The following is a 57,671-nucleotide window of genomic DNA, read 5'->3' as shown; positions in this document are numbered from 1 at the left end:
ATTTGCGAAAAAGAATACAGGGCACATGGTGATTCAAGTTTTCCATCTATGCCTATCCAGTATTAAGCTTCTTGACAATTTGTAGAACATTATAAAGAGTGATAAGATTTAAAGTAAATTATGATCTTTAAAAATTGCTGGCTTTAAAATCAAAAATGCTAATCGCCGCAAAAAGCAGAAGAAGGTGAATTATGAGCAATTTTATTATAGAAAAACCGATTCCTTATTATGAACAGTTTTATCATTCCATCAAAGCGATGATTTTCGAAGGCAAATTCAAGCCGGGAGATCGCATTATCGAAAATCAGCTGGCGAAGGAATTCAACGTGAGTAAAAGCCCGGTACGGGAAGCCCTTAGAATGCTGGAACAAGAAGGCTTAATCGTAACAGATGAAAAATCAAGGATGATTGTCTACCAGCCTACGTTAAAAGACGTTGAAGAAATTTACTTTTGCAGAAAAGCATTAGAATCATTTGCGATAAAATTAATGGTTCAAAAAGCGACAGATGAAGAAATAACTGAAATTGAGAAATTGCTGAAAGAAACGGAAGCGGCCATTCAAGAAACAAAGGATGCAAATACCATTATTTCAATGAATGAAGCTTTTCATAATTTAATCATTGAGCATACGAAAAACGATCGGTTAAAGAAGCAAGTAAAGGATTTAAAATCATTAATGTACTTTTTCCGAATCATGAATTTCCAGGGAGAAAATCGTGCCAATGAAATTTTAAAGCAGCATTCAGATATCTTTACCCATATCAAAAATAGAGATGAAGAAAAAGCATATCAAGCTATGTTGAAGCATTTACAAATGGATTTGGATCATTTGCTAGAAGTATTGGAATAATAAATGAGATTTTAAAGTGTGAGGAATTTTTCCTTACGCTTTTTAATTTGTGCATTATATTTTGAATATTTGTATAAAAGGTATTGCTTTTAACAATTTTATTTAGTAGTATTCAAATTAGTTAAACGGTCGACCAGATACGGTCGACTGAAATAGAAAAAGGATGGTGCCAAATGAAAACGTTGAAAATCGCCAATATTCCTGGAGATGGAGTAGGCAAAGAAGTAGTGCCTGCAGCCACAGAAGTTCTGCATGCAATTGCAGAACTGCACGGAAACCTGAAGTTTGAATTCACTGAGTTTCCATGGAGCTGCGAGTATTATCTGGAACACAATGTCATGATGCCGGAAGACGGGTTGGAAACATTGAAGGAATTTGATGCCATCTTTTTAGGCGCAGTCGGAAATTTAGAATTGGTGCCGGACCATGTGTCGTTATGGGGCATGCTGATTAAAATCCGCCGCGAATTTGAACAGGTGATCAACATACGGCCGGCAAAACTATTAAAAGGTGTTCGTTCGCCTTTAGTGAATCCCAAAGATTTTGATATGATGGTTGTCCGTGAAAACAGCGAAGGAGAATACAGCTCCATCGGCGGGAACATTTACAAAGACGAAGATGAAATCGCCATTCAAAACGCTGTGTTTTCAAGAAAAGCATCTGAAAGAGCGATGCGGTATGCCTTTGAACTGGCGGCCAAACGTGGCAAACATGTCACAAGCGCCACAAAATCAAACGGAATTATCTATTCAATGCCTTTCTGGGACAAAGTATTTAAAGAAGTATCGAAAGATTATCCGGATATCACAACCGATTCTCAGCATATCGATGCACTTGCCGCTTTCTTCGTCACGCATCCCGATAAATTTGATGTCATTGTAGCAAGCAATTTATTTGGTGACATTTTGACTGATTTAGGAGCTGCCATAATGGGAAGCGTCGGAATCGCGCCAGCAGCAAACATTAACGTCAACGGGAAATATCCATCGATGTTCGAACCGGTTCACGGATCTGCACCTGACATTATCGGCAAAGGGATTGCCAATCCAATCGGACAAATCTGGACGGCGAAAATGATGCTGGACCATTTCGGAGAAGAAGAATTGGGGTCGACTTTGCTGGATATCGTAGAAAGCGTGACAAATGATGGATTCTTGACTCCGGACATCGGCGGCACGAACACCACGAAAGAAGTGACAGATGAAATCATCAAGCGGATAAAAAATTATAAAGCTGCAGCAGTAAAAGAAGAAACCAGCGGAGTTGCCAAAGTTTAAAAGAAAAGGAATAGCTCCAGCTGACACGCAGGAGTTATGAACTTTCTGCTTTTTCATCCAATAGATGCAAACGCTTACTTTAGGAATTTGAATTTAATATCTTTTCGTTAAAAGAACAGGGGGGAAATAAATGAGCAGCAAAGAAATCCAAGAAGTCGGCGGTACCACCACTTTAGTCAAGGATCGCAAAAGTTTCAGTTTAAGAGGGGTAAAAATTTCGGGGATTGAGGCGCCTGTATTTTTAGCGATTGCCGCGGTCGTATTAATCGGTATGTACATGGAACTCTTGCCCGGCAATATTGTCAGCGGCCTGGCAGTGACAATGGTTTTAGGCGGGTTATTGATGTGGATCGGCAACAGCATACCGGTCTTCGGAACTTTTGGCGGGGGACCTATTCTCTGCATCCTTATCCCGGCATTATTCTTGTATTGGGGGTTAATCCCAGAGAGTTTTGCAGTATTGGCCGACAATTTCTACAACGAGTGGGGATTTGCTGAGCTGGTTGTAACCGGCTTGATCGTCGGCAGTATCTTGAGTATGGACCGGAAAATGTTGATGAAAACCGGACCAAGATTTTTCGTGCCGCTTCTCGGTGGAGTATTTGCTGCTCTGTTGATCGGAGGAGGAGTCGGACACTTAATCGGATTTGGTTTTTCAGAAACTATTTTCTTTGTGGTTGGACCGATTATGGGCGGCGGAATGGCTGCAGGGGCTGTGCCGATGGCGGAAATCTATGCAGCCAATGGCAGTGGCGACCCAGGCACTTATTTAGCTAAACTTGCTCCAGCAGTTATGGTGGGCAACATGGTATGTATTTTAATAGCTGGTGGATTAAATGGATTAGGCAAAAGGAAAAAGCCGCTGTTCAATAACTTTACAGGAAACGGAAAATTATTGAGAGTAACAGAATCAGATGCTGCAAAAGGCCCTAAGGAAGAGAAAGAAAGCCTTTTGCCTATATCATTAAAGAACTTGGCTATTGGTCTGCTTTTGGCTTCAGGGTTGTTTGTATTTGGCGAAATTATCAATTCCTTTGTGCCAAGCCTGCATGCTTATGTATGGATTATTCTAGGTGCAGCAGCGTTAAAACTTTTCAAAGTATTGCCGGAAAGCATCGAGAAATCTTCGGAAGACTGGTACGAGTTCATTTCCATGGCTTGGGTTCCAGCAGTTTTGGTAACCATCAGTGCCGGAATGATTGATTTTAATAGTGTTTTGGGAATTGTAACCGATCCGAGTTATATGGCCTTAACGGTATTGACGGTGGTTCTTGCGACGGTAGGAGCCGGTTTTATCGGAGTACTAGTCGGTTTTTACTTTGTTGAATCTTCCATTTCCGCAGGTCTTGGAATGGCCGATATGGGCGGATCTGGCGATGTAGCGGTACTTAGTGCAAGTGAACGGATGGGGTTGATGCCGTTTCTGCAAATTTCGTCTCGGATTGGTGGAGCATTGATGTTGATCATTCTGTCCATATTAGCTCCAATCTTGCTTTGAATTAACGGAATCTTGTGAATAGAAAAAGCTCAAATCTTATTTCCTAAGGTTTGAGCTTTTTTAACAGCAAATGAAAAAGGAAGGTGTTCATCGTGAAAGTGTTAATAGCTATCGATTCTTTTAAAGGAAGCCTTTCTTCTATAGAAGCGAGCAGAGCGGTTGAACTGGGAATAAAAGAAGTTTTCCCTCAGGCGGAAATTGTCGCATTGCCATTGGCGGACGGCGGTGAGGGTACGGTGGAAGCGTTGCTGCATGCGGTTGGAGGAAACTCTATCGAAACAACAGCAGCGGGATCGTTGTCAGTTCCCAAAAAGGCACAGTACGGAATTTTAAAAGATAAAAAAACGGCAGTGATTGAAGTGGCGGAAGTATGCGGGTTGGCCCAAGTACCTTTAAATCAGCGGAACCTTCTTCTAGCAACCACATTCGGCGTAGGGCAACTTATCCTGGATGCGATAGAAAAAGGATGCCAGGAGTTTATCATCGGTTTAGGGGGCAGTGCTACAAATGACGGAGGCGTCGGGATGCTGCAAGCCCTCGGGTTCCGTTTCCTGGATGAGGAAAACAGGGAAGTGGGACGCGGCGGCAAAGAACTGAAGAAGATTCGGTCTGTCGATTTAAGCCAGGTGATTCCGGAACTGGCAAACTGCCATTTCAGAATCGCTTGTGACGTCAATAACGTGCTGTACGGCCCGACCGGTGCTGCTCATATATTCGGCCCCCAAAAAGGGGCGACTCCGGAAATGGTGGAATCTCTGGACGCGGGGCTCAGGAATTTTGCGGAAGTAGTAAGGGAGCAGCTCGGCATCGACTTGCAGAACTTGCCGGGGGCAGGAGCTGCCGGAGGGCTTGGAGCTGCTTTTTCCGGCTTCCTGCAAGCGGATCTTGAATCGGGCATTGAACTCATCTTGAAACTCACAGCCATGGAAGAGAAAATGCAAGGCGCAAATTTTGTCATCACCGGAGAAGGCAAATTGGACGATCAGACCGCTATGGGCAAAGCGCCTCTAGGAGTGGCCCAGCTGGCAGCGAAAAAAGGCATACCGGTCATCGCGCTGGCAGGAGCAGTCCCGGCAGATGCCAGCAGTTTAAACGAACTGGGCATCACTTCTTGTTTTTCAATTTCGAATGCTCCTATGCCTTTGGAGGAGGCGATGGATTCCGAAGTGGCTTTCGAAAATTTAAGAGGTACGGCGATGCAGTTGTTTGGGTTGATTCAAGGGGTGGTTAAGAAAGAGGGGCGTCTTCAGAATTGGTAGAGGAATTTCGGCATACTTAATACAAGATTGAAATACTCCAATAAGATCCTGGTTACTGATGATGTAATCGGTATAGAGATAAGGTGTCCCAATAGTAAAGCGCATCAGGGCTTCCCTGATGCGCTATTTATATAGAAGAAAGCTTAAGCTCTTTTATTGATCAAGTCTTGTAGTTGTTTTACGGAGAATTCTCGTACTGGATAAGCTTTAGTGCTATTTTGGTGGTTAATTATGAAGTGTGTTGAACCGGAAACCTTTACGCGGAACTTCCAGTGAGGGCGTCCAGAACTATTAATAACGTATTTATCGACTGGCATCATTTCATGGATAAAGCGGTCAAGATCGGCGACTAATAGCTTATCAAAAAAGCGGATGACTAAAAATCCTTTGTAGGGTTTTTCGTGATAGTGGTCTACATTTACTTTACTCAAATCAAACCAGTTGTGTTGATTTTGAGCAGATGGAGAAAGTACAAATAAACGATTTCTCAAAAAGACAGCCGTATTTGAAAGCTGCTTCAAGTTTAGATCATGTATCAGCACTTGTTTATTAACGTTCATGGAACTTTGCTTGTCATTCATTTGATATACTCCTTTATAATTAGAGTAGATATCCTCGAATAAAACGCGTAGATTATAACTAGATGAAATAGACTAAATTTAATTATAAGTATAAATTCAAATAAATGGAACTAGAGTTATATAATGATAAGAAAAGTATTAACATAAGTTTGATGAAAATGAGGGAGGATCTTATGAAAAAGAATATCCATGTAGTAGGAGCAGTCATCACAGACGGCGATAAAATTTTATGCGCGCAGCGAGGAACAGAAAAAGCATTGCCAGGGCTTTGGGAATTCCCAGGAGGCAAAATCGAGCAAGACGAATCGCCGCAAGAAGCTTTGCAGCGTGAAATTAAAGAAGAAATGCATTGTGAAATTGAAATCGGCGAACAAGTAGAACATACCGTGTATGAATATGATTTTGGCATTGTGCATTTAACGACATTCTACTGCAAGTTATTACAAGGAAAGCCGGTTTTAACAGAACATATAGCGATCAAATGGTTGGCACCTGATGAATTAGAACAACTTGAATGGGCACCTGCTGATATTCCAGCGATTGAAAAAATAGCGAAGACTTTTGTGGAACAGAACTAAGAAGAAAACGAATGGTGGTCGACAATGAATTTACTGCAGAATTTACAAGACTCTTTATATAAAGGTTTTATCGATCAGACTCAGCATAGCGGAGAACGTTTTAAACCGACGTTGCTAGTTAACAATACCAACGAAAATGTCTTAAACGCCTTGCTTGAAGAGCTTGATCATTGTCAGTCTTTTCTTTTCTCAGTCGCTTTCGTGACAGAAAGTGGCTTGGCTACATTGAAGTCGCATTTTTTAGATCTGGAGCGAAAAGGAGTAAAAGGACGTATTTTAACGTCTACTTTTCTGAACTTTAACCAGCCGAAAGTATTTAAAGAACTTCTAAAAATTACAAATGTCGAAGTTCGTCTGGCAAATAAAAAAGGATTTCATTCTAAAGGATATATTTTCAATCACGAAACCCATCATTCGTTAATCGTAGGCAGCTCTAATCTAACTGCTAACGCGTTAAAAGTGAATTACGAATGGAACGTCAAACTGACTTCACTCGAAAATGGAGAAATCGTCAATCATTTTAACGATCAATTTGAAGAAGTATGGGAAACTTCCATTCCTTTAACAGACGAGTGGATTGAGCACTACGAATCTTCTTATGTGGCACCTACAAATAATCGTGAAGTAAGCTTAGTTACCGATTTTCCGGCAGTGTACGAAACAAATGCGATTGAAGAGGCCTTGAAAATCACGCCGAATAAAATGCAGCAAACGGCGCTACAAGAAATTCAACTCGTACGAGAAGCTGGTAATGATAAAGGTTTGGTCATTTCTGCAACGGGAACTGGGAAAACCTATTTATCGGCTTTTGATGTCCGCAGCTTTGCACCAAAGCGGATGTTATTTATCGTTCACCGCGAACAAATTTTGCAAAAAGCCAAGTCGGACTTTCTTCAAATACTAGGCGGCGCAGAAGAAGACTTCGGGATTTTATCCGGTTCGTCGAGACAAACCGATGCTCGGTACTTATTCGCGACCATTCAAACGATTTCAAAAGAGGAAACGCTTCGTCAACTCGATCCCCAAGCATTTGATTATATTTTAATCGATGAAGTACATAAAGCAGGGGCGAAATCGTATCAAAAAGTTATGGATTACTTTAAACCGAAATTTTTAATGGGAATGACGGCTACTCCTGAACGAACAGACGATTTTAATATTTATGAGCTATTCGATTACAATGTCGCTTATGAAATCCGTCTGCAAGAAGCGCTCGAAGAAGATATGCTTTGTCCGTTTCATTATTTCGGAGTCACCGATATTGAATATGAAGAAGGCGTCATTGATGAAACGACTGCTTTTTCAAAACTTGTAACCGAAGAACGCGTGGATCACATTCTTCAAAAAATACATTATTACGGCCATTCGGGTGACAAAGTAAGAGGATTAATGTTCTGTAGCAGAAAAGACGAAGCAGAAAAACTGTCGGTTGAGTTAAATAATAGAGGACTTCGAACAGTGGCTTTAACGGGCGATCACTCTCAAGAAGAACGCGTCCGCCAAGTAGAGCGTTTAAAACAAGGACAACTCGATTATATTTTAACCGTGGATATTTTTAATGAAGGCATCGATATTCCGAGTGTCAATCAAGTGGTCATGCTGCGTCAAACGCAGTCGAGTATTATCTTTATTCAGCAATTAGGTCGTGGCTTGCGAAAACACGGATCGAAAGAATATGTCACCATCATCGATTTCATTGGGAATTATAAAAACAATTACCTCATTCCAGTCGCTTTGTCTGGAGATCGCTCTCAAAACAAAGACAATATCCGTCGACATATGAAAGATACTAGTTATATCAAAGGTGTTTCTACGGTGAACTTTGAAGAAATCGCCAAGAATCGTGTCTTTAATGCCATTAAGCGAAGCAACTTAACCGATATGAAGCTATTGCGGGATGCTTATATCGAACTCAAGAATAGAATTGGAGAAATACCAAAACTGCAAGACTTCATCGTTCATAACTCTCTTGATCCACTTGTGATTGTACAAAAGTATGTGAATTACTATAAATTCTTAGTGAAGTTAAAAGAAATCGAACCGGTCTTATCAACTTACGAAGAACAAGTCATTACGATGCTTTCTCAGGAACTATTAAACGGTAAGCGGAAGCATGAAGTGGTGTTACTTGATTTACTTTCAAATGAAGGAAGTATATCAAGAGAAAAATATCTTCACGAGTTAGAAAAGCAAGGGTGCATTACAAATGAAGAAACGATTAAATCTGTAGAACGCATTCTAAATCTTTCGTTTTATACAGAAGCAACTCAGAAGAAGTATGGAAACAAAGCACTCGTGTCATTTGAATCAAAGGATACCTTGTCTTTTAACTCGGAAATTGCAGAACGATTAAATGCTAATACGAATTTTAAAGAGATGCTGATCGATATCGTAAACACTGCAGCAACTCTTAGTGAACAGTATGCATGCGAGAAACCATTAACTTTGTATAAAAAGTACACAAGAAAAGACGCTTGCCGATTATTAAACTGGTCAAATGACGAAAGCTCTACAATTTATGGCTATAAAACCAAGCATGGCACGTGTCCGATATTTGTTACCTACTATAAACACGACGAAGTTGAATCGAGTGTTGCGTACACTGAAGGCTTTATTAATCCAGAGGTCTTTAAATGGTCGACAAGAAGTAACCGGACTTTAGCATCTGAAGAAGTCATCAAAATCATCAACGCAAAAGAACAAGGGATTGATCTACATCTATTTGTGAAAAAAGACGATGATGAAGGCGGAGACTTCTACTATTTAGGAGAAGTTGTTCCTGATAAAAACATGATTGAGCAAAGTACGATGGAAGATAAAAATGGGAAAGAGATTCCTGTGGTGCATATGAATATGGTACTAGTGAAAGATTTGGAAGGAAAGTTGTATCATTATATTACTAGTGAAAAAAGTTAAACCTGTTTAATAAATAGATAAATATAGAAGCGTTTTCATGGATAAATAGAAATAGCAGAATATCGAAAAGTATTTTTTGTTTGAAAGAAAATCGATGTCTTAAGTGATAAATTAATGTATTATTAGAGTTTAAAAGTTTTAGAAAATGATTCGTCCACAGTTTTCTTTAAAGTAAAAATCCTGAGCTCTCAAGTGTTGAGAACTCAGGATTTTATTATAATATAACATATATTTTGAACTAATCTTCCCGAAGCCCATCCATCAGTTTTTCTACTTCTTTTCTTCGTTTTTCTGTTTCATCCTTTAAAATGGTCATCCGATGTCCCTCAATTTCAACAAAGTCACCCGGCTCCGCAGTTTCAGGAAACATACTTTTCTTGAAATCCTGTGTAGTACCTTCGATTTCAACGACGGTAATATTTCCTTCAAATCGATCAATGATTCCTTTGATGGGCGTCATGATCATTTCATCGCAATCGGCTTCTGTTTGCATGTGCACAGGAACGGACGTTGTATAAGGGAACCTGTTTAATGAAAATTGCTAAAAAGCGCAGCACCTTTCTGGGAATCGATAAAAGGACATTCCAGATGAGGTTAAAAATCATTTCAAAAACCACCGTGATGCTAAAATCCGAGATGCATTCCATTACCCAGTGATTGCGCAACCTTTTCTTTTTGTTCTTGATCTCCATGATTTTCCTCTCTTCAGAATGACTCAGCTTTCAGAAGAAGGGCTCTTCTGAATACGCCTGGTCTGATTCATGTAGTTGAATTAAGGCAGTGTGTGCAGATGATCTCTTGCTGAAAATGAAAAACGTCTTGAACCAGGCATACAGTTTTCTCCGGGAAAGAGAAAGGCGGGAGAAGATTTGATCCGATCAAAGCATGAGAAGCTTCAAAGCCGCCTTTGGCATAAGTATAATTAAGATCATAAAAGGCCTTTGCAACGGACCGTCTCTATGACATTCCTGTACTGTTTTTTGAGTTTACAAAAAGAAGCTTTGGCACGCCTCCTTGTTGAATTCGGGCATAAAGAAAAGAACCACCATCCCAGGATGATGGTTCTTTTGAGTATTTTCGTTTTTTCGTGCAGCGTTCAACCTCTTCTGGTGACAAGTTCAGCGTATCTCAGAGGACGGTGCTTTGCCAATCGTTCATCATACCCGCCAAGTAAAATTATTATTCAAAGCCCGCTTTATGCTTTTTTACATTTGAATTTGATTTTTCCGTTCTTTTTAAAAAATATTTCACAAATCTCCCGGGCTGGTTCGACTTGGTTGACTTGGGCCTCCGTGTTAGAAGCGTATGAAGGAACCGAATGGGTCGATCCCGTATCAAAAGCCAAGGCATTGGTGGATGAGAAACCGAAGGTCAAGAAAAGCGCCATCACTACAACAGAACACTTCTTCATGTTAACTCTTCCTTTCAATTCGGATTTTTTGATCCTTTTGGCGAACGGCTGCAAACCTACAGACATGATCCTTATTGGGTACTCGGGTAAAATAGGACCTCCTTTTTGCGGTTAAGTAAACCGAAACGGCATTTTATGTATCCGTGAGTAGGCATCCAAAATGATTTCTTCATAGTGATTATACCAAAAATATCAAAAAAATGATACAATAATCTGAATATTACAAAAATAATAACAATTTTATTTAAGGAATCTGCCTTGCTTTTGCAAAGAGCCACCCTCCGTCATTTTCTCTTTCTGTGCATTGAACGGATCTTCAAGGCTCGTACTTTCCTTCATTAAGATTGTGCAGGATTTTTGGTGAGTAGAACAGAAACCAACATTCCTATCCGGAGGAGGAAGTCATGGGAATCTTTGGGTAACCGGACCGCATCACCGTGTGCCTCCACATGCGCAGCTTTTATGCCAGTTGTGCGACGATGATTAGTTACGGGTATGCGGCCATTTACTGGGCGATGCCGGGAACGGAAAGTGGAACGGTGGCTACCCGAACGAATTGATGGGAGGGCACTAGAAAGGGACGGAAAAGCCGAGCAAAGTTGGTTCGGCTTTAGAGCTTTAATGGAGTGGGTATTGAAAATAGAGAAATGTTTTCACTATTGTCAGTTTCGCGCCTGAACCTTCGCTCTTTTCCCTTACACGTGTTGTAGTAGTTGCACCCTGAACCCCGCTTTCACCTTACCCCTCAAACAAAGGGAAAAGTACAAACCAAAAAGAGTGGCTTTCGCTACCCTTTCTTCTTAAACACTCGCACCGATTGCAGTTTAGTTACTTTTTTTCTTCCATTTCAAATGAGGGTTGGGACGAACTTAAAGACACATCCATCATTCCTTGCCACGTAGAGAAACGAACGATAGTTGCAGTGATCCACTCTTCTTCACCCAAACCTAAAATCCCTTCCGGATCGATCCCAGATGAATGGTTCCGGACCATCAGGGTAATGGCTTGGTCATCGAGGTGCTTGCCAATAAAACCGAATTTCGTCGCATAAAAATCATAAAAATAGGTGGTTTCTCCTAATGTGGCATGGCGGTATTCGATTACCAATGATTGCTGGTGATCGGGAGCCACGATTTTCGTATAATCATTATCCAGCCATAAAACGATAAAACCATGGAACAAGAGGATGGGCAGGCTGATGAAAAGGAGGGCAGCTGCCCATCCCTTGGAAAGGCTGGATTTAAAGACGATTACATTAAGAACAACCATGTTGAACACCAAGGGAATGATATATCCGGTGGGTTTAAAAAAGAGCAGAACATAATCCGTAAAATGCAGGACGACAAGGATGGAGTCCAGGATTCCCAAAACGGCGAGTATTCCTTTTTCCTTTGTCATGAGATTCTCCCTTCCTACGAATTAAGGTTTAGTCGATGGAATCTTAAAAGAATACCCAGAGATGATTGACAATTTGTCGGTTAACTTTGCTATACTGTTTCAACAAATAATTTCTGTTATTAATGAAAGGTGAATTATCAGCCGAAATCCGCAAACAATCTGGTTATTGAACACTAATTTTACACCTAATAAAGAGCTGACTAGTAGGTTAATTAAAATGCAAGATTATATCTATTTGAAAGCGGTGATACCATGAAAGCAATTATCATAGGCGCAGGCATCGGAGGACTTAGCACAGCCATTGCTCTTCGAAAAATCGGGATTGACGTGAAAGTTTTTGAAAGCAAGCATGAAGTACGTTTCTCAGGTGCCGGGCTTGCAATCAGCGCGAATGCTGTCCGGGCATTGCAGGAGTTAGGTGTAGGTGACCAGGTTGTTCGGGAAGGGAAGGTATTGGAGGAACTTCGCATTCTAACACCCACTGGGAAAGTCCTGCAACGGAAGGAGACAGCGTTAATTAGCCCCAAGTATGGAATTGACAATGTGGCGATTGAGCGAGGAAAACTCCTGGAATTGCTAATGAGAGCTTTAGGTCAAGAGCAACTTGTCCATACTGGAAAGACTTGTAGGCGTTTTGAACAAAATGCTTATGGGGTGAAAGTAGAGTTTGAAGACGGTTCATCGGAGGAAGGAGATTTGTTAATCGCTGCGGATGGCATTCACTCCACCATTCGTGAGACACTGATACCTAATGCAAAACCACGGTATGCAGGATACACCTGTTGGAGGGCGGTTGTGCAGACAAGTCCAGAATTGAGGGAATATGACTCGAAATTATTTACAGAAACTTGGGGTCGCAAGGGACGCTTCGGTTTGGTTCCTTTGCCGGACAACCGAATCTATTGGTTTGCATGTGTTAATGCCAAAGTAAATGAACCTCAATTTAGAACTTTTACTGTGCAGAATTTACTCAAGATATTTGAAGGCTACCACGAGCCAATCCCTGGCATACTGGCGCAATCGTCTGATCACCAATTGCTCCACCATGATATTTATGATTTGCCACCAATCGGGCGCTTTGTATTTGGAAACATTGTTCTGCTCGGTGACTCGGCTCATGCCATGACGCCCAATATGGGGCAAGGGGCTGGACAGTCTATTGAAGATGCAATTATTCTCGCAGGACACTTAAAACGGAGTGCTACAATTAAAGAGGCATTGAAAAGGTACGAAGACGAACGAATTGGGCGGACCAGTCTAATTACAAAAATGTCAAACCGAATTGGAAGGGTTGCACAGTTGAATAACCGCGTTTCTGTATCTCTTCGCGATTCTCTATTTCCGCATATTCCAGCCAGGGTTATGGAGAAACAGTTGAAATACCTGTATGATGTGAAGTTTGAAGGGTTGCTTTAAATAATTTGCATTTAAATTAGTCGTAGACAATCAATAAAAAGCAATGAAATTCATTTTTCATTACTTTTGTTGATTTTTTTTATTTCTTGTAATGTATGATAGTCGAGATCTTATATAAATGATGCTAGAAAAAAATGGAGACTAATCCATATACAAAGAGGCGAATAGAAGACGGTATCTTGTTTTGCAAATTTAGTATGTTTGATTTTCTTGAAAAAACCCACATATTTTCCTTCACCAATAGCACGTAACAAGAAAACAATTCCTCCAGCTATACAAAGCCATTTTGAGATAGGGGAGGATTTGATGACGGTGAACAAATCTATTTGAACCAATAGAAGTACAGAGGCAAAAAAACAAAGTAATCCTATAAAAAGTGTGCTCAACATTCTTGGGCGTAAAACTGGCAATTCATTGTCACCTTCAGTTGGAAGAGCTAAATTTACTCCCCAACTTCCACCAAATGCCCAAAAAATGTGCAACATACCAATAACAATAAATGTTAAAGACGTTAATCCAATTAAAAAAATTATCAATTTATCACCTCTTCTGTATGTTATCGCCCTTCGTGTCACGGTTGGTCATCTTAATTGTACTCATTTATCAAATATTTTAGCACACTTTGCAGATGAAAAAGCGACTCTTATAGATACTCCTGAGGAAACTGAAGAGGTTCAGACATCAAGTTATTCAACTGACTTTATAAAGTACAATATGAAATACTATGAACAATTTAGAAACCAGATGGATCTCATCGCCAGCAACTTCGAAATTTTAGCTATGGATGGCTTTGGCAACCAAAATATCGTAGATGATCTTGTCATATGGACTTCTGAATTTAACGGACTCCTCGATGTTTATGAAACCGATTCAATTCCAGTTAACAAAATAGATCAGGAGTTGCACGACCATACTGTTGAGATGATTTTGGAGCAGCGACTAGTTAATGAAAACGTCATCAATGGCTTGACGGAATATGAAGAAACTTACTTATTTATTGCTGGAAATCATTTAGAAAGCGTAACGGATATGTATTTAGAGGGTTATGATTTACTAAGTGATTAATGAAATGGGAATAAAACCGAGAAAGCGGAAGAGAGTGACTCTAAACGAGTCACTCTCTTCCGCTTTCTCGGTTGGTGAAAATCTTTTTTAAAAAAGTACTGAAAAATGCAATATACTTTTTACATAGTGGAAATTAGAAGGATTCTTATTGGTTTTTCAGCTGCCCCGCTTACATGCTGATCATTTGCCTTTTACATGTTCATTTCATCCTGCTTTGAATGAAACATAGTAACATCACTGTATTTCAAAAGACGTTGACAGCCGCCAATAAAAAATATACTATATACCTATCAAACGTATGCATAGACAATCTATGTATTAAAACAAAGGAGATTTTCATGAAAATGAGTAAAGAATTAATTAAAGGAAGCACGTCAACGCTTATTTTAAGTTTATTGGACGTGAAGCCAATGTATGGGTATGAGTTAATTAAAGTACTGGAACAGAAGTCAGAGGGTCTTTTCAGTTTTAAAGAAGGAACGATTTATCCCATCCTGCACAATCTTGAGAAGCAGGGACTCATTATATCCTATTGGGGAGAGGGGAACGGGAATAGAAAGAGAAAGTATTACGACATTAACGACAAAGGCCGGGAATTTGTCAAAGAGAAAAAAGAAGAATGGGCTGTATTTAAAACAACAGTAGATCAGGTTCTGAATGGAGAGAAAATCGTATGGGAATAGATAAAAGTTTTGACGCATATATCGAAAACGTATGTAAGAGGATTAAAAATAAAGATGTACACGAAAGTATTAAAATGGAAATAAGTGATCACCTTTTGACGATGAAAGAGGAAGCCATGAACAATGGGCTTTCTGAAGAAGAGGCGGTCAACCAGGCAGTAGGCCATATGGGAGATGTTAAGGTATTAGGCAACCAGCTTAATAAAACGCATAAGCCTGAGATGGATTATCAATTAATTCTTCCGGTCATAGCTGCATCCTGTTTTGGTTTGTTTGTCATGTACTATTTACAGTTTCACTCTGCTTTTACAGTGATACAGGAGATGAACATATTTCAAAAGAGTGCTGCCTTTTATGGATTAGGGGCACTGCTTATGGTTAGTTTATTTGTTTTTGATTATCGGAATCTTTTACAGTATTCGAAACAATTATACATCGTTACCATGATCATTCTTACTGTAACAGTTTTATCTGGTACAAAAGTCGATGGCGTTCCATTTTTAAATTTGGGGTTGTTACATATAAACTTTATCGAAATGACGCCATTTCTTCTGGCGATTTCATTTGCAGGTATTTTTAAGAATTGGAATTGGAGAGATGTTCAAAAAAGAGTTTATGGGTGGGGGATGATGTCACTTCCTGTCATTTTATTATTATCGACAGGGGCTTTATCATCAATCATCCTGATCATCGTAGTGTGTTCAATGGTGATGATCGTGTCAAAAGCAAGCCTGAAGCAAGTGATCGCTTTTGCCGGGGCGGCATCTGTCTATCCTTTCCTGCAATTGTTATTAAACCCGCAATATTATGCGCGGTTGGATCCGCTTACGATTAATTTATCTGAAATCGGAAACAGAATGACCGCAACGCCGGGATTAATCTCTGAAGTTCATACGGATTTTATCCTTGCATACATGCTCTATTCGTTTGGCTGGGTGGCTGTAATTGCGGTAGTGGGGCTGATTGGATTCCTGATTATCAGGTTGTTCCAGGTGACTAAATGGGTGAAATCCTCTTATGAAAAAATACTTGTTGCAGGGTTATCGGTGATTTTTGCGACTCAAATGATTTTGGGTATATTGACCAATCTTGGTTTATCCTCTTTATCGGGAGTGGCGATTCCATTTATGAGCTTTGGTGGTTCGCATATTGTACTGGAGATGATTTCGGTGGGTTTACTGTTAAGCGTGTATAGAAGACGCGAATTGTACAACATCCATCAATCAGATTTACAGGTCAGCTCCTCATGACAAATGGATCTGATAAGAGAATGGCAGCCTGGAAAATGGGGATGAATGCTTGAGAGCAAAAATAACTCATTTTCTTCCAGTCATTATTTCTTTTCCTGCCGTCTTGATCGGGATCACTGCAATGTATATGAATCAAATTGAAATGTTTATCTGGCTTCAGCATATTATATTTTTTATCATAGCTGGCCTCGTTTCCATTATGTTCACTTTCTATAAACAGGATAAGGATTTTCTTAAACCCATCATTTACTTCATCCTTCTGCTGCTTGTGTTATTGCTGCTCACTTTAGTGAGTCAGGGTATAGATGGTGTGCACAGGTGGATAGAGATCGGCGGTGTGAGGGTCAATGCAGCCATGGTTGTATTGCCGGTCCTGTTGCTTTTTACGTGGAAAGTAAGCTTGAAGTCGGATATCATGGCTGGCACTTTGGCTTTCATCGTGACTACCATCCTTTTATTTCAGCCTGATGCGTCTCAAGTGACCAGCTTTGATTTGGCGGCTATTCTGTTATTAGTGAAATCAGGTGGAAGAAAATCTGTCACAGTCGTGTTTACACTGATTCTTCTTGGCTTGATAACGGCATCCTGGCTGTATTTGGATCATCTCCCTGCAGTCGTATATGTAGAGGATATTTTGTCACTCGTTGCTCAAATGGGTGTGATATGGTATTTGCTCGGCATTTTGTCGCTTATCATGTTAGTTGTGCCCTTTATTCTATTTCCACCGAAAGGTTATGCAGCACCGTCTATCAGTATAGGACTGTACTTTATGCTGCTTTTAATCGCTACGCAAATAGGGAATTTTCCGGTTCGGCTGATGGGTTATGGCATTTCTCCGATAGCAGGATATATGATCGCCATGACCTGGTATGCCAGAGTGGAAAATGTTGCAATCACAGGTGATATGAATGCGGTATGATTTGAAATCGGGTCGAAGTTGATGTACTGATTAAGCTTACCTAAATAAAAAGCGTATTAAACTGCTGTAAACAGATTAATACGCTCCCCTGTTTTTAATAAAGTAATATGTTGAACATTTACACTTAAACTAAACTAACGGTGAGCTTTAACACAATAAGCAAAATGAAAAAAGTCGGTTCTTAAAGGATCGACTTTTTTATATTCCTAACGCAAAATAGCGGTTAAAGCGAGTGCAAAACAACGCTTGAAAACAGCGCAAATTATCTCCTGAAGTTACAGGTTTATACTTTAATTTAAGTTCTTCAGATTTATCAATAAGGTATATCCTATTGATAAGAAACGCAAGTTGTCACTTTCAGTGTTATTTTGCGATGATTTTAAGTGTTAACTTGCATCTAACATCTCGTTGCTCATTCTTAAATCTTCAAGTAACAAGTAGATGTTAGGATTGTCTTACAGAAAAAATACCTCCTTTTTCATTCAAAGCAAAGGAGGTTTTTGAAAAATTTATTCTATAAAAATTTATTCTATAAAAATTAAATTAGTTGTTTCATTTTTTCAGTCAGTGCATTTTCCATACGGATTAGCTAGATGCCCAATCCGTATGGAAAATGCCTTCTTTGTCGATGCGCTTGTAGGTATGGGCGCCAAAATAATCCCGCTGTGCCTGGATCATGTTGGCTGGCAATACTGCAGAGCGGTAGCTGTCAAAGTAAGCCAGGGCGCTTGAGAAAGCAGGCACCGGGATGCCTTGCTGGATGGCCAAGGTTAGGACTTGGCGAAGGGAATGCTGGTATTCTCCGATGATTCCCTGGAAGTACGAATCCACCAATAAGTTAGGCAGTTCCGGATTGCGGTCGAACGCTTCTTTGATCTTTTGCAGGAACCGTGCCCGGATGATGCATCCGCCGCGGAAAATCATCGCTACATCGCCGTAAGGGATATTCCAGCCGTATTCGTCGGAAGCTGCGCGCATCTGGGCAAATCCTTGGGCATAAGAGCAGATTTTGCTCATATACAATGCTTTGCGGATGGCTTCAATCAATTCCTGGGAATCTCCTGCAGGCTTTTCTGCTTCAGGGCCTTTTAGGAGCTGGCTTGCCGCGACACGTTCTTCCTTGATAGCGGACATGAACCGGGCAAATACCGATTCCGTTATGATTGGGAGGGAGACCCCTAAGTCCAAGGCATTTTGGCTTGTCCATTTCCCGGTCCCTTTCTGTTCTGCTGCATCCAGCACCTGATCGACAAGCGGATTGCCGGTTTCATCATCCTTTTTCGCCAAAATGTCCGCCGTGATTTCGATGAGGTAGCTGTCAAGTTCCCCTTTGTTCCATTCCGCGAATATGCCCTGCATTTCCTGGGCGCTCATGCCAAAAGCCTGTTTCATGATAAAATACGCTTCGGAAATCAGCTGCATATCGCCGTATTCGATGCCGTTATGGACCATCTTCACATAATGGCCGGCGCCGTCAGGACCCATATACGTGCTGCAGGGAGTCCCGTCCACTTTTGCGGCAATGGCATCAAGAATCGGCTGGACCTGTTCGTAAGCTTCTTTCGATCCGCCCGGCATGATGGAAGGGCCGTAGCGGGCGCCTTCCTCGCCGCCGGAAATGCCGGCGCCGATAAAATGCAGGCCGGCTGCTTCAATGGCCGCTGTCCGCCGGTTCGTGTCTTTGAAGAACGAATTTCCTCCGTCCATCAGGATGTCCCCTTTTTGAAGATGCGGGAGGAGCGATTCAATCACCGAATCGGTCGTGTTTCCCGCCTGGACCATCAGTAGAATTTTGCGGGGTGTTTCCAGGGAAGAAACGAACTCTTCGATGCTGTATGCTCCTTGAATGTTTTTCCCCTTGGCCTCGTTGACGGACAGCCCGTCGATCCGGTCTGTCCAATAGTCATAGACGGCTACCGAATAGCCGTTGCTTTCCATATTCAATGCGAGGTTCGTGCCCATTACGCCTAAACCGATCACGCCGATTTGCTGTGCCATATTATCCTGCCCCGTTCTTTTATGATTTTTCGAACACCGTTTCCCGGTTTTCACGCAGATGAATTCGTTTTTACCACCATTTGTGCTGGTCTTCCTGCAGCAGCCCTTCTGCAGCTTCAGGGCCCGTTGAACCTGCGCGGTAAGGGTGCAAAGGCAGCAGATTTTCCTGATATGCGTTCAATAATGGTTCGATCCATTCCCATGAAAGCTCGACTTCTCTCCAGTGGGCGAAAAATGTCGGATCGCCGAGAATGGCGTCAAACAGCAGAAGTTCATAGGCTTCCGGCTGGTTTTCTGAATTAGTCGAGAAGTTGATCCACACAGGCTTGAACTGATTGCCGGATGCCTCTTTCAAGTTGACGCGCAGCGAAATGCTTTCGTTCGGACTGATTTCAAGCACCAGCAGATTGGGGGAAGTTCCCTTCAATTTATTGGAATCGACCATCTTATGCTTGAATTCGACCACAATCTGTGTGGACTTTTTGTTCAGCCGTTTCCCGGTGCGTATATAAAAAGGGATTCCTTCCCAGTCCGGATGGTCAATCGCCAGACGTGCCGCGAAATAAGTGTCATTCTGCGAGGAAGCGTCGACGCCGGGCTCCTCTTTATAGCCGATGACCGGCGTATCATGTATTTCGCCGGCTTCATACTGGCCGCGGACCACATGCAGATGCGCTTCTTCTTTCGGAATCGGCCGAAGAGACTCGATGATTTCTGTTTTTTTAGCGCGGGTCTTATTGTCCGTCAGGTTCTCCGGCAGGTAAAGGGCTGCCATCATGACGAGCTGAAGAAGATGATTCTGGACCATATCCCGGATAGCGCCTGCTTTATCGTAATAATCAGCCCGGGTTTCCACCCCGACAATTTCACTTGCCGTAATCTGGACGTTGGAAATCAGTTTTTGGTCCAGCATTGAGTCCAATACGGGATTCGCTAAGATTAAGGTATTGAGGCTTTGGACCATCGGTTTCCCCAGATAGTGGTCAATCCGGTAAATTTCATCTTCGCTGAAGGTTTTCCGTAATTTATGGTTTAATTGTCTGGCAGACTCTACATTGCTCCCGAATGGTTTTTCAATAATGAGGCGCTTCCAGCCACGGTTTTGGTCCAGGCCGCTGGAGTGGAGGCTGGTCGTGATCACATCCACCAAACTTGGCGTCACTGACAAATAGAACAGCCGGTTTTGCGGAATCCCCAGCTCGTTTTCCTGGGTTTCCACCAGTTCAAGCAGCTGGGTGTAAGATTCTTTAATTGTCGCGTCAAAAGTGAAGAAGCGGAACTTTGCCAGAAACTCCTGCAGATTTGAAAGCTGGATGCTTCTTCTCGAATAGGCACGAAGCGATTTTTCCACCTTCGCTTGGAAATCCTCGTCTGAAGAATATTTTCTTCCCAAACCGATGACGGAGAACGAAGCAGGCAATTTGCCATCAAGATATAAATTATATAAAGCAGGAAATAATTTTCGCTTTGCCAAATCTCCCGTGGCGCCAAAAAAAATAAAAGTCATGTCTTCCAGGGGCAAATCGTTCTGTAATCTGATGAAACCATTTTCTGGATTAGCCCCAGCTGCTGGATGTCCATTGTTCATACAATAAATCCTCCTCATTTCATCGTCCTGATTTTTTTATGAATAGGTATAGCAACCGCTTTTAGTATAATGATTTATGCAATTTAATGGTAGCGAGGGACTCGGAAAATACGAATGTATTGGATAGTTGGCACAGTGCCGCAGGAAACCTTTTTTAACTGCTTCACTGGACAGTTTGATCAGGAACATGCGAAGGTGTTTATACAACTATCTATTAGGAAAGGGTTGATTTGATGAAAATGTACGATATCACAGGCTCGATTTATGAAGGCATGACCGTATACAAAGACAAACCGGAGAAACAGCCGAAACTCAATCGGCAGACAAACGGCTATGTCACGGAAACGCGTTTGGAACTGGATGTCCATACTGGCACGCATATCGATGCGCCGCTTCACATGATGGTTGAAGGGGAAACATTTGAATCGGTTCCACTGGATAAATTGGTGGGGCAATGTAAAGTGCTGGATCTGACCAGCGTGAAGGATGCTGTTGCGAAAGCGGACTTAGAAGAGTTCGGCCTCGAAAAGGATGACTTTGTTTTATTCAAAACAAGAAATTCCTCTAAGGAAGATTTTGATTTTGATTTTGTTTTCTTGGCGAAAGATGGCGCAGACTATCTGGCTGAAATTGGAATCCGGGGCGTCGGCATCGATTCTCTTGGAATCGAAAGAAGCCAGGAAGGGCATCCGACTCATAAAACTTTGTTCGCAAACAATATCATTATTATAGAAGGTCTGCGCCTAAAAGACATTGAGCAAGGCGAATACTTTATGGTAGCGGCTCCTTTGAAATTAATCGGCACCGATGCTTCCCCTGCCCGGGTATTGCTGTTTGAAGGGCTGAAATAAACGTTTCTGTGTATAACTTGTTGTATGCAGATTAAGGACTAGGGAAGTTCCGTGAATTCTTAAGCTAATGATGTTCCTGAATTGTTGGAATAAGTAAGAGTTTTAAAAGAATAACAAGGGAAAAGCTTTAAAATACAAACAAAGTTAATAAGGAATATTATAATTGTTTGCTTTTTAATTGACCTTAAGCGAAATTCTTGTTATTATTAACTCGAATTTAATATCGAATAATGTCGTATAAGATTGGGGATATGGCCCGATAGTTTCTACCAAGCCGCCGTAAAGGGTTTGACTACGAGGTAAGTGTTTAGCGGAAGAAGCGATCGATTCTTCCCTTATTTACACGTTCCCTAGTCAATGCTCCGGTAGCCGCCGGAGCATTTTTTTATTTTAAGAGGTAAATTCCATCTTTATGATGAGAAGCAACAAGCCAGGGGAATTTTGATGGCTATTGGTGTGGAACCGGATATGGCGTTATTCGAACGGTTCAATAAGAAAAAATTGGGCGAATGGCAAGCAATTTAAAGCATTCACCACGGAGGGAACTGGAAAAATGAAAGAGAAAATATACTTTAACCATGATGGCGGAGTCGACGATTTGGTTTCGCTATTTTTACTTTTAAAAATGGATACGGTTGAATTGACAGGCGTTTCAGTCATTCCAGCAGACTGTTATTTGGAACCGGCAATGTTCGCGAGCCGGAAGATTATTGATCGCTTCGGAAATGGCGGCCTGGATGTAGCTGAGTCCAACTCACGCCCTAAAAACCCTTTCCCGAAAGATTGGCGCATGCATGCATTTTATGTCGATGCCTTGCCGATTCTGAATGAATCCGGAACAGTTGTGACACCCGTGGCTGATCAACCGGCGCATCTCCATTTAGCAGAGACGGTTTTGGCAACGGAAGAAAAAACGACTTTATTGTTTACAGGCCCGCTGACGGATCTTGCCCGCGCACTGGACGCAGCGCCCCAAATCGAAGAGAAGATTGAACGGCTTGTCTGGATGGGTGGCACATTCCGCGAAGCCGGAAACGTACATGAACCGGAACATGATGGGACAGCGGAATGGAACGTGTTCTGGGATCCGGAAGCAGCAGCCCGTGTCTGGGACAGCGGCATAAAAATCGATTTGGTGGCGCTTGAAAGCACCAACCAGGTACCGCTGACGCTGGATGTGCGTGAGCGCTGGGCGAAAGACCGCAAGCACCTCGGCGTGGATTTCCTTGGGCAATGCTATGCGATGGTGCCGCCGCTTGTCCACTTCTCGACGAACTCGACCTATTATTTATGGGATGTGCTGACCACCGCATTTGTCGGCAACCGTGATTTGGTGAAAGTGCAGACCATCAACAGCATCGTGCACACAGACGGCCCAAGCCAAGGCCGTACAGTGGAAACCGCTGAGGGGCGGCCAGTAGATGTCGTGTATGACGTGGACCGCGATGCATTCTTTGACTATATGACGGAACTGGCCAAAAAGGCTTAATGACTGGAAACATGCAGCATGGATTTGGACACGACTAATTACGAAAGAGGATAACAATGACTATTAAATCTCGCCTTAAAATTATGATTTTTCTCCAGTTTTTCATCTGGGGAAGCTGGCTCGTGACCCTTGGCTCGTATATGATCAATACCTTAAATTTTTCCGGCGCACAAGTCGGGACCATTTATGGCGCATCCGGACTGGCTTCTCTTATCATGCCGAGCCTGGTCGGGATTATCGCTGACCGGTGGGTGAAAGCGAATAGACTGTATGGCATCTGCCATTTTATCGGTGCGATTTTCTTGCTTATAGCCGCACAAGTTTCAGACCCGACGGTTATGTTTTGGGTGATGTTCTTTAACGCGGTGGTTTTCGTGCCGACGATTTCATTATCTTATACCATTTCCTATATCAGTTTGGAAAAAGCAGGGCTCAATACGACGAAAGAATTCCCGGGCGTTCGTGTATATGGAACCGTCAGTTTCATTTTTGCCATGTGGCTCATCAGCCTGGGCGGCTTTGAGTTGAGCAATATGCAGTTGTACATTGCAGCAGGGGCTGCCGTCTTGCTGGCACTCTTTTCACTGGTTCTGCCGGATTGCCCGACATCGAATGACAAGACGGACAAGTCGTGGACAAGCCGTTTGGGACTCGACGCTTTTGTCCTGTTCAAACAAAAGAGAATGGCCATCTTCTTCTTGTTTGCCATGCTGATCGGGGCTGCGCTGCAGATCAACTTGGCGTTTGCCAACCCGTTTCTTCATGACTTTGCATTGAATCCTGCTTATGAAGATAGCCTGGCTGTGAAATATCCATCGATTTTATTGTCGCTTGGGCAATTTTCAGAAGTCATCTTTATTCTGGCCATTCCGTTTTTCCTGCGTAAATTCGGGATCAAAACGGTTATGCTATTGAGTATGGCGGCTTGGACCTTGCGCTTTGTTCTATTAGGTTTTGGAGACCCGACTGGATTAGGGTTTGCTTTCTTGCTGCTATCGATGATTGTCTACGGTGTAGCGTTTGACTTCTTTAATATTTCCGGATCGATGTTTGTCGATAAAGAAGTGGACCGCCGGATCCGCGGGAGTGCCCAGGGCTTATTCATGACCATGGTGAACGGGCTCGGCGCTTATTTGGGAGCGGTCATCAGCGGAAGAGTAGTGGATTATTTGACGGTAGACGGCATCAAAGACTGGCAGAGCATCTGGCTGGTTTTCGCAGCCTACACCCTCGTTCTAGGAATCCTGTTTGCGGTAAGTTTCAAATCTAAAAAGAGCCCGGATGCAGTGGACGATGTAAATGAATCTGCACAGTCTGTCTGATTTGGAGTCAGGTTATATACAAAAAGCAGTCCTTCTCCTTCTTCGGGGAAGGGCTGCTTTTTTAAAATTGTAGTGGTTGGAGTAATTATTTAGCACAGGATAATAAAGCATTTTACGAATACCTTTTAAAAGAGGAGGGATAAAAAGCGAGTAAACATGGAGCAGCCACTATACCAGAGAGGACAATTTATCACAATTAAATGATTTTACAAAGCAAAAATACTTTTAACCAGTGGTTATTGCTCCAGTAAAAATATCATAAGATCAATTGCTGTAAGTCAAATACCAATGAGTTACACTTCATAATAGCCAGCCAATTATCAGGTTTTACGAATCCGATTTTTATGGAGGGGGACTATCAATTTCCATATTAATTAAGAAAAAACTTCAAACTGTTCACCTTGAAGTCAAATCCGGAACTGGCCCAAGAGATTGTCAATCTGCTCGGCTGTGAACTGGGCAAAAGTTCGATTACCCACTTTAGCGACGGGAAAGTCCAGATCTACCTGGAAGGAAGTGTCCGAGGAGCGGAAGTCTTTCTAGACCAGTCGACCTCTAGCGGGGAATGGACGTGTCATGGAACTTCTGAACATGATTGATGCGCTGTTTTGATATGCTTGTTTGCCCCTTCTTTTTTCTTGGCCAATTGCTGAAAAGCATTGAAAGAAAATCTACTTTTGCAGTAATAAACTAAATTTTTATACGAATTTAGAAGGCTTCAAGTAATTTTTTTATAAAACTGCTTCAAAGCAAAAATCCTGAGCACTCAAAAAGAGAGCTCAGGATTTTGTTTTAATTAAAGCTTATTGTAGGAGTTCTTCCTGACGCTTATGACTGCGAATTTCGGTTTCAAAATTTTCAAAAGGTCGGCATTGGAAGATATCTTTGCCCGGTGAAAATCCATTTTGATGACGGCTGCAAAGAGCATTTGCTTTCCTTGAATCATGTCAGATCCGAAAACCTTCTCCGCATCGATCTGATAAACTTCTCTTTTACTGTCTTCAGCTGTGGCTTCTCTTGTTTGAGAATGGTTGAAGAGGAAATGAACGAAATGCTACAGATTTACCAAGTCCGCCAAAGTCTTTCGCTAAATCTGAAATAAAAAAGATTAAATATTCTGAAAAATTTATTGCATTTTAATTTTACATGATTTAATATGTATTTAAAGTTTGTACGTACATATGTACATATGGACATACAGACTTAATAAAAAAGGAGGAGTTAATTTGAGGGAAAGATTGAAGACAGGCCCGGAAAAAGAAATTATTCAGTACATTTTTGAACCATCTATCAAAAAAGACTTAGAACGTTCCTTTTTCAACATCTTAACCGTGAGTAAAGCTCATCTTTTAATGTTGATTAATCAGAAAATTGTTGGAAAGACAGAAGGTATTGAAATCTTAAATGTCCTAGAGAATATGCATAAACAAGGATCCTCAGTACTTAATATTGATATGGAAATGGAAGATTTACATTTCAATATAGAGTCGCACATTATTAAAGAAATTGGAATAGAGGTAGGTGGGCAACTTCATACTGGACGTAGCCGAAACGATCTTTACGCAACAGTAACAAGAATGAATACTCGGCCACTGCTTTTAAGGATTGGTAATTTAATTCTTGAGTTGAGAATAGAAATGTTAAATTTAGCTTTAGAGCATACAAATACGGTAATGACAGGATATACACATATGCAGCCTGCTGAGCCTATTACCTTTGCTCATTATTTATCCGGAATTTTAAATGCTTTAGATAGAGATTTTATACGTTTAAACCAAGCTTTTAATACACTCGATGAATCTCCTTTAGGTTCGGGGGCATTTGCATCAACATCTTTTCCTATTGACAGAAAAAGAACAGCAAGGCTTTTAGGGTTTAAAAGTGTATTAGAAAACTCAATTGATGGAGTGGCCTCTAGAGATTATGCTTTAGAAATTATTTCAGCTTTAAATATACTGATGACTAATTTAAGTCGCTTAAGCCAAGACTTATATATATGGACATCGAATGAATTTTCTACTGTAGAATTAGGTGATTCAGTCTCTTCAGTCAGCAGTATTATGCCACAGAAGAAAAATCCAATTACATTAGAGCATATCAAAGCAAAAGCTGCCCATGTGCAGGGAGCTCTTGTCTCCATTTCTGGGGTACTCACTAATATTCCATTTTCCCATTCCAGAGATTCTAATACTGAAAGTATGAAATTTTACTGGGAAGCATTAAACGAAGTTGAGGCGGCACTTAATCTGTCTATTATTACAATTAAGAACCTTAAAGTTAATAAGGATGTAATGTACTTAAAAGCTCAAACCAATTTTTGTACTGTCACAGAATTAGCAAATGTCTTAGTAAAAGAAGAAGGGCTATCTTTTAGAACGGCTCATACTGTAGTAGCGATATTTGTTAGGGAAAAGATTGATTTAAATGAACAGTATAATCCAGCAGTTGATCAAGAAGTTCTCCAACAGGCATTTATTAATACAGTGGGTAGAGACATTTTAATGTCTAAAGAAAGAATTGAAATGGCTTTAGAACCTGCTAAGAATGTCTCGGCAAAAAACACTTTTGGAGGACCAGCGCCTGTAGAAGTAGAGAGGCAGCTTGAAATTATTAATGAAAGAATTAAATTGCAAATGAATCAATTAAGAAGTCATGAGGAGGGATACCGTTCGGCTCAAAAAGTGTTAGACTCTGAAGTAGAGCAAGAAATTAGAGTTTCACACGACATAATTAGGAGCTGAAAAAATGAGTTTTTTTAATGAAAGTAATGGATTGCCATTATATTATCAATTAAAAGAATTAATTAGAGAAAAAATTAATGAAGGACTATGGAAGAGCGGCGAAAAAATACCCAATGAGTTAGAGTTAGCTGAAACATATTCCCTTAGCAGAGCTACGGTGAGACAAGCTATATTATCATTAGTGAGCGAAGGATTACTCTACAGAAAGCAAGGAAAAGGAACCTTTGTCTCGAAGCCAAAACTTGAAAGCGATTTTATCAATTTTCATTACCCAAGAACATGGGGAAGTACGCATAAGTTGGTCAGTTTGAAGGAAATGGGTTGTCCTGTATCAATATGTAAATACCTGGAAATAAATCCTGGGGAGTTAATCTATGAAATAACTAGACTTAGAATTTTTGAAGATGAACCAGTTGCTCTGGAAAAATCATATATAAAGAAAGAGCTGGTGCCAAAATTCTCAAATCAAAATTTTGCAGGAATATTGTCAGAGTTGCTTTTTAACGAATACGGTATCGAAATAACAAGTTCAGAAAGTTTCATTGACCCAATTTTATTAGATGATTACGAAGCTGCTTTTTTAGAAGTTAAAACTCCAGCTCCAGCGTTAAAGTTAACAAGAATCGGCATGACTCACAAAAATGAAGTAATTTTATTTAACACCAGTATTATACGGGGGGATCGTTGCCGCATGATATTCAGAACTCCAGAAATTACCTGATTTAACTAACAAACTATTAAAACAGGGAGGTCTTCTTTAATGAATAGACCAAAAAAAATATTAACTTATTTATCTTTACTTCTGGTTTTGATTATTGCTGGATGTGGTTCATCAAATGACACAAGTTCCGAAGCGGGTGCTTCTGGGAAAACGGAAAGGCTGCTTTTAGGAACTTCTAGTCAGGGAGGAACTTATTATGTACTAGGCGGTGGCTGGGCCAATATTATGAATGAGCAAGTGCCAGGTGTGGATATTTCGGTAGAGGTGACAGGCGGACCTAACACAAATATTCAACTAATAGAAAGTGAAGAGATGGATTTAGGATTCGTCACATCCTGGTTGGCTGGAGAAGCTTACGAGGGAGAGGGCTGGGCTGATAAAAAGTATGAAAATTTCAGTGCATTGTTCCCAATGTATCCAAGTGTCTTATATATCAATTCCTTACAGGAAAACAATATCAAAAGCATAAGCGACTTTGAAGGAAAACATATCACTGTAGGGGCGCCAGGGGCTACAAGTGAATTGGCCGGAAGAGCAGTTTTAGATGCTTTAAAGATAGAACCAAGTAAAATAAGTAGTCTTCCAACTAATACTGCAACCGATAATCTGAAAGATGGAATTGTAGATGCAGGTTTTGCTGTAACTGGTATTCCAGGTCCATTTTTAATAGATCTTGAAACAACCCACGATGTTCAGTTTGTTGAGATGTCTGAGAGCGAGATGGAGACTGTTCTTGAACAGAACCCTTATTGGTCTACTTATGTTATACCTGCGGATACTTACAAAGATTTAGAAAAAGACATAACGTTGATTGCGTTTTGGAATTTCGCTGTAGGTTCAAATGACTTGTCTGAAGATGTAGTTTATAACTTAGTAAAAGCCACATTTGAAAACCAAGACCAACTAATGGATGTAGATCCTGCAGCTAAGGATTTGCTGGCAGAAAATTTGATCCATAGCAGTGTACCATTCCATCCAGGAGCAATAAAGTATTATGAGGAAATTGGTATCGACATCCCAAGTAACCTTATGCCATCTAAATAATCCTAATGAGTATTGGAGGTAAATGCTAATGAGTAAGTTACCAGACCTAGAAATAACTGAAAAATTAGACAATTTGGATGGTTTAGAGGATACAAGTTTAGATTTAAAACCTCGTCAGAAAATGATTGTTATTGCTATAGCAGTTTTCATGTCGCTATTTCATCTCTACACACTGGGCTTTAATCCCGTAACACCTTGGGTTTTGTTTACAGTCCATTTAAGCCTTGGCAGCATTCTAATCCTAATGGTTTATCCTGTTATTAAAAGTAAGAAGAACAGTATATCAATAATAGATGTAATTTTAATAAGTCTTGTTCTCTATTCATGCGGCTATTTAATTATAGAAATGGATGAATTGATTCACCGAATAGGTATTGCTCCGACAAACTTAGATGTATTGGTAGCTTTGATAATGGTAGGTATAGTATTAGAGATCACGAGACGCACATGCGGAATTTTATTGCCTCTTATTGCAGTAGTATTTATCGTATATGCGAGATTTGGTGAATATGTTCCAGGAATATTAGGACATCGAGGATATAGTTGGGAAAGAATTATTAGTTACTTAAATGGAATGGACGCTATATTTAGTGTACCTATCGCCGCTTCGGCTAATTTTGTATTCTTGTTTATCGTTTTCAGTGCTTTTATACAGGTTTCTGGTGCAGGTAAATTTTTCATTGATTTTGCTACTAGTTTAACTGGGAAATCAAGGGGAGGTCCTGCAAAAACTTCAGTTATTGCGAGTGCTCTTTTTGGAACAGTTACTGGAAACTCTGTTGCAAATGTTGTATCTTCTGGTGCTTTTACAATTCCCTTAATGAAGAAAACAGGATACAGTGCCCGATTTTCTGGTGCTGTAGAATCTGTAGCTTCTACAGGAGGACAAATCATGCCTCCTATTATGGGATCAGCAGCCTTTATCATGGCTATCCTAATAGGTGTGCCATACCAAACTATTATGATCGCTGCCATAATACCAGCTTTACTATATTTTATTTCAATACTAGTCATGGTGGACTTGGAAGCAGCTAAAAATGGGTTAAAAGGAATGCCTAAAGAAGTGTTGCCTAAAATGAAAGACGTTTTAAAGAATGTTCATTTAATCGTACCTTTACTTGTTTTAATAATAGTATTAGTAGTGCTAGGCGCAAGTCCAATTAAAGCAGCAATTTGGGCTATCGGAACCAGCATAATAATGGCTGCCTTTAAAAAGGAAACAAGAATGGGACCGAAGAAGATTATTGAAGCTTTATCAACCGGGGCTTTAAATGCTTTAGGAATGATAGCAGCTTGTGCGACTGCCGGGATTATTATAGGGGTACTAAATTTAACTGGAAGCGGTTTAAAATTTGCTAGCGTCATAATAGGATTTGCCGGTGACTTTTTACCTCTAGCGTTGTTTCTAACTATGTGTGCAAGTATTATTTTAGGGATGGGCTTACCTACAACAGCTGCTTATTTGATAACAGCCGCAGTGGTGGCTCCTGCGCTCATAGGTATGGGGGTTCCAGCTTTATCTGCGCATATGTTTGTTTTCTATTTTGCATGTATGTCAGCTATTACTCCTCCAATAGCTTTAGCCGCTTATGCAGGAGCGGGTATAGCAAAAGCGAAACCAACAGAAGTTGCGCTTACGGCTGTGAAACTAGGGTTAATAGCTTACATTATTCCTTTTATGTTTGTATATGGTCCTGCGTTATTAGGACAGGGAACGTCTTTAGAAATAATACTGTCAGCGATAACAGCGCTTATAGGAACATTTGCATTAGGTTTCTCGATACAGGGGTGGTTTTGGAAGCAGAGAGCAAATCTGCTTTTACGCATTATCCTCTTTGCAGCCTCAATAATTCTGATTATACCAGGTATTTTGACAGACTTTATCGGCATCGCGCTGATACTCGTAAGTTTTGGTTTGCAAGTTACTGTCTTTAAAGAGAAATTTATCGCAGAGAAAAGTCAAGTTAATATCAATGAATCATAACACTGATTAGAAAATTTATAAAAATTGCTCAAGAAAAGGAGAAATCTAATGAAATTTGCCATTATAGGAGCTGGAAACGGTGGTCAAAGTATGGCCGCTCATTTAACACTATTAGGTCATGAGATTTGGATTTACGATATAAATGAAGAACTACTCTCTGCTTTAGATAAACAAGGTGGAATTCAAGTTGAAGGCGTCTTAGAAGGATTTGCACCAATTAATGTAACTCGAAATATTAGTGAGGCTGTAAAGGGTGCTGATGCAATTATGTGTACGACAACAGCCAATGCTCACGCCAGTGTTGCAGAATCTTTAATTCCTCATTTAGAGGATGAACAAGTAATATTAATTTTCCCGGGATACTGGGGAGCTTTAGAGTTCCAAGAATGTTTTAAAAGAAATGACTTAAATAAAAAAGTGGTAGTTGGAGAAACAGAATCATTAATCTATACGTGTAGATCGACTTCGCCTGGTTTTGTTAACATAAGAAAGATAAAAGATGAATTAGAATTTGCTGCTTTTCCTGCTGATGGAGCTAAGGTGATAAAGGAAAGACTAAATTCAGTCTATCCTCAACTGATTCCTGTAGATAGCGTCATTAGAACAACATTAAATAATGTAAACCCATTATTCCATGTTCCTATCCTTCTTTTAAATGCAGGAAGAATTGAGTCTGAAGGAGACTTTTTCTTTTATCCTGAGGGAGGGACACCATCGGTGGTGAATGTAATTGAACAGATGGATAAGGAGAGATTGGCATTAGGAAAGGCTTTAAATATAGAACTATCAACTACTTTAGAGCTTCTGAAAAGATTTTATAAAGTAGATGCCGATAATCTATATGATGGTTTTCAAAGGAACAAGGCTTATCAAAAAGGAAAAGCGCCTAATACCCTGGACTACCGCTATATTTATGAAGATATTCCTTATGGATTGGTTCCTATGGTTGAATTAGGAAACAAGCTAGATGTTAAAATGGAAAGTATGGAATCAATGATTCATTTAGCTTCCTATATGGTGAAAAAAGATTTGAAATCTTCCGGCTTAAGTTTAAACAAATTAGGTTTAGAAAAACTAAATAATAGTGAACTGATTGAAACACTACAATGAGATAGAGAGGAAAATGATAACGGGATAAAGAATTCTAACATGTATCCTGTGCTTGTTAAATGTAATAGTTTGATTTAAAGGAAGTCAAAGTTTTCGTAACTTGCTTCTTCTTATTCGCTTGGCAAAGTACATCTTAAAAGTGTAAAGGGCAAGTACCATACTGTTTTGCTTCATTTTTCTATTAGAATATGTATATATTAACAGCCATCTTCGAAATCGAATGATTTCATTAAAGATGGCTGTTGTACGTTTATCAGTAAAGCTAAATAGTGATAATTGAAAAGTTTCCAGAAATAATAGGGTTTTATAGAAATAGTCGCAGAGTTCTGGCAATTAACTCAGTTATTCTCTCTTTATATTGCTTTATTTAAAAATAGAAAAAGAAGACTGTGGAAATTTTATTTGGAATCGTAACATCTTTCTTTTCTTCATATTTCCTATGGGCGCTATATCCGGCATTTCTGGGATAGGCAATAACATATTAAAACTGCTAACATGGTAATTTTACAAATTATATAAGTTACATTTCATTATCCATAAAAAGGTTTAGTTTCTACAGATGCTGTATGAATCTTATTGTCATGACTTCATTTGTTTTTAATTATAGAGAATGATGGATAAACAACAACTCGTCATGAATATCTTCCGTTAAGTTAGCCTTCATAATAGCCAGCCAGTTATCAAGTTTTGCGAAACCGATTTTTGCGGAGGAGGACCATCAAGTGCCATATCAATTAAGAAAAAACTTCAAACTGTTCACCTTGAAGTCAAATCCGGAACTGGCCCAGGAGATTGCCAATCTGCTCGGCTGTGAACTGGGCAAAAGCTCGATTACTCGCTTCAGCGGGAGGTCCAGATCAACTTGGAAGAAAGTGTCTGGGGAACGGAATTCTTTCTCGTCGAGTCGACGTCCCAGCTGGGAATGAATATCTCATGAAGCTGCCGATTACAATAGATGCATTGTGTTTCATATGCCTGTTAGCCGCTTATTTTTTTATTCAATTGTCGAAAAAATTTGTACGTCTATTACATAGCTTTTGTATAGTATATAAATCATTTGATAACAGATTCTCGTTATCGGATTAGATAATAAAGATTATAAAATGGTTGTCTTGAGTTATATGCTCTTAAAAGAAATTGACAGATGGCTTGAGCCGATAACTCCGGCCTTTTTCCATACTTATTAAACTGAAAAGGACTATTGTATGAATATCGACTTCAGGGATGCTTAAGGGAAAAGGCTTCGAAAGTATGGTCACAAGAAAACTACAGATTTGATTTCATAGATGCCGATCACTAAATGGAGCGGCAGTTCGAAAGACGGCATTGTTGCTTTTGAGGATGGAATTTTTGAGTTTAAATTGCCTTCTCCTGAAGAAGAAAAAGAGTGCTTATACAAATAAACCCGGGAAATAGGGGAATATCGATTACATGCTTATTTTGAAAGAAAAGCGAGAAGTTAAACCTTGAATTGATTTGCCAAAACCCTTGCATCCAGCAGATATCCACCTTTCTGTTGGGATTCGAAGGTTTTTTATTTAAAAAGTCAAATAATTTTCAAAAGCCTCTTAAAAAATAAAAGGTATGGTAGTATAATAAATTGGTTGGTATTGGATTTTTAGGAGGATATATGTAATGGAAAAAATGATAGGCAATAAGCCGACTGCGGATCAGAAGTTGATGGTTTCTCTTCACAAAAAGCTGCTGCAGCAGGCGCAGACGATGATCCTGGCGACAGATGAAAAAGTGCTGAAAGCGATAGCGGTTGATGTAAGCCAATTGAACAGCCAGAAGACAACAGGCGTTTTGGTGTTATCAACGAACGCGGTTTCGTTTGTATCGAACAGCGATCAATGGATGTACGACTATGAAAACATCAGCCATGTGGCTTTGAGAACGATCGATAAAGGAAAAGACAAAAAGCAATTGCATGACCAGCAGCTTACGATTGAATTCGGCTATGCAAGCAGTGCTTCTTTTAACTTCAATAAAAACGAAGATACCCAGGAATTCATTGAAATTCTTGAATTGAAGAAGAACAATCCGAATCAACAAGTGCTGTCAACGGTGACCCACAACTTTGATCATTTCCTGCATGCAGACCGTTTGAAGGAATTGCGTGAAAGCAGAGTGAAAACGACCTTTTTCCTTATGAAGCGTGACGATATGGGCTTCTCGAAGAATGGCAGAAGGCTGTTGCAGGAACGGCATAAAGGTGCGTTGTTGATTGTAGAAGGATATTTCAAGGAGAAGAAGAAAACAAACGACTTTATTGTAGTCGACAACGGCATCTTCGTTTATGAGTATGACAATGAAGAAAGAAAAGCGAAGCTGGTGAAGAAATGGCCGCTGCAGTTCTTTGCGGAAGCGGAACTTGATCATTTTGCAATCAAAACGGAAGTGGTGACGGGCGAAGGCAAATTGGTGCTGAACGGGTCCGGCAAGAAGTTCGAAGAGATTCTAACCAATGCACAAGTGCCATTTGCAAAGAAAAAACGAAAAGTGCATCAAAAAGCGATCGGTTTCCGCAGCGGGAAGCGCTGGAAGAAAGCCATTGCCTCCATCGCCTATGCTTTTGCACTGTTGATCGTCTTAATAATGGTATTTGGCGAAGACGCACCGGAGCAGGAGTCGGCGAAAGAAATCAGCACCGTGGTGTCTGCTGAAGCTGAAGAAAAGAGCGAAGAAACGAGCGAAGAAACGACTGTAACGGCAGATCAGCAAAAAGCGGAGGAAGCCAGACTTGCTGAAGAAACACGTAAAGCAGAAGAGGCCCGATTGGCTGAAGAAAAGAAAAAAGAGGAAGCCCGCCTAGCCGAAGAGCAGCGTCTGGCTGAGGAAGCCCGGAAAGCGGAAGAAGCACGTAAAGCAGAAGAAGCGCGTTTAGCGGAAGAAGCAAGAGTGGCAGAAGCACAGCGTCAGCAAGAAGAGGCAGCGCGTGTGGCTGCAGAACAGCAGCAGGCAGCGAATGTTTTCTATAAAAACTGTTCGGCAGTCCGTGCGGCAGGAGCGGATCCGATCCGGACAGGAGATCCCGGCTACTCGAGAAAGCTGGACCGTGATGGCGACGGAATCGCTTGTGAATAAAAGAAATGGATAATGAAAGTTCAGCTCTTGCTTCGAAAGGAAGCAAGAGCTTTTTTATTGTTGTCCACAAAGGCCGCATTCATGAATGCGGATAATTGCTAAACCAAAGTGAACAACTTCTTACAATTAAACAATTCAGCGAAATGAAAATACCATTAACTTATGGCTATTGCCCCATCAAAAAGGTATCATAAAATTAACTGCTGCAGGTCATATGCCAGTTGATTAACCTGCGTCATAGCCTATCAGCTATCAGGTTCTACAAAATACTTTTTTGCGGAGGGGACCATAAATTGCCTTACCAATTGAGAAAAAACTTCAAACTGTTCACTTTGAATTCAAATCCGGAATTGACCCGGGAAATCGCCGAGTTGCTCGGCTGTGAGCTGGGCAAAAGTTCCATCACCCGCTTTAGCGACGGGGAAGTTCAGATCAACATCGAAGAAAGTGTCCGGGGGGACGAGGTTTACCTGGTCCAGTCGACATCCCAGCCGGGAAATGAACACATCATGGAATTGCTGATCATGATTGATGCACTGAAGCGGGCCTCTGCTGAAACGATCAATGTGGTCATCCCTTATTACGGCTACGCGCGCCAGGACCGGAAAGCGAGTTCACGCGAGCCGATCACGGCAAAACTGGTGGCCAACATGCTGGAAAAAGCAGGCGCTACCCGCATCATTACGATGGACCTTCATGCTCCGCAGCTCCAGGGCTTCTTTGATATTCCGGTAGACCAGCTGCTGGGCGAAAAGATTTTAGCTGAGCATTTCTTAGGCAAGGGACTGGAAGATGCGATTGTCGTCGCTCCGGACAACGGAGGGCTTGGAAGAGCCCGGAGACTGGCAAACGATCTGGACGTGCCGATCGGCTTTATCGACAAACGCCGGGTGCGGCCGGGCCAGCCCGAGTCGATCAATATTGTCGGGGACATCCAAGGCAAGAACGTCATCATCATCGTAGATATCATTGATACTGCAGCCACTGTCGCTTCAGCTGCCAATGTCCTCGTTGAAAATGGCGCGAAAGCTGTTTACGCCTGCTGCACGCACGGGGTCTTATCCGGCCAGTCGATTCAACGGATCGGAGAGTCGGCCATCACGGAACTGGTGGTCACCAACACCATCCACGTGCCGGAAGAAAAACGCATTCCGAAAGTCACGATTCTTTCTGTCGCTCCACTTTTAGCGGAAGCGATCGAGCATGTCCATAACGAAAAGCCGGTAAGCCCTTTATTTGAGTAGATTGTAGTAGCCGGTAATAGGAAAGAGAACTTCTTTGTTTTTTTGATTGAGCAATAGTTCTTTCTCGTTTAAGAACACCTATATTACACAAACCGAAAGGCATCGCTATAAGCGGTGCCTTTTTGGTATTGAATGAGAATCTAAAATAAATTATCAGAAAATTGTTGACAATCAATTTGGATAATTGTTTAATTGCATTAAGGTATAAATGTATACAATTATGTTCTAGAAAGAGAGGGGAGTTACCATGGATCTTTCCTCAATGGATAGCAAACGGTACTCAGCAAAAGATTTTGTTTATATGGAACTGAAAAAGCTCATCATTTCGGGTGATTTGGAGCCTTCCCAGCAGATCAATGAAAAAGAGCTGGCCGAAAAGCTCAATATCAGCCGGACGCCGATCCGTGAAGCCTTGAACCGGATCGAATTGGAAGAATTGATCGTACGGATGCCGAACGGCCGGATCAAAGTGGCTCCCGTATCGGTAGAGGAAGCCAAAGAAATCTTTACCGTGCGGAGCTTATTGGAAGGGGTAGTCGCCAAAGAAGCGGCGATGAAAATTACTTCCTGTGAACTGGACGAACTGAAATTCCTGACCGAGCTGTTGATCCGCTCTGCCGACCAAGGTGACAGTGAAAAAGTGATTTTCTACGGGGACAAATTCCATCATATGCTGTATGATGTCAGCGGCAACCGCACAGTGGTAAAAATCTTGAACAATATGAATGACCATATCATGCGCTACCGCAGCCTTGGTCCGAAAACCAGCAAGTCGCGCAGTTCGGCGGCAGCTGAAGAACATTTGGCTCTTTATAAAGTAATCGAGCAAAAAGACGGGGAACAAGCTGAAATCCTGATGAGACAGCATATCCAGAACAGCTTGGAAGCGGCGATCCATTCCATTCAGCGCCATCTTAAACTGGTGGATGCACCTTAAAAGAGGAGGTTATTTAGTGGATAAAAAAATACGGCTTCGGGAACTGATCGATGCGCCCAATTCGTTTATGCTGCCCGGAGCATATGATGCGGTGTCAGCTCTTCTGATTGAAGAACTTGGGTTTCAGGCAGTCTACGCGACAGGCGCCGGGATTTCGAATGCTCAGCTTGGATGGGCGGATGTAGGCTTGACCAGCATGAAGGAAGCGGCCGATATTGTCGCGCGCATAACCGATGTGACGAATATCCCGGTGATCGCCGATATTGACACGGGATTCGGCAATGCCCTCAATGTCATCCGCACCGTGCGGGAATTTGAACGCGCCGGAGTGGCCGGGCTGCAGATTGAAGACCAGGTGTCTCCAAAGAAATGCGGGCATTTCAACAATAAAAACGTCATTTCCAAAGAAGAAATGGTGAACAAGATTCACGCCATGGTGGATACGCGCCAAGATGAAAACCTGGTGATCGTTGCCAGGACAGACGCATTGGCTGTAAATGGCCTGGACGATTCGATTGACCGGGCAAGAGCCTATAAAGAAGCGGGCGCGGACGTTTTATTCATCGAAGCTCCGACTTCTTTGGAACAAATGAAAGCGATTACAAGTTCACTGCAAGGCATTCCTCAACTGATCAATTTGGTTGAAGGAGCCAAGACGCCGCTGATCAGCCTGACAGAAGCGGAAGATCTCGGCTATCAGATTGTGCTTTGCGCCAACACCGCTTTACGGGCATCGATCCAAGGCATGAAACAGGCATTAAGCATGTTGCATGCCGATGGTTCTCAGAAAAACTTGAACGGGGCTATTTGTTCCTGGGAAGACCGCCAAAAACTGTTTAAACTGAGCCAGATAAATGAGTGGGAAGAAAAATACTTGTCTATTGATGCTAAGGAACAAATCAAAATACCGAAATAGCGCTTGGAACTGGAAAGCGCCAATCTGGATTTCGCAGTAAAAATTGATACATTCAGCCATGACATACACCATAGAGGGCATACGTATTTTCTATAAACCAATTATGGGGAGGCTCGTTTATGACAAGCAGCGTTCAACCGCAAAACGAAAAAATGGATAAAGCAAAGTACAAAATTTTCTTTGGTGCTTATATTGGCTGGATCTTCGATTATTACGAAATATTTGTCTTGAGCTTCCTCGTTATCCCGATGGCTGCAGCATTGGACTTATCAACTGCACAAGTGGCTGCTGTTTTTTCTGTTCAACTGGCTTTCTTAGCCGTTGGCGGCGTGGTCTTCGGCTATTTGGGGGACCGGATAGGACGGAAGAAAATCCTGATCGCCACTTTGGTGATCTTCTGTTTAGCGACATTGATGCGCGGATTTACGTTCGATTATGAATGGCTGATTTTCTGGACGGCCATTGCCGGGTTTGGCCTCGGCGGGGAATACGGGGCGGCGCAGGCGCTTGTCAGTGAGTCTGTGCCTTCCAGACAACGCGGATTCTGGAGCAGTATGCTGTATGGCGGCGCTTATATGGGGATTTTCCTGGGGGCTACAGTCGGCGGCTTCATCCTGCCTTTGATCGGCTGGCGCATGACCTTTATCATTTCAGCCTTGCCGATTCTATTCGCTCTTTGGCTCAGGAGGGATGTAGAAGAGTCGAAGGTATGGGAAGCAGATGTGAAAAAGCAGAAATCGCTTGAAAAAGTGGATTGGCGCAAGAAATACGGCCTCAGAAGATTCTGGAAGCCATTCACCATTGCGTTAATAGCAGCGGTGCTGCAATATTTCGCTTACTACGGTATCACCAATTTCCTGCCGACCTACTTAGTGAAATACGAAGGGTTCGAGATGGGGGCTGCAGGCTGGTGGCTGTTCTTTACAGCCTTTGCAGGTCTGGTCGGTTCCTTCATTGCGGGCTATACAACCGATAAATGGGGCCGGAAAATTACATTGAGCTATTTGGCGTTTGTCGCGGCACTTGGCGGGCTGGCCCTTTACTTTACTTGGGCAAGCTTGATCAACTCCTTGTGGATTCTGGTGCCTATCTTCTTCCTGTACTTCGGCTCCAATGGTGCCTCTGTCTTCGGCTCGCTGTTCAGTGAGATTTTCCCGACCGATGTGCGGGCTACGGGGATTTCGTGGGCTTTGCAGATCGGACGCGGATTATCCGCTTTCCCGCCGTTGATCACGGCAGCGGTGTTCCCGGTCTACGGCTATCAGCCGATTATACTGGGCGGTGCAGGGTTATTCATGCTGCTGGCGATGTGGGCCTGGGTCTTCCCGGAAACGAAAAACCGGCGCTTGGATCACCTCGATGATGTGACGAAGACCGCGAAAGATCCGGCAGAAAATCCGGAACTGCAGCCGGAGACTTCTACACCTTAACATCAAATATGGTTTAAGTGAAAGAGCGCACAATTACGTGCGCTCTTTTCATATGTCGTAATAACTTCGGGATCTTATTACTGCAATTTTCCAGCCGTAAACCCGCCATCGATCGGCAGCGTGATGCCGCTGATCTGGCCGGCGAGATCCGAACAAAGGAACACGGCTGCATTGCCCACGTCTTCAGGGGTGGCTGGCTTGCCGGAAGGGAGGGTGGCCTTGATGGCTGCTGCCTGTTCCGGCGCCGCGGCGAACCAGCCTTCGACGGCAGACGTCGAGGTTATGCCGGGGCAGAGGGCATTCACGCGGATGCCTTGCCGGCCATATTCCAGTGCTACGGTTTTGGTCATGCCGTTGATGCCGAATTTCGATGCGACGTAGTCGATAATGTTCTGTACGCCTTCGAGCCCCGCACCGGAAGAGGTGTTGACGATGGCGCCATCGCCGGTTTTCAGCATCGCTCTCACTTCGTGCTTCATCGAATAATAGGTGCCGTACAGATTGACCTTCATGACGCGGTCAAAGTCGGCGCTGTCGGATTCCGCGATGGGAGCGATGGAAGCCGTGATGCCTGCGTTATTGTGGGCGAAATCCAGCTTGCCGAACTCGGCCACTGTGGCATCGACCAGCGCTTTCACGTCGCTTTCGTTCGACACATCGCAAGGGAAGAACGATGCCGCACCGCCTGCTTCTTCGATCAAGCGCACCGTCTCCTTGCCGCTTTCCTCATCGATATCCGAGACCATGACTTTCGCGCCTTCCCGTGCGAATGCCAGCGCACTGGCGCGGCCGATTCCTGATCCTGCACCTGTCACCAGTCCCGCTTTGCCTTCCATCAATTTCATCACTCCAATCCCTCCTTTTGGTTTTGATCTCCTATAGCCCTTATTATAATCCGGGGCGAAATCAATGAGAACAATCTATCGTGAAAATCAGACATCTTATAACGGATTATTGCATGCAAACTAACTATACGTAAAAAGCACGCAGCTGCGTCGAATCCTTGATGCCCCGTTGATGGATCTGCATGCTTTTTTTATTTTCAAGACGATTTTCTGTTATTCACCCACATTACGAGCACTGGTCCGAGAATCGGAATCCATGCAAACCCTTTGGCTTTCGCTTCCGGGCAGTACCGGTTGACGGCATAGACGGACAAGCCCCACAGGACAAACCAGTCGACGGTCATGACGGATACCAGACTGGAGGAAAAGAAAGCCTCGCGGTAAGCTTCCAGTGAAAATCCCTGGAGCAGCGTCAGGAGAATCCCTGCCCACATCACCATCAGGACGATGAGCCAGAAACGGGAAGACAGGAAACGCATGAGCCAGCGCGGCGTCCGGACGGTGGATCTGTTTTTCGCCGGCCGGTCGCCGAATGCGAAATACGGCAGGAGTGAAAAAGCGCCAATTCCGAAAGACAGCAAAGCGAATGGCCATGCTGGCCACTTTTGCCGGTCGTGCAAGAGCAGAATGGTCAGGAATACGAGCGGAAACAGACCGAGTGAATTGAAGACGGCAAAGACGAGCGGATCGATGTCGTCCCATTGGCTGTTAAGGATTTTTGAAAACACCGGATCCGGATCTTCACCGGGTGCCAGAAATGCAGCGTAGCTGATCATGCCGAGCCAGACAATCAGGAAAATCATGTCATCACTCCTTTTTTTCATCATACAGGAAGGACTTGGGTGAGGGGAATGGTTCTTGGGGAATTGTTTGGCTGTATTGTTTTTGGTAAATGATATAAGTAAAGCAGATACGGAAGAAGAGTTTCTTCTCTATAGAAAGGAAGTTGCACCATGATCAAAGGAATCATTTTCGATTTTGACGGACTTATACTCGATACGGAAACGCACCATTACCGGATCTTGCAGGACATGTTCGCAGAATACGGCAGTGAATTGCCGATTGAGCGCTGGCAGCAGGAGATCGGGACACAGACCGGCTTTTCGCCTTTTCATTATCTCGAAGAGCTGATCGAGCAGGAAATTGAGCACAAACAGCTGCAGGACCAATTGAAGGAAAGGTTCCACGCCAAACTGGCTGCGGAAAAAGCGCGTGACGGCGTGGAGGATTATTTGAAGGCGGCCAAAGAAATGGGCTTGAAAATCGGGCTCGCTTCCAGTTCCGATTACGAATGGGTCTCCACTTACTTGAAAACCCTCGGGCTGTTCGATTATTTCGAGTGCATCCGGACTTCAGATGATGTCAAAAAAGTAAAACCCGATCCCGCTTTGTATGTAAAAGCGGCAGAGTGTCTGGGGCTTCGGCCGGAAGAATGCGTGGCATTCGAGGATTCGGCGAACGGCGCGCTCGCTGCGAAACGTGCCGGCATGGGCTGCGTCATCGTGCCGAACGAAGTGACCCATACGATGGACTTCTGCGCGGTCGAACACCGATTGTCTTCGATGGCGGACATGCCGTTTGAAGAGCTGATTGATCTTCTGAATGGCTTGAAAGTGTCGAAATAGAAAACCCGGAGCCTGAAAGACTGCGGGTTTTTGTACATAAGTTGTGGATAGAGGACGGCCATTTTTCACTAATATTTATCCACGTGTGGATAAACACAAAAGGATGACGAAACGAAACAGTTCTCTCGGATTACAATTTAAGTTATATTTTATTAAGAAAGAAAGCGTAAAATTTTCATGAATGGTTTATAGATTGGTTGAAGAAGGTATGTAGTTTCAGGCGAAGATACAAGATATGGTCATTTAGTATAACACGGGTTCGTCTGACTATTACTATATCAATAGCTATAGCACTTCAAATAAAATAGAGCTAGAATTTTGAAAGAGGACTAATCAGCTAGCTTTTTCCTCTAAAAATTGGATAGGACCTGCAATTACTTATAAGCATTCAGTGTTTTTGATTAGTATGGAGAATGGAAGGCAATATTCGATGAGGGGGAACTGTCGAGTAAGAGGAAAAGGATAAAAAGCGCATCCTTGGAAAGTTGAAAAAGGATACAAGTTAGGGCTGCATGGAAATTCGGTTTAATCCGAATTTCCATGCAGCCCTTTTTATTGTAGTTATTCTTAATCATTGTCTTGTAAGAAGTATTTAAACTTATCACTATTGGTTACTTTCTTCTCAGCGCGTGTCATTACTTCTCGGAGGATAGAGTTTATCAAGGACATGGTAACAGGACCTTTATCGAAGAGCGATTGATCGCTAACTTCAACTAGTGCAACTATGTCGGCATGATCGACAATCGGTGCGAGACGTGAATCTGTAAAAGCGATGACTTTGATGCCCTTTTTCTTGGCATCTTCTGCAAAACGGATGGTGTCCAAAGCATAGCGCGAGAATGAGAATACAATAACACATGAATTATCCGGCAGAAAATCAAATACGAGGGCATCGGTTTCCGGTCGGTACAGCGATGCATTTCCAAGCGTATAGTTTAAGTTGAAAAACAGCCAATGCGCGAAAGTGAATGATTGATAGTATCCAGCGATGACAATCCGCTCGCTTTTAATAATTGTTTCTACAATTTCCTCGAATCTCATGACATCTAGGGAACGGCTATTAATGTTTAGAAGATTGATATCTGTCTTAATATGTTCTGCAAAATTATTTAATTGAGGAATATCTGCATTTTGTCCATTAAAATCATCTTTTGTCTGAAGCAGAAGATGATTGCGTACATCTTTTTGAAGTCCACTAAAGCCTTGGTAACCGATGGAGATACAGAACCGAATGACCATCGTCTCACTTACACCAATAATTTCTCCAATTTGTTTTGCCGAATGCCGGGCAAAGACTGTGGGATCATTCAAAAGAGCGTCTGCAACTTTCTTTAATCCTTTTGTGAGTTCCGGGAATTTCGTTTTTGTTTCTTTCTCATAAGTTGGTATCATAAGCTTTTCTCGCTTTCTTAAAGTTTTGACAATATTTCTTGTTGCAATAAAGTATAGGCTTCAATATAATAATTAACAAGTTGAAACTTTCTGACAATAAAGGGGGATAGCAATTTCTGCGAACACATTAGATTTCATTAAAAGGGAGGAAACAATAATGAATTCAAACAGAAAATCCAGCTTTTTCATAATGATTTTACTTGCGGTATCTTTGTTTGTCATGGGATGCAACTCGGAAAACTCTGCTTCAAAAAAAGAAGCCAATGCAGGTGCTGACGCTGCAGTAGCAACAGGTGGAACGATTAAAGTTGCTTATCCTACACAGCCACAGACCTTAGATCCGCATGCAACAACAGCTGAAGCTACTCGTGACGCTGCAAAATTGATTTATGAAGCATTAGTAACACTGAACAGCAATTATGAAGTGATGCCGCAATTGGCCGATTCTTATGAAGTGAGTGAAGATCGAAAAACGGTAACATTCAAACTAAGAGAAGGCGTCAAATTTCACAATGGCAATGACCTGACTGCAGAAGATGTCGTCGCTTCCATGGAAAAATGGGGGAAAGACTCCGCAGAGCTTGGTGAGCATCAATGGTCGGTAGAAGATGAAAGCACTGTAAAGTTAACTTTAACAGAACCATCCTCCCTTGTTATGTATTTTCTAGCAGATCAGGGGAATATTGCGGCTATCATGCCTAAGGATATAGCAGAAGGCGCTGAAGCTGCCGGAGCAACTGAATACATCGGAACGGGACCTTTCAAATTTGTCGAATGGAAACAGGATGAAGTTGTCAAGTTTGAAAAGTTTGAAGACTATTTGCCTGATGAGGACGAAACAGATGGATTGGGTGGGAAGAAGGAAGCTTTGGTCGATGCAATTGACTGGCAGTTTGTTCCCGATTCTTCCACTCGTGTCAACGGCTTGATTAGCGGGCAATACCATTTTGCCCATATGCTTTCGTACGATTCAATTCCTCAAGTTGAAAATTCACCAGGCAGTGTGGTTGATATTTGGCCATATGGAATAGAAGGCCTGGTGTTCAACAAGAAGCAAGGCGTCTTCAGTGATGTGAAAATGCGTCAGGCGGTCAATGCTGCTCTTGATATGGAAGTGATCATGAGCTCCGCTTTCACTGACAAGGAATTCTATCAATTGGAAAACAGCTTGTTCCTTCCAAGCCAAAAAGCCTGGTATTCGGATGCCGGGAAAGAGAACTACAACCAAAAAGACTTAGAGAAAGCAAAAGCTTTATTAAAAGAAGCTGGCTATAACGGGGAAGAAGTGGTAATTCTGACTAGCCGTGACTATGAACATCATTACAATGCGGCCGTAGCTACGCAGCAGCAACTCGAAGAACTTGGCATAACTACGAAGTTGGACGTCTACGACTGGCCGACGCTATTGGAACGACGCGATGACCCTGAAGCATATGATATCTTCTTTACCGGATTCTCAACAACATCAACGCCGAATCAGTATGTATTTTTAGATTCCCAAACAGCTTGGCCGGGATGGACAGAAAATCCTGAAATTGACCGTTTGCTTGGTGAAATCAAAGTAGAAGAAGATCCGGAAAAAGCTTTGGCGCTTACAGCTGAAGTACAGACCATTATGTGGGAAGACCTTCCAATCATCAATACAGGCCATAACTCACGGGTATCAGGTTACTCCGAAAAACTTCAAGGATACAACCAAATGCTCGGACCGATCTTCTGGAATGTCGGTTTGAATGAGTAATAGCCTAAGGATACTTATCAACCTTCTATAACTATAGAAGGTTGATCCCTTTTATGCTCTATACCCCATTGTTAGGAGGTTAGATTCTGTGAAATCCTATATTTTGAAGAGAATGCTGTCCATGATACCGGTCCTGCTCATTGTATCGGTTATCGTTTTTATGATTATTCATCTGATACCAGGTGATCCGGCGTCCGTCATGCTTGGAGAGGAAGCAACTCCTCAGGAAGTCGAGGCACTTAGAGATGAACTCGGCCTTAATTTGCCGATTTATGAGCAATTTTTCCAATGGTTTGCTGGAATTTTTCAAGGAGATTTCGGCAATTCCATCTACATGAACATGCCGGTGCTCGAAGCGTTTCTTGGCCATATTGGACCGACGTTATCACTGGCGCTACTTGCACAAAGTATTTCGATTGTCATTGCGATTCCGATTGGTGTGATTGCTGCAAAACGTCGCGGTACTTATATCGACCAACTGTTCATGACCATTGCAATGCTTGGTTTGTCCCTGCCGAGTTTTCTATTGGCGCTGTTACTCATGCTCCTGTTTGGCGTTAATCTCAATTGGCTGCCAGTTGCAGGATATGCTCCCGTCAGCACTGGTTTGTGGAATCATCTTCAGTACATGATTCTTCCGGCTATTTCGCTCGGCGCGATTCAGGCAGCAGTCATCTCCCGCATGAGTCGTTCCTCTATGATTGATATTCTGAGCATGAACTACATTAAAACTGCTAAAGCGAAAGGCGTAAAAGACCGTGTTGTCATTTACAAACATGCTTTGAGAAATGCCTTCATTCCAATCCTGACAATTCTCGGGGAAACATTTGGTTCTCTCATCACTGGGGCGGTAGTCACGGAAACTGTATTCAACTTGCCCGGTATTGGACAATTGGTGATTAACGCCATCGTCAGAAGGGATTATGCAGTAATTCAAGGAACCATTTTGATTATCGCACTCGTGTATCTGCTGCTGAATCTGCTCATCGATTTGCTATACGGTCTCGTGGACCCGAGAGTCCGGTTTAATCGGAAATAGAAGGGGGTTGAAATGAATGACTACTGAGGCGAAAGTAAAAGCTGATGTTAACATCGATGGTTTAAAAGTAATGAAAAATGATTTAAAAAAAGAGCAGAGACGCTTGTTTTTCCGGCGCTTTTGGTCTAACCAGTCGGCTGTAGTTGGAAGTCTTCTGCTCGTCATATTGAGTTTGTTCGCACTTTTCGGTCCGATGATCAGTCAGTTTACACCACTTGAGTTGAATCCAGTCGATCGGTTGAAAGCACCGGATGGCGTGCATTGGTTTGGAACAGATAATTTCGGGCGCGATTTGTTCAGTCGGGTAGCTTCGGGAGCCCAAGTATCTATGGGGGTCGGGTTTTCAGTAGCTATTCTGACAGCGGTTATTGGCATGATTATCGGATTGTATGCTGCTTTCTATTCAGTGCTTGACCACATTTTGATGAGGATATGCGACGCCTTGATGGCGTTTCCGGATATTCTTTTGGCAGTTGCTATCATGGCGGTATTGGGCCCTCAGCCTATAAATGTAGTTATTGCTGTAACGATAGCAAAAATACCGACAATGGCACGGATTGTCCGTTCTTCTGCACTAGTCATAAAAGAACAAACCTATATAGAAGCGATGAAAGCCCAAGGAGCAAGTTCCTTGAGGATTATCTGGCGACATATTGTCCCAAATGTTATGTCGCCGCTGATTGTACAAACAACATATGTATTTGCGATTGCCATTATTTTGGAAGCAGCATTAAGTTTCCTGGGAGCTGGAATTCCAGCACCTAATCCAAGCTGGGGGAACATACTTTATGACGGCAAAATTGTTATATTCAGTGCTTGGTGGATGACAGTGTTTCCAGGAGCATTCATCATTATGGCTGTATTGGGACTGAACCTTTTTGGAGACGGTCTTCGTGATTTGCTTGATCCTCACTCAAGTAAATCAAGCAAATAATCGAGAATTGAACCTCAGGCCATTCTGCTTTTGATGAGGAAAAGCGATGGAGTGAAAGGAGGATAAAGATGACCCAACAGAATTTATTGGAAATCGAAGGCTTGAAAACTATTTTTTCGACTGAAAATGGTCCGTTAACAGCAGTTGATGGGATTTCTTTTTCTATTGGACCAGGAGAAACGCTTGGCGTTGTTGGAGAGTCGGGCTGCGGTAAAAGTGTTACTGCAGAATCGATTATGCGGTTACTGAATGAAAAGTCGACGCGTTATGAAGGAGCGATTAACTTCAAAGGTGTGAATTTGCTGGCACTTCCTGAACACAAGATGCGGGATATCCGAGGAAATGAAATATCAATGATTTTTCAGGATGCTATGACTTCACTGAATCCCGTCTATACTATAGGCAATCAAATATCAGAATCGCTCATGATTCATCAAAATTTGAATGCAAAGCAAGCCATGGAGAAATCCATTGAAATGCTGAAATTGACTGGTATTCCATCTCCTGAAAAGCGGGTACATGAATATCCGCATGAAATTTCAGGAGGAATGCGTCAGCGGGTCATGATCGCGATGGCACTGTCCTGTAAACCAAGTTTGCTTATAGCAGACGAGCCAACAACGGCACTTGATGTAACCATCCAAGCACAAATTATCGACTTGATCAGTGATTTAAAACAGGAATCAAATATGAGCGTCATGATGATTACCCACGATTTAGGAGTTGTAGCGGAAGTTTGTACTCGCGTAGTAGTTATGTATCTTGGCCAAGTGATTGAAGAGGCAGATGTAGATTCCTTATTTACAAAGCCGCTGCATCCGTATACTAAAGGACTGATTAAGTCTATTCCTAAAATAGATGGCGACCGAACGCAGAAACTGCATATGATTCCAGGCACGGTGCCTTCTCTTAGCAATATTCCGAAAGGCTGCCGGTTTGCCCCGCGCTGTGCATTCGCTGATGAAAAATGCTTGAACGAAATGCCGATATTGAAGCCGGCTAATGCAAGTCAAAAGGTAAGATGCTGGCATTATAAAAAAATAGAAAGCGGGGAGGCATTGCAGCATGAAGCAGTTGGATATGGAAACTGATTACATGGAACAACAAGCTCCCTTACTCCAAGTCAATGGACTAAAGAAATATTTTCCGATTCACTCTCCTTTCGGGCGAACAGTCGGGCACGTAAAAGCTATAGAAAATTTAAATTTCAATTTATATGAAAAAAAGACACTTGGTTTGGTAGGAGAATCGGGTTGCGGTAAAAGCACATCCGGAAGAGCATTGTTGAGATTGACGGAACCGACTGAAGGGAGCGCTCTTTACAAAGGAAGAGACATTTTTCAGATTAAAGAAAAAGAATTTACGAAGATGCGAAAAGAAATGCAAATGGTGTTTCAAGACCCGCATTCTTCTTTGAATCCTAAAAAACGAATCGGTGAAATTATTGAAGAGCCGATGAATATCCACAATATTGGATCGAAGCAGGATCGTATGGAAATGGCAATGACTTTATTGGAGAAGACGGGTATACGGCAGGATCAATACTTTCGTTACCCCCACGAGTTTTCGGGGGGGCAAAGGCAACGGATTGGATTGGCCAGAGCACTTGCACTTAATCCGAATATCATTGTATTAGATGAACCGGTTTCAGCTCTCGACGTGTCCATTCAATCTCAAGTCATAAACTTGCTTCAGGAGATACAGGAAGAATTCAGCTTGGCTTATTTGTTCATTTCTCATGATTTGAGCGTGGTTCGCCATATTGCAGATGAAATTGGTGTGATGTACTTGGGGCATCTGGTGGAGAAGGCACCGACAGATGAATTATTTGCGAATCCGCTCCATCCCTATACAAAAGCTTTGTTGTCTTCTATTCCATTACCGAATCCAGGAGCAAAACGTGAAAGGATTATTCTTAAAGGAGATGTACCTTCACCTATTAACCCGCCTTCTGGATGTGTGTTCCATACGCGCTGTCCATTCGTCATGGATGTTTGTAAATCGGCAAAACCGGAATCTCGAATACAGACACCTGGTCATGAAGTGGCCTGTCATTTATATAATTAAATTTTGAAGGAGTGGTTATATTGGAGATTAATAAGATTGTATTGCGCAAGATGAAATTAGATTTAGTATCACCATTTCAAACCAGTTTTGGAGTCCAAACGGACAGAGAATTTATGATTGTTGAGTTGCATGGGGAGAGCAATATTGGATATGGAGAATGTGTTGCATCAGCCAGACCTTTGTACAGTGAAGAAACAGTTGGGACGGTCGAACTATTACTGAAAGATGTCTTAATTCCTGCCTTACTTAATAAAAAAGATATTAAGCACCCGGATGAACTTAGTGAGCTTTTTAAGCCTTTCCGTCGGAACAATATGGCGAAATCCGCTCTAGAGGGAGCTTATTGGGATCTTTATGCAAAAGAAAATAACATTCCCCTGCATGCTGCCCTTGGCGGTACGAAGAGTGAAATTGAAGTAGGCGTGAGCATTGGCATCCAGGATTCTACAGAAGAATTGCTCAAAGTGGTGGAAGGCTTCCTCGAGGAAGGTTATAAGCGAATCAAGCTGAAAATTAAACCGGGCAACGACATGGTGATTCTGAAAGCAGTTAGAGAAAAATTTCCGAACATTAAAATGATGGCTGATGCAAACTCTGCCTATACGTTAGACGATGTTGAGCTGTTCAAAGAAATGAGTGAGCTTAATCTAATGATGATTGAACAGCCTCTTGCGCACGATGACATCATTGACCATTCAAAACTGCAGCCAGAAGTTCAAACTCCAATTTGTTTAGATGAAAGCATCCATTCTTTGGAAGATGCAAAAAAGGCAATTGCTCTTGGAAGCTGTAAAATTATTAATATAAAAATTGGCCGGGTTGGTGGATTGACGGAAGCAAAACGAATTCATGATTATTGTCAAAGCCAAAACATACCGGTGTGGTGTGGAGGAATGCTGGAATCTGGAATAGGACGGGCTCATAATATTGCCATATCCAGTTTGCCAAACTTTACCTTGCCTGGGGATACCGCTGCCTCTTCAAGATACTGGCACGAAGATATCATTACTCCTGAAGTAGTAGTAGAAAAAGGAGTAATTCCGCTTCCTTCTACACCAGGAATTGGCTATGAGCCGAACCTGGAATTGATGGAAAAGTACACTACAAGCATTGAAGAAATTATTCCGGAAAAAATGACATCTTAATCGTTTATAAAGAAAACAAGGGTTGAATAATAAATAGTGAGAGACTATTTCAGCAGGAATTTGTAGAGAGGTCTTCTTTCTGTCAAAGGAGTAGATAAAAATGCAAAAAATTTTGCAGGAAATAAAACCAACAGCAGAAGAACTATTTCGACATTTGCATGCAAATCCAGAAATTAGCTGGAAAGAAGTAAAAACGACTGAATACTTAAAGGAGTTGCTTGAGAAAGAAGGATTTGAAGTACAGACCTTCACTGATTCAACTGGATTAGTAGTAACAATTGGTTCAGGAGAGCCAACTGTCGGCTTACGGACGGATATCGATGCTCTCTGGCAAGAAGTTGATGGGCAGTACCAGGCAAACCATTCCTGTGGACATGATGCTCACATGACTATGGCGGTTGGAGCGATGCTTGTTCTGAAAAAACTCGGGGTCCCAAAATTCGGTCGATTAAAAGTGCTATTTCAACCAGCAGAAGAAAAAGGGAAAGGTGCTTTATCATTCATTGAAAAGGGCCTTGTAGATGATATCGATTTTCTGTATGGTGTTCATCTACGTCCAATCCAAGAGATTGGAAATGGATTCTCTGCTCCAGCTATTATGCATGGAGCCACGAAGATGCTGAAAGGCTCTATTGTAGGAAACGATGCACATGGAGCCAGACCAAACCAAGGACAAAATGCAATCGAGGTTATGGCTCTTCTGGTAAATGCTATCCATTCTATTCATCTGGATTCAACTATTCCACATTCTGCAAAAATAACGATGTTTAAAGCAGGGGGCGAATCGGCTAATATTATTCCGGGAAATGGAGTCTTCAGCATTGATATAAGGGCACAGACTAATGAATTAATGGAGACACTAATAGAGGAGGTGGATCGAGCGATTCAATTCGTTGCTAAATTCTCGAAAGTCCAGATCTCATATGATGTCGCATCTGAAATAGCGGCAGCAAAAGTTGATGAATTGGCTGTGAAATTATTGGCGGAAGCGATTGCTGATACAGTTGGAGAAGAACGTCTCGCTGCCCCCATTCTTACTCCAGGCGGAGAAGACTTTCATTACTATACTTTGAAACGTCCATCAATCAAAGCGACAATGCTAGGATTGGGATGTGGTCTATCGCCAGGGCTTCATCATCCCAAAATGACATTTGACCAAGAAAGTATGTTAACAGGAATCGAAATTCTAGTACGTGCTGTTGTAAATACTTTTGAATACTTTGAAGAAGATAAAGAAGGAAAAGAAAGTGTTAGTTTGAAAATTTGATGTTTGAAAGATAAGTGTTGGATAAAGCCTGCCTTTACAAGGTGGGTTTTATTTAAATTTATTGGAAGGTCAATATTTCCGGAAGGATGTTTGAGCATGATATCACTAGTCTAGAGCTGAAGCTTCTCTTATAGCGCAAAGGATAGATAGTAGCTGTTCAAAAAGAAATGGTGATTAGTATATCGATCATTGAACTGCTCGATCATTTGAACGGCTTGAAAGTTTCAAAATAGAAAACCCGGAGCCTGAAAGACTGCGGGTTTTTGTACATAAGTTGTGGATGAAAAGAAGGAACATAATCGAATTACTTATCCACATGTGGATAAACCCTAAAAGACTAACGAAACAGGAAAGTTATCCCCGTTTCCGGTCAAAACTGTCCACATATCCAGTGCCCGCCTGTTAAATCGGCGGGTTTTTTACCGTTAGGCAAAATTTTGGGGATAAGAGGATTGCTAGGTTCTGCCTTTTTTCACTTTAAACACCGCAGTCGAAACAAGCATCAGCTCGACGACTTGCCTGGACATCTGGAGCGGCGACTCCGGAAAGTCTTCTTCAATCCAGCGGATAATAAGGCCGGCAAGGCCATGTGCCCGGTAGACGTAAAGCCATTTCGGCTCAAGTGCGCTGGTTTCCGGCAATTCGTAATCGTATTCTGTGATGAACAGCTCTTCAATCGCACCGGCCATCTGGTGGCGGAAATCGATTTGGATGTTCCGGCTAAGCAATGTTTTATAAAGCCGGGCATTCTGGATGAAATAAGTGAACAGCGAAATGTCTTCCGCTGCCATATTGTTCAGGTTGACTATAATATCTTCCTGGTATGGATGCTTGATTTGACGGATCATTTCTTGCAAGGTTTCAGCGACGATTTCATCGAGCAGCGCTTCCTTTGTCTTGAAATGGGCATAGAAAGTCCCGCGGTTGTAATTGGCCGATTCGACGATTTCGGAAATGGTGATATCGTTGAAGCTCTTTTGTTCGAGCAGTTCAAGAAACGTCGATTTCAAGGCGGCTTTTGAGCGCTCGACGCGCTTGTCCGGATAAATTGCCATGGAAGTTCACCTCTTTTATCAGTATCTGCAAAGAACCGACAATCTGCAACTTTTACTGCACAAATCACTTGCTTTTGTCTGTTATTGAACAAAAGTATGCGGCTTGCGGATTGTTCTAGATTTGAGGCAGGCTTATGCTGAAAGTGAAAATGAAAGAGGAGGAATAAAAGATGACATTTCCAGTATTAGAAGACAAAGTCGCAATCGTGACTGGTGCCGCAATGGGCATGGGCGAAGCGACTGCAAAACTTTTTGCAGAAGCGAAAGCGAAAGTGGTCATTGCCGATTTCAATGAGGAAAAAGGCAAAGCCGTAGTAGAAGAAATCAACCAAAGCGGTGGTACGGCAGCATTCGTAAAAGTCGACATCTCGAAATCCGAAGATGTTCAGCAAATGGTGAAATTCGCTGTGGACACTTTTGGGAAGCTGGATGTAGCGGTTAACAACGCGGCGCTTACGCCTGACGACAAGCCGGCGGCAGAATTTGATGAAGCTTATTGGGACCGCCTGATTTCAGTCGATTTGACGGGGACAGCACTGTGCCTGAAGTATGAGCTTCAGCAAATGCAGAAGCAGGGTAACGGCGGCTCGATCATCAACATTTCATCGGTCAGCGGATTCCGTCCGCAGCCGAACAATATCGCTTACGTTGCTGCGAAGCACGGCGTTGTCGGCATGACAAAAGTGGCGGCGATGGAAAACGGGCCGCTTAACATCCGTGTAAACTCCGTAGCGCCAGGCGCCATTGATACACCAATGCTGCGCGGTGCATTGGAGCAGTTTGGCCTGGATGCCGATGAATACGCACCACAGCTTAGTTTGCTGAACCGTTTCGGCCAGCCGCGTGAAATTGCGCAAGCCACTCTTTGGCTGGCATCTGACGCTTCTTCTTATGTGACAGGTACGACCATCCATACGGATGCAGGTTATACATCAAGATAATTTTCGGAAAAACCCGCTGATCATTTGATTGGCGGGTTTTTGCATGCCTTCATTTAACTGCTTATTCCTCTAGAACAACTGCGCCGCCGTACATCCTGCCGTGCAGATCAGCCAGTTTCTTGGCCATTGCTTCAGGGGATTCCTTAAAATCCTCGTTCAGCCAGTGGATGAAAAATCCAAGGCTGCCGTACGTCATGAAATAGTTCAGTACCGGGACTTCCATGTCGCTTTCTTCTTCCAGCCGCAGCTCATTTGCTGAAATCTGCATCAAACTTTCACAGAACTGGTTTTGCGATCCCGGCAGCACTTCCCCTTTAATGATGAGGGAAGAAAGAAACTGGTTCTGGTAAAGGAATTCGAAAATGGGGAGGTGGCGCTGGGCATCTGTCGATGAAAAGCGCTCCAGATGCTGAAAGCTTTTGCGGAAATAAGACTGAAGCTCCTGCAAATAATCATCGACGATCGCAGTCAGCAGCTCATCCAAATCTTTATAATGCGAATAGAACGTCACGCGGTTGCATCCTGCTTTTTGTGTGACTTCGGTGATTGACAGCCGGTTCAGTTCTTTTTCCTTCAATAATGCCAGTAAAGCCGTTTTCAGCTTTTTTTGGGTGCGTATCGTACGCCGGTCTTCGCTGATTGTCATGTTATAGCCCCCTGTATCGTTCAAAAAAGAAAGGATTATTGAACTTATTATGACATCAATGCATTTAGATGGACAATCAAATAATTTATCTGTAAATTTACAGATGTAGTTTATTTTAATCCATTTGAAATTCAGGAGGAATGAAACATGGCTCGTTTAGAAGGGAAAGTCGCCATTATTACAGGGGCGGCACAAGGCATGGGAGCGGCGCATGCCAAGAAATTCATCGAAGAAGGCGCAAAAGTCGTTTTGACGGATTTGAATGAGGAGAAAGGCCAGGCATTCGCTGCTGAACTCGGCGCCAATGCGCTGTTCGTTAAACAGAACGTCACCAGCGAAGCGGACTGGGCGGCAGTTGTGGAACGGGCTGAAAATACGTTCGGCCCGGTCGATGTACTGGTCAACAATGCGGGGATTACGATGGCCAAATCGATTCTTCAGACCACAGAAGAAGAGTACCGCCGCATCGTCGACATCAACCAGGTGTCCGTATTCCTTGGCATGAAAACGGTGATTCCGTCCATGCAAAAAGCGGGCAGCGGATCGATTGTCAATATTTCCTCGATGAACGGACTGGTAGCCGGCGCCATCGGCTACACCGACACGAAATTCGCGGTGCGCGGCATGACGAAAGCCGCTGCGATGGAATGCGCGAACTACGGCATCCGCGTAAACTCAGTGCATCCCGGCGTGATTGCGACGCCAATGATCGTACAAGAAGATACCAAAGCGGCGGTGGAGGAATTCTCCAAACACATACCGCTGAAGCGCGTCGCGCAATCGGAAGAAGTATCGAATCTTGTCCTTTACTTGGCTTCTGATGAATCCAGCTACTCTACGGGTTCTGAATTTGTCGTCGACGGCGGCATGACAGCGCAATAAATTTTTGGAGTTAATGAAAAACAAAAAGAAGAGGCTGCCGGCTGGCAGTCTCTTCTTTTTGTTAGTTAGAACTATTATTTCAAGCAGGGTCAATGTTGAAGGATTCATCGCTGATTTCACCGACGATTTCCTCTAAAATGTCTTCCATCGTCACAAGTCCAGAGGTGCGGCCATCCTTGCCGGTCACAACCGCCATGTGAATCCGGCTTTGCTGCATTTTCGTCAGGACTTTCTGGATTGGCGTGGTTTCCGGGAAACTCGGCATTTTATGGATGAACGACTCAGGTTCCTGTGTTCTTCCCGCTGCCATGCTGGTCAGCATTTCCTTCGTGTTGACAAAACCGAGAATCCGGTCTTTGTCGCCGCCTTCAGTGACAGGATAGCGCGTATATTCGTGCTGATCCAGTGCTTTAAAAAATTCCGGACGGGACAGGCCTTTATCGACCGTCACCATTTTATCGCGCGGGATCATGATGTTTTTGACGATCCGGTCATCAAACGCGAAAATGTTCTTTAAATACGTCAATTCGGTCTGGTTGATCTCGCCGCTCTTGTAGCTTTCTGCCATGATGAGCTTCAATTCTTCTTCTGAATGGGCTTCCTCATGTCCTGCCGGCTCAACTTTAAAAAGCTTTAATAATAAGCGGGCAGAGCCGTTCATCATCCAGATAAATGGATTCATGATTCTTCCGAACCAATAAAGCGGAGGAGCAAGCAGCAGCGTCATCCGTTCAGCAAATTGAATCGCCATGGTCTTCGGTGCCAATTCCCCGATAACGACGTGGAGGAATGTGACAATCCCGAGTGCAATGGCATACGAAAGGGCAGTCGCTAAAGCTTCCGGTACAGCAAAGTATTCAAATGCCGGATGCAGCAGGCGTTCCACTGTCGGTTCCCCTAATGCCCCGAGTATCAGGGCTGTTATGGTGATTCCGATCTGACAGGCTGACAAATAGTAATCCAGTTCATTTGCCACTTCTTTGGCACGTACAGCTTTTTTATTGCCTTCTGAAATCAGTTGGTCAATCCTGGACATGCGCACTTTCAGGATAGCAAACTCGGCGCCGACGAAGAACGCGGTCGCGAGAATCATCAGCACGATGAGCAGTAAGTTGATTGTTATTTGTCCATCCAATATGGTTCCCTCGCAAAGAGGGATTCACCTCCGAAAATTAGTTTATTACAATTTATCTTCTGTTTTAAAGCTTAAGACAGTTCCTGATGGAACATGACTTGTTTGATCTGCTGATTGTCCATCTCGGTGACCGTCCATAAGGTATTGTCTTTGCTCAGTGTATCACCAGGCTGGACTTCCCCCATGCTTCGGAAATGAATCCAGCCGCCGATGGTGTCGATATCTTCGCTTTCATCAAACGCTAGGCCAAAACGTTCCTCTAGGTCTTTCAGCAGGACACGGCCATTGATCAGGTACTGATCTTCGCTGACTTTGCTGATTTCAGGCTGTTCGTCTGCATCAAACTCGTCGCGGATTTCGCCGACGATTTCTTCCAGGATGTCTTCCAGCGTGAGCATCCCTGCGGTGCCGCCGTATTCATCTGCCACTACTGCGATATGGACATGCGCTTGCTGCATTCTCAAAAGAGCATCCTGCAGACCGGTTTGTTCAAAGACAGTCGGCACTTCCCGGACAAAATCCTCAAGCTGCCAGTGCCTTCCGGCTACAATATGGGGCAGCATTTTTTTAGCGCTGACAAAACCGATAATGCGGTCTTTGTCACCTTCTTCAGTCACCGGATAACGCGTATAATTGTTTTCATCCAATACCTCGATAATCTCTGCCTGAGGCATATCCTTGTCGAGCGTCACAAGTTCCGTGCGGGGGACCATGATGTCTTTGGCGACCCGCTCATCGAACGTAAAGACATTCTCCATATAGGATAGTTCCGTTTCGTTGATGGCTCCGCCTTCAAAACTCTGGGCCATGACAATTTTCAGCTCATCTTCTGAATAAGCCTGTTCCTGCGGTGCGGGCTTTACACCAAGTGCTCTCAATAAAACTCTGGCAGCGCCGTTCAGCGCCCAAATGAAAGGCTTCATGACTTGCCCGAACCAGTAAAGGGGAGGGGCAAGAAGCAAAGACATTTTCTCGGCGTACTCGATCGCCAAAGTTTTTGGTGCCATCTCACCGACCACAACGTGCAGGTAGGTGACCAGTAAAAACGCGATGGCGTAGGAAGCCGCTGATGCCAAAGCATCGGAAACGGCAAAGAATTCGAAAATCGGATACATCAGGCGCTCGACTGTCGGTTTCCCGAGCGCCCCGAGCCCAAGGGCCGTCACCGTAATCCCTAACTGGCAGGCGGACAGGTAATAGTCCAGGTTGCTGGCTACTTTTTTGGCCGTTACCGCCTTTTTGTTTCCTTCTGCTATCAGTTGGTCAAGGCGCGATATGCGGACCTTGACGACCGCAAACTCGGATCCGACGAAAAAAGCTGTCAGACCGATTAATATGACCAATAACGCTAAATTCAGTATTGTGATTATATCCACTAATATTCCCTGTAAAA

50 protein-coding genes and 1 riboswitch (1 of these 51 cut by a window edge) are annotated in these 57,671 nt (G+C 42.6%); of the genes, 37 read left to right on the top strand and 13 right to left on the bottom strand.

Annotated elements, in window-relative coordinates; all coding sequences use genetic code 11:
- From AC3AQ9_RS10910 to AC3AQ9_RS10890, 5 genes are all read left to right on the top strand, one after another.
- Nucleotide 1 carries a 1-nt sliver of an HU family DNA-binding protein gene (locus AC3AQ9_RS10910; RefSeq protein ID WP_488307495.1) on the top strand. Its footprint begins 560 nt before the window's first position, so a 1-nt sliver of its 561-nt coding sequence is all that appears in the window; its start codon lies off the left edge, out of view; its stop codon straddles the left edge of the window (only 1 of its three bases is visible, at nucleotide 1).
- 190 nt (nucleotides 2-191) lie between these two features.
- Nucleotides 192-851 (top strand): GntR family transcriptional regulator, encoded by a 660-nt coding sequence (locus AC3AQ9_RS10905; RefSeq protein ID WP_488307494.1) that lies wholly within the window; start codon nucleotides 192-194, stop codon nucleotides 849-851.
- Nucleotides 852-1,024: 173 nt separating this feature from the next.
- Nucleotides 1,025-2,128 carry a tartrate dehydrogenase gene (locus AC3AQ9_RS10900; RefSeq protein ID WP_488307493.1) on the top strand — a complete coding sequence of 368 codons (1,104 nt, stop codon included), beginning with the start codon at nucleotides 1,025-1,027 and terminating at the stop codon, nucleotides 2,126-2,128.
- Between the two features lie 130 nt (nucleotides 2,129-2,258).
- Nucleotides 2,259-3,626, top strand: a complete 1,368-nt coding sequence (locus tag AC3AQ9_RS10895; protein ID WP_488307492.1) for a 2-hydroxycarboxylate transporter family protein — start codon at nucleotides 2,259-2,261, stop codon at nucleotides 3,624-3,626.
- Nucleotides 3,627-3,718: 92 nt separating this feature from the next.
- On the top strand, nucleotides 3,719-4,885 hold the full coding sequence (locus tag AC3AQ9_RS10890; protein ID WP_488307491.1) for a glycerate kinase: 1,167 nt from the start codon (nucleotides 3,719-3,721) through the stop codon (nucleotides 4,883-4,885).
- A gap of 143 nt (nucleotides 4,886-5,028) precedes the next feature.
- Here the strand turns inward: AC3AQ9_RS10890 and AC3AQ9_RS10885 are convergent, their stop codons facing one another.
- Nucleotides 5,029-5,466 carry a hypothetical protein gene (locus AC3AQ9_RS10885; protein ID WP_488307490.1) on the bottom strand — a complete coding sequence of 146 codons (438 nt, stop codon included), beginning with the start codon at nucleotides 5,464-5,466 and terminating at the stop codon, nucleotides 5,029-5,031.
- Between the two features lie 173 nt (nucleotides 5,467-5,639).
- Between AC3AQ9_RS10885 and AC3AQ9_RS10880 the strand changes: the two genes are divergently transcribed.
- Together AC3AQ9_RS10880 and AC3AQ9_RS10875 are read left to right on the top strand one after the other, a co-directional pair.
- A complete protein-coding gene (locus AC3AQ9_RS10880) occupies nucleotides 5,640-6,044 on the top strand; it encodes a (deoxy)nucleoside triphosphate pyrophosphohydrolase (RefSeq protein WP_488307489.1) in 405 nt (134 codons plus the stop codon).
- Between the two features lie 24 nt (nucleotides 6,045-6,068).
- The gene (locus tag AC3AQ9_RS10875) at nucleotides 6,069-8,960 is read left to right on the top strand and encodes a DEAD/DEAH box helicase (RefSeq protein WP_488307488.1); all 2,892 of its coding nucleotides are present in this window, start codon (nucleotides 6,069-6,071) and stop codon (nucleotides 8,958-8,960) included.
- A 238-nt stretch (nucleotides 8,961-9,198) separates the two neighbouring features.
- Here the strand turns inward: AC3AQ9_RS10875 and AC3AQ9_RS10870 are convergent, their stop codons facing one another.
- Nucleotides 9,199-9,453 carry a DUF3006 domain-containing protein gene (locus AC3AQ9_RS10870; RefSeq protein ID WP_488307584.1) on the bottom strand — a complete coding sequence of 85 codons (255 nt, stop codon included), beginning with the start codon at nucleotides 9,451-9,453 and terminating at the stop codon, nucleotides 9,199-9,201.
- 466 nt (nucleotides 9,454-9,919) lie between these two features.
- Here AC3AQ9_RS10870 and AC3AQ9_RS10865 point away from each other — a divergent pair, with 466 nt between their 5' ends.
- Nucleotides 9,920-10,486 carry a hypothetical protein gene (locus tag AC3AQ9_RS10865; RefSeq protein WP_488307487.1) on the top strand — a complete coding sequence of 189 codons (567 nt, stop codon included), beginning with the start codon at nucleotides 9,920-9,922 and terminating at the stop codon, nucleotides 10,484-10,486.
- Between the two features lie 713 nt (nucleotides 10,487-11,199).
- Here AC3AQ9_RS10865 and AC3AQ9_RS10860 read toward each other — a convergent pair.
- Nucleotides 11,200-11,769, bottom strand: coding sequence for a hypothetical protein (locus tag AC3AQ9_RS10860; RefSeq protein ID WP_488307486.1), 570 nt, complete (start codon nucleotides 11,767-11,769; stop codon nucleotides 11,200-11,202).
- A 252-nt stretch (nucleotides 11,770-12,021) separates the two neighbouring features.
- Here AC3AQ9_RS10860 and AC3AQ9_RS10855 point away from each other — a divergent pair, with 252 nt between their 5' ends.
- Nucleotides 12,022-13,185: an FAD-dependent monooxygenase gene (locus AC3AQ9_RS10855; protein ID WP_488307485.1), complete on the top strand. Its 1,164-nt coding sequence runs from the start codon at nucleotides 12,022-12,024 to the stop codon at nucleotides 13,183-13,185.
- A gap of 110 nt (nucleotides 13,186-13,295) precedes the next feature.
- Here the strand turns inward: AC3AQ9_RS10855 and AC3AQ9_RS10850 are convergent, their stop codons facing one another.
- The gene (locus AC3AQ9_RS10850; RefSeq protein ID WP_488307583.1) at nucleotides 13,296-13,670 is read right to left on the bottom strand and encodes a DUF3995 domain-containing protein; all 375 of its coding nucleotides are present in this window, start codon (nucleotides 13,668-13,670) and stop codon (nucleotides 13,296-13,298) included.
- Between AC3AQ9_RS10850 and AC3AQ9_RS10845 the strand changes: the two genes are divergently transcribed.
- From AC3AQ9_RS10845 to AC3AQ9_RS10830, 4 genes are all read left to right on the top strand, one after another.
- Nucleotides 13,600-14,250 (top strand): hypothetical protein, encoded by a 651-nt coding sequence (locus AC3AQ9_RS10845; protein WP_488307588.1) that lies wholly within the window; start codon nucleotides 13,600-13,602, stop codon nucleotides 14,248-14,250. The genes AC3AQ9_RS10850 and AC3AQ9_RS10845 overlap by 71 nt on opposite strands.
- Nucleotides 14,251-14,588: 338 nt before the next feature.
- Entirely contained in the window at nucleotides 14,589-14,933 is a 345-nt protein-coding gene (locus tag AC3AQ9_RS10840; protein WP_488307484.1) for a PadR family transcriptional regulator, read from the top strand.
- Nucleotides 14,924-16,183, top strand: coding sequence for an FtsW/RodA/SpoVE family cell cycle protein (locus AC3AQ9_RS10835; RefSeq protein ID WP_488307483.1), 1,260 nt, complete (start codon nucleotides 14,924-14,926; stop codon nucleotides 16,181-16,183). The genes AC3AQ9_RS10840 and AC3AQ9_RS10835 overlap by 10 nt, the downstream gene beginning before the upstream one ends.
- 49 nt (nucleotides 16,184-16,232) lie before the next feature.
- A complete protein-coding gene (locus AC3AQ9_RS10830) occupies nucleotides 16,233-17,102 on the top strand; it encodes a hypothetical protein (RefSeq protein ID WP_488307482.1) in 870 nt (289 codons plus the stop codon).
- A gap of 585 nt (nucleotides 17,103-17,687) precedes the next feature.
- Here AC3AQ9_RS10830 and gnd read toward each other — a convergent pair.
- Nucleotides 17,688-19,100, bottom strand: coding sequence for an NADP-dependent phosphogluconate dehydrogenase (gene gnd / locus AC3AQ9_RS10825; RefSeq protein WP_488307481.1), 1,413 nt, complete (start codon nucleotides 19,098-19,100; stop codon nucleotides 17,688-17,690).
- Between the two features lie 70 nt (nucleotides 19,101-19,170).
- The gene (zwf, locus tag AC3AQ9_RS10820) at nucleotides 19,171-20,607 is read right to left on the bottom strand and encodes a glucose-6-phosphate dehydrogenase (RefSeq protein ID WP_488307582.1); all 1,437 of its coding nucleotides are present in this window, start codon (nucleotides 20,605-20,607) and stop codon (nucleotides 19,171-19,173) included.
- 314 nt (nucleotides 20,608-20,921) lie between these two features.
- On the opposite strand from zwf, the gene AC3AQ9_RS10815 reads away from it, so the two are divergent.
- The 14 genes from AC3AQ9_RS10815 (at nucleotide 20,922) to AC3AQ9_RS10750 (ending at nucleotide 39,564) form a co-directional block, all read left to right on the top strand.
- The gene (locus tag AC3AQ9_RS10815; protein WP_488307480.1) at nucleotides 20,922-21,539 is read left to right on the top strand and encodes a cyclase family protein; all 618 of its coding nucleotides are present in this window, start codon (nucleotides 20,922-20,924) and stop codon (nucleotides 21,537-21,539) included.
- 213 nt (nucleotides 21,540-21,752) lie between these two features.
- A riboswitch (purine riboswitch) is annotated at nucleotides 21,753-21,854 on the top strand.
- Between the two features lie 238 nt (nucleotides 21,855-22,092).
- Nucleotides 22,093-23,028: a nucleoside hydrolase gene (locus tag AC3AQ9_RS10810; protein WP_488307479.1), complete on the top strand. Its 936-nt coding sequence runs from the start codon at nucleotides 22,093-22,095 to the stop codon at nucleotides 23,026-23,028.
- Between the two features lie 56 nt (nucleotides 23,029-23,084).
- A complete protein-coding gene (locus AC3AQ9_RS10805; protein ID WP_488307478.1) occupies nucleotides 23,085-24,350 on the top strand; it encodes a nucleoside permease in 1,266 nt (421 codons plus the stop codon).
- A gap of 401 nt (nucleotides 24,351-24,751) precedes the next feature.
- Entirely contained in the window at nucleotides 24,752-24,949 is a 198-nt protein-coding gene (locus AC3AQ9_RS10800; RefSeq protein WP_488307477.1) for a ribose-phosphate pyrophosphokinase-like domain-containing protein, read from the top strand.
- Between the two features lie 627 nt (nucleotides 24,950-25,576).
- Complete coding sequence (gene argH, locus AC3AQ9_RS10795) at nucleotides 25,577-27,091, top strand: argininosuccinate lyase (protein WP_488307476.1); 1,515 nt, start codon at nucleotides 25,577-25,579, stop codon at nucleotides 27,089-27,091.
- A gap of 4 nt (nucleotides 27,092-27,095) precedes the next feature.
- Complete coding sequence (locus AC3AQ9_RS10790; protein ID WP_488307475.1) at nucleotides 27,096-27,812, top strand: GntR family transcriptional regulator; 717 nt, start codon at nucleotides 27,096-27,098, stop codon at nucleotides 27,810-27,812.
- Nucleotides 27,813-27,851: 39 nt separating this feature from the next.
- A complete protein-coding gene (locus AC3AQ9_RS10785) occupies nucleotides 27,852-28,856 on the top strand; it encodes a TAXI family TRAP transporter solute-binding subunit (RefSeq protein ID WP_488307474.1) in 1,005 nt (334 codons plus the stop codon).
- A 28-nt stretch (nucleotides 28,857-28,884) separates the two neighbouring features.
- Nucleotides 28,885-30,840, top strand: a complete 1,956-nt coding sequence (locus AC3AQ9_RS10780) for a TRAP transporter permease (protein ID WP_488307473.1) — start codon at nucleotides 28,885-28,887, stop codon at nucleotides 30,838-30,840.
- 48 nt (nucleotides 30,841-30,888) lie between these two features.
- Nucleotides 30,889-31,950: an NAD/NADP octopine/nopaline dehydrogenase family protein gene (locus AC3AQ9_RS10775; protein ID WP_488307472.1), complete on the top strand. Its 1,062-nt coding sequence runs from the start codon at nucleotides 30,889-30,891 to the stop codon at nucleotides 31,948-31,950.
- A 1,635-nt stretch (nucleotides 31,951-33,585) separates the two neighbouring features.
- Nucleotides 33,586-35,037, top strand: coding sequence for an excalibur calcium-binding domain-containing protein (locus AC3AQ9_RS10770; RefSeq protein WP_488307471.1), 1,452 nt, complete (start codon nucleotides 33,586-33,588; stop codon nucleotides 35,035-35,037).
- 293 nt (nucleotides 35,038-35,330) lie between these two features.
- Complete coding sequence (locus tag AC3AQ9_RS10765; protein ID WP_488307470.1) at nucleotides 35,331-36,281, top strand: ribose-phosphate diphosphokinase; 951 nt, start codon at nucleotides 35,331-35,333, stop codon at nucleotides 36,279-36,281.
- Between the two features lie 247 nt (nucleotides 36,282-36,528).
- On the top strand, nucleotides 36,529-37,218 hold the full coding sequence (locus tag AC3AQ9_RS10760; protein ID WP_488307469.1) for a GntR family transcriptional regulator: 690 nt from the start codon (nucleotides 36,529-36,531) through the stop codon (nucleotides 37,216-37,218).
- 16 nt (nucleotides 37,219-37,234) lie between these two features.
- A complete protein-coding gene (locus AC3AQ9_RS10755) occupies nucleotides 37,235-38,134 on the top strand; it encodes an isocitrate lyase/PEP mutase family protein (RefSeq protein WP_488307468.1) in 900 nt (299 codons plus the stop codon).
- 119 nt (nucleotides 38,135-38,253) lie between these two features.
- On the top strand, nucleotides 38,254-39,564 hold the full coding sequence (locus AC3AQ9_RS10750; RefSeq protein ID WP_488307467.1) for an MFS transporter: 1,311 nt from the start codon (nucleotides 38,254-38,256) through the stop codon (nucleotides 39,562-39,564).
- 77 nt (nucleotides 39,565-39,641) lie between these two features.
- Here the strand turns inward: AC3AQ9_RS10750 and AC3AQ9_RS10745 are convergent, their stop codons facing one another.
- Together AC3AQ9_RS10745 and AC3AQ9_RS10740 are read right to left on the bottom strand one after the other, a co-directional pair.
- Nucleotides 39,642-40,409, bottom strand: a complete 768-nt coding sequence (locus AC3AQ9_RS10745) for a glucose 1-dehydrogenase (RefSeq protein WP_488307581.1) — start codon at nucleotides 40,407-40,409, stop codon at nucleotides 39,642-39,644.
- Between the two features lie 197 nt (nucleotides 40,410-40,606).
- Nucleotides 40,607-41,212, bottom strand: a complete 606-nt coding sequence (locus AC3AQ9_RS10740; RefSeq protein ID WP_488307466.1) for a hypothetical protein — start codon at nucleotides 41,210-41,212, stop codon at nucleotides 40,607-40,609.
- Nucleotides 41,213-41,362: 150 nt separating this feature from the next.
- Between AC3AQ9_RS10740 and AC3AQ9_RS10735 the strand changes: the two genes are divergently transcribed.
- Nucleotides 41,363-42,034, top strand: a complete 672-nt coding sequence (locus AC3AQ9_RS10735) for an HAD family hydrolase (RefSeq protein WP_488307465.1) — start codon at nucleotides 41,363-41,365, stop codon at nucleotides 42,032-42,034.
- A 567-nt stretch (nucleotides 42,035-42,601) separates the two neighbouring features.
- Here AC3AQ9_RS10735 and AC3AQ9_RS10730 read toward each other — a convergent pair.
- Nucleotides 42,602-43,426, bottom strand: coding sequence for a MurR/RpiR family transcriptional regulator (locus AC3AQ9_RS10730; RefSeq protein WP_488307464.1), 825 nt, complete (start codon nucleotides 43,424-43,426; stop codon nucleotides 42,602-42,604).
- 157 nt (nucleotides 43,427-43,583) lie between these two features.
- Here AC3AQ9_RS10730 and AC3AQ9_RS10725 point away from each other — a divergent pair, with 157 nt between their 5' ends.
- From AC3AQ9_RS10725 to AC3AQ9_RS10695, 7 genes are all read left to right on the top strand, one after another.
- Nucleotides 43,584-45,167, top strand: a complete 1,584-nt coding sequence (locus AC3AQ9_RS10725) for an ABC transporter substrate-binding protein (RefSeq protein ID WP_488307463.1) — start codon at nucleotides 43,584-43,586, stop codon at nucleotides 45,165-45,167.
- Nucleotides 45,168-45,255: 88 nt separating this feature from the next.
- The gene (locus AC3AQ9_RS10720; protein ID WP_488307462.1) at nucleotides 45,256-46,206 is read left to right on the top strand and encodes an ABC transporter permease; all 951 of its coding nucleotides are present in this window, start codon (nucleotides 45,256-45,258) and stop codon (nucleotides 46,204-46,206) included.
- A gap of 16 nt (nucleotides 46,207-46,222) precedes the next feature.
- Nucleotides 46,223-47,140 (top strand): ABC transporter permease, encoded by a 918-nt coding sequence (locus AC3AQ9_RS10715; protein WP_488307461.1) that lies wholly within the window; start codon nucleotides 46,223-46,225, stop codon nucleotides 47,138-47,140.
- Nucleotides 47,141-47,208: 68 nt separating this feature from the next.
- The gene (locus AC3AQ9_RS10710) at nucleotides 47,209-48,231 is read left to right on the top strand and encodes an ABC transporter ATP-binding protein (protein ID WP_488307460.1); all 1,023 of its coding nucleotides are present in this window, start codon (nucleotides 47,209-47,211) and stop codon (nucleotides 48,229-48,231) included.
- Nucleotides 48,206-49,207, top strand: a complete 1,002-nt coding sequence (locus AC3AQ9_RS10705) for an ABC transporter ATP-binding protein (RefSeq protein WP_488307459.1) — start codon at nucleotides 48,206-48,208, stop codon at nucleotides 49,205-49,207. The genes AC3AQ9_RS10710 and AC3AQ9_RS10705 overlap by 26 nt, the downstream gene beginning before the upstream one ends.
- A 20-nt stretch (nucleotides 49,208-49,227) precedes the next feature.
- Nucleotides 49,228-50,352, top strand: a complete 1,125-nt coding sequence (menC, locus tag AC3AQ9_RS10700) for an o-succinylbenzoate synthase (protein WP_488307458.1) — start codon at nucleotides 49,228-49,230, stop codon at nucleotides 50,350-50,352.
- Between the two features lie 100 nt (nucleotides 50,353-50,452).
- Nucleotides 50,453-51,619: a M20 peptidase aminoacylase family protein gene (locus AC3AQ9_RS10695; RefSeq protein WP_488307457.1), complete on the top strand. Its 1,167-nt coding sequence runs from the start codon at nucleotides 50,453-50,455 to the stop codon at nucleotides 51,617-51,619.
- A gap of 455 nt (nucleotides 51,620-52,074) precedes the next feature.
- Here AC3AQ9_RS10695 and AC3AQ9_RS10690 read toward each other — a convergent pair whose 3' ends face one another.
- Complete coding sequence (locus AC3AQ9_RS10690; protein ID WP_488307456.1) at nucleotides 52,075-52,674, bottom strand: TetR/AcrR family transcriptional regulator; 600 nt, start codon at nucleotides 52,672-52,674, stop codon at nucleotides 52,075-52,077.
- A gap of 170 nt (nucleotides 52,675-52,844) precedes the next feature.
- Between AC3AQ9_RS10690 and AC3AQ9_RS10685 the strand changes: the two genes are divergently transcribed.
- Nucleotides 52,845-53,615, top strand: a complete 771-nt coding sequence (locus AC3AQ9_RS10685; RefSeq protein WP_488307455.1) for an SDR family NAD(P)-dependent oxidoreductase — start codon at nucleotides 52,845-52,847, stop codon at nucleotides 53,613-53,615.
- Nucleotides 53,616-53,676: 61 nt separating this feature from the next.
- Here AC3AQ9_RS10685 and AC3AQ9_RS10680 read toward each other — a convergent pair whose 3' ends face one another.
- The gene (locus AC3AQ9_RS10680) at nucleotides 53,677-54,261 is read right to left on the bottom strand and encodes a TetR/AcrR family transcriptional regulator (protein WP_488307454.1); all 585 of its coding nucleotides are present in this window, start codon (nucleotides 54,259-54,261) and stop codon (nucleotides 53,677-53,679) included.
- A gap of 147 nt (nucleotides 54,262-54,408) precedes the next feature.
- On the opposite strand from AC3AQ9_RS10680, the gene AC3AQ9_RS10675 reads away from it, so the two are divergent.
- Nucleotides 54,409-55,143 carry a glucose 1-dehydrogenase gene (locus AC3AQ9_RS10675; RefSeq protein ID WP_488307453.1) on the top strand — a complete coding sequence of 245 codons (735 nt, stop codon included), beginning with the start codon at nucleotides 54,409-54,411 and terminating at the stop codon, nucleotides 55,141-55,143.
- A gap of 79 nt (nucleotides 55,144-55,222) precedes the next feature.
- Here the strand turns inward: AC3AQ9_RS10675 and AC3AQ9_RS10670 are convergent, their stop codons facing one another.
- Together AC3AQ9_RS10670 and AC3AQ9_RS10665 are read right to left on the bottom strand one after the other, a co-directional pair.
- The gene (locus tag AC3AQ9_RS10670) at nucleotides 55,223-56,278 is read right to left on the bottom strand and encodes a hemolysin family protein (RefSeq protein ID WP_488307452.1); all 1,056 of its coding nucleotides are present in this window, start codon (nucleotides 56,276-56,278) and stop codon (nucleotides 55,223-55,225) included.
- Between the two features lie 71 nt (nucleotides 56,279-56,349).
- Nucleotides 56,350-57,654 (bottom strand): hemolysin family protein, encoded by a 1,305-nt coding sequence (locus AC3AQ9_RS10665; protein ID WP_488307451.1) that lies wholly within the window; start codon nucleotides 57,652-57,654, stop codon nucleotides 56,350-56,352.
- Nucleotides 57,655-57,671 lie beyond the last annotated feature (17 nt).

The sequence above is a fragment of the Planococcus sp. VCh962 genome (assembly GCF_057748275.1).
Note: the sequence above shows the minus strand (reverse complement) of the source record. Positions and strands in the feature narration are given on the sequence as shown.

Coding starts and splice junctions, on each gene's coding strand:
- AC3AQ9_RS10785 (WP_488307474.1), top strand. CDS start 27,852: ATGAATAGACCAAAAAAAATATTAACTTATTTATCTTTACTTCTGGTT.
- AC3AQ9_RS10840 (WP_488307484.1), top strand. CDS start 14,589: ATGAAAATGAGTAAAGAATTAATTAAAGGAAGCACGTCAACGCTTATT.
- AC3AQ9_RS10810 (WP_488307479.1), top strand. CDS start 22,093: ATGAAAGAGAAAATATACTTTAACCATGATGGCGGAGTCGACGATTTG.
- AC3AQ9_RS10885 (WP_488307490.1), bottom strand. CDS start 5,466: ATGAATGACAAGCAAAGTTCCATGAACGTTAATAAACAAGTGCTGATA.
- AC3AQ9_RS10850 (WP_488307583.1), bottom strand. CDS start 13,670: ATGTTGCACATTTTTTGGGCATTTGGTGGAAGTTGGGGAGTAAATTTA.
- AC3AQ9_RS10690 (WP_488307456.1), bottom strand. CDS start 52,674: ATGGCAATTTATCCGGACAAGCGCGTCGAGCGCTCAAAAGCCGCCTTG.
- AC3AQ9_RS10815 (WP_488307480.1), top strand. CDS start 20,922: ATGAAAATGTACGATATCACAGGCTCGATTTATGAAGGCATGACCGTA.
- AC3AQ9_RS10770 (WP_488307471.1), top strand. CDS start 33,586: ATGGAAAAAATGATAGGCAATAAGCCGACTGCGGATCAGAAGTTGATG.
- AC3AQ9_RS10790 (WP_488307475.1), top strand. CDS start 27,096: ATGAGTTTTTTTAATGAAAGTAATGGATTGCCATTATATTATCAATTA.
- AC3AQ9_RS10710 (WP_488307460.1), top strand. CDS start 47,209: ATGACCCAACAGAATTTATTGGAAATCGAAGGCTTGAAAACTATTTTT.
- AC3AQ9_RS10900 (WP_488307493.1), top strand. CDS start 1,025: ATGAAAACGTTGAAAATCGCCAATATTCCTGGAGATGGAGTAGGCAAA.
- AC3AQ9_RS10780 (WP_488307473.1), top strand. CDS start 28,885: ATGAGTAAGTTACCAGACCTAGAAATAACTGAAAAATTAGACAATTTG.
- AC3AQ9_RS10760 (WP_488307469.1), top strand. CDS start 36,529: ATGGATCTTTCCTCAATGGATAGCAAACGGTACTCAGCAAAAGATTTT.
- AC3AQ9_RS10730 (WP_488307464.1), bottom strand. CDS start 43,426: ATGATACCAACTTATGAGAAAGAAACAAAAACGAAATTCCCGGAACTC.
- AC3AQ9_RS10860 (WP_488307486.1), bottom strand. CDS start 11,769: ATGACAAAGGAAAAAGGAATACTCGCCGTTTTGGGAATCCTGGACTCC.
- AC3AQ9_RS10880 (WP_488307489.1), top strand. CDS start 5,640: ATGAAAAAGAATATCCATGTAGTAGGAGCAGTCATCACAGACGGCGAT.
- AC3AQ9_RS10685 (WP_488307455.1), top strand. CDS start 52,845: ATGACATTTCCAGTATTAGAAGACAAAGTCGCAATCGTGACTGGTGCC.
- AC3AQ9_RS10875 (WP_488307488.1), top strand. CDS start 6,069: ATGAATTTACTGCAGAATTTACAAGACTCTTTATATAAAGGTTTTATC.
- AC3AQ9_RS10775 (WP_488307472.1), top strand. CDS start 30,889: ATGAAATTTGCCATTATAGGAGCTGGAAACGGTGGTCAAAGTATGGCC.
- AC3AQ9_RS10855 (WP_488307485.1), top strand. CDS start 12,022: ATGAAAGCAATTATCATAGGCGCAGGCATCGGAGGACTTAGCACAGCC.
- AC3AQ9_RS10695 (WP_488307457.1), top strand. CDS start 50,453: ATGCAAAAAATTTTGCAGGAAATAAAACCAACAGCAGAAGAACTATTT.
- gnd (WP_488307481.1), bottom strand. CDS start 19,100: ATGGCACAGCAAATCGGCGTGATCGGTTTAGGCGTAATGGGCACGAAC.
- AC3AQ9_RS10835 (WP_488307483.1), top strand. CDS start 14,924: ATGGGAATAGATAAAAGTTTTGACGCATATATCGAAAACGTATGTAAG.
- AC3AQ9_RS10805 (WP_488307478.1), top strand. CDS start 23,085: ATGACTATTAAATCTCGCCTTAAAATTATGATTTTTCTCCAGTTTTTC.
- AC3AQ9_RS10865 (WP_488307487.1), top strand. CDS start 9,920: ATGACATTCCTGTACTGTTTTTTGAGTTTACAAAAAGAAGCTTTGGCA.
- AC3AQ9_RS10705 (WP_488307459.1), top strand. CDS start 48,206: ATGAAGCAGTTGGATATGGAAACTGATTACATGGAACAACAAGCTCCC.
- zwf (WP_488307582.1), bottom strand. CDS start 20,607: ATGACTTTTATTTTTTTTGGCGCCACGGGAGATTTGGCAAAGCGAAAA.
- AC3AQ9_RS10745 (WP_488307581.1), bottom strand. CDS start 40,409: ATGAAATTGATGGAAGGCAAAGCGGGACTGGTGACAGGTGCAGGATCA.
- AC3AQ9_RS10870 (WP_488307584.1), bottom strand. CDS start 9,453: ATGCAAACAGAAGCCGATTGCGATGAAATGATCATGACGCCCATCAAA.
- AC3AQ9_RS10740 (WP_488307466.1), bottom strand. CDS start 41,212: ATGATTTTCCTGATTGTCTGGCTCGGCATGATCAGCTACGCTGCATTT.
- AC3AQ9_RS10680 (WP_488307454.1), bottom strand. CDS start 54,261: ATGACAATCAGCGAAGACCGGCGTACGATACGCACCCAAAAAAAGCTG.
- AC3AQ9_RS10675 (WP_488307453.1), top strand. CDS start 54,409: ATGGCTCGTTTAGAAGGGAAAGTCGCCATTATTACAGGGGCGGCACAA.
- AC3AQ9_RS10725 (WP_488307463.1), top strand. CDS start 43,584: ATGAATTCAAACAGAAAATCCAGCTTTTTCATAATGATTTTACTTGCG.
- AC3AQ9_RS10715 (WP_488307461.1), top strand. CDS start 46,223: ATGACTACTGAGGCGAAAGTAAAAGCTGATGTTAACATCGATGGTTTA.
- AC3AQ9_RS10750 (WP_488307467.1), top strand. CDS start 38,254: ATGACAAGCAGCGTTCAACCGCAAAACGAAAAAATGGATAAAGCAAAG.
- AC3AQ9_RS10895 (WP_488307492.1), top strand. CDS start 2,259: ATGAGCAGCAAAGAAATCCAAGAAGTCGGCGGTACCACCACTTTAGTC.
- AC3AQ9_RS10735 (WP_488307465.1), top strand. CDS start 41,363: ATGATCAAAGGAATCATTTTCGATTTTGACGGACTTATACTCGATACG.
- AC3AQ9_RS10905 (WP_488307494.1), top strand. CDS start 192: ATGAGCAATTTTATTATAGAAAAACCGATTCCTTATTATGAACAGTTT.